This is a genomic window from Psychrobacter sp. AOP30-A2-5, from assembly GCF_052378115.1.
GTDB lineage: Bacteria > Pseudomonadota > Gammaproteobacteria > Pseudomonadales > Moraxellaceae > Psychrobacter.
The window spans coordinates 57,672-115,342 of sequence record NZ_JBQSXK010000005.1 but is presented as its reverse complement, the minus strand read 5'-3'; the positions used below and the strand labels follow the sequence as shown (position 1 = coordinate 115,342).

The following is a 57,671-nucleotide window of genomic DNA, read 5'->3' as shown; positions in this document are numbered from 1 at the left end:
TTTTTTCTTCTGCTTGAACCAGAGTTTGCTGCATTGCTTCATTAGTAGGTTCAATAGATAGTCCAAAGCGCAGATTACTGGCAGTGTATTCATGCGCAGGATATAGCAGCGTCTCAGCTGGCAAACCATTTAAACGCTTAAAGCTGTTGTGTAATTGCTCAATCGTCCCCGTAAATACCCGTCCGCATCCAGCACTAAATAAGGTATCGCCACAAAAGCAATGTTTAAGCCCGTCAATATCCAAAATATAAGCCACGTGGCTAGCAGTATGACCGGACACATCCCATACTTGTGCTGCACAGCCCCAAGCACTGACGGTACTACCATCTTTGATGGTCTGATCTTCATCGACATTATGCTCAGTATGCGCAACCAGATGCGTCATCGGATAAGACTCTTGCAGTTCTGCGACACCGCCGATATGGTCATGATGATGATGAGTCGTCCAGATAGACGTCAGCTCTAATTTATTTTCTTCCAAATAACTCATGACAGGCTCAGCTTGACCAGGATCAATAACGATCGCCTGTTTATTATTTTCATTAATCAATGTCCAAATATAATTATCATTGAACGCTTTGATTGGGTGAATGCGGATAGTCATATTAAATCCTTACCAGTAGTTATCTTTATTGCTGATGTCTTTTATTGATTTTTTAAACGAAATAAAATTTTAAGATGCAGCGTTATTTCATTCATTGTTCTAAATCATTGCTTCAAGTATTGGTTAACACGTGCTTCTGCTTCTTTGTCCGTCCACCAGTAGTCAATACCGATGGCATTAGAGGGCAGTTTTTCAGTATGACGATATTGATCCCAATAGGCGACATTGGTCGCTGATTTGCCGTATAAAGGCACTAAATAATGACCAGCACGTAGTAGGCGATCGAGCACCTGAGTATATAATATAGTATCGTCGCGAGTTTTAGCATTACCAAGCTGCTCTATCACCGCGTCAATCTCTGGGTTTTTGATGCCGATAGTATTTCTATTACCCGCTTGGTCAGCCGCTGAGCTACCCCAAAAGCCAACTTGTTCTGCACCAGGGGATAAACTCTGAGCAAATTTATCAACTATCATGTCGTAGTCAAAACGGCGTACCCGCTCATAATATTGTGGTCCGTCGACTTGACGTAACGTGGCATCAAATCCCAAGCGCTTTAGATTTCGAATATATGGCAGCAGCACCCGACCCATAGTATCGCCCATCATTAAAACCTCAATCTGAGCAAGTTGTCCATTGGGCTGATATAGCTTCATATCGTTATAATAAAATCCAGCATCTAGCAACAGCTGCCGTGCTTCTAGTAACTCTTTACGGTTAAAGCCACTACCGTCACTGGTCGGCAATTGCCACTCCATTAATACGGCTTGACGTTGCAGCGGCTCAAGCTTAGGTATTAAAGGCGTAAGCACCCGCATTTCTTCAGCAGACGGCATCCCTGTTGCGGCAAGCTCAGAGCCATGAAAGAAACTCTGTAAGCGTTCATACTGCCCATGAAACAAGGTCTTATTCATCCACTCAAAGTCATAAGCCTTGCTCAGTGCTTGGCGAACGCGAATATCTTGAAAGATGGGACGTCGCATACTCATGACCAGACCTTGCATTGGTACTGGGTTTTCGCTGCTGATCGTTTCTTTATTAATCATCCCTGCCTTGACTGCAGGAAAGTTATAACCCGTTGCCCAGTTCGACGCTTTATTCTCAGGGCGAAAACGATATTGACCAGACTTAAAACCTTCAAAAGCAATCTCATCGCTTTGATAATAAACAAACTTAATCATATCAAAGTTATAACGACCGCGATTGACCATCAAATCACGACCCCAATAATTGGGATCACGCACATAGCTGACCGAGCGCCCTGCATCGACACGTCCTAACTTATAAGGTCCACTGCCCGTCAATGGCGTCAACGTTATTTTTTCAAAATCCGTATCGATAGAGGACTTAGCAAAAATAGGAAACTGTCCGACGGTTAATAAAATCTCTTTATTGTCATCAGAGTTAAAGATGAATTTTACTTGTTGCTTATTAATAATTTCAATATTTTTAATATCACCCAAATAGCTGCGAATATACATCGGACCTTTATTTAACAGTGCATCATAAGTCGCTTTGACGTCACTGCTGGTGACCGGCGTTCCGTCCCAAAAGCGCGCAGCAGGATTAATATGGTAAATAATCCAACTAGTATCGTCGGGATCATAAGTTACTTTGGTTGCCAGCTGCGGATACATGGTAAAGGCTTCATTTAATGAGCCAGTCATCAAGGTGTCATATAGATAATCGGTGCCAACCATCGCCACACCTGTGGTCATCCATTTATTGGCCGCGTTAAAAGTACCACGCGCCTCAAGTGATAATGTACCGCCTGTCGGTGCCTTTGGGTTGGCATAAGGCATAAAGGGCACGTCAATATACTCAGTGGTACTATTATGACCAAGCGCAGTCGTGGTGATTGGCGCCGCGATACTGGCAGGCATCCAGCTCGCCATTGCTCCTAATGTTGCCACTAACAAGACGGCTTTTAGCATGGTATTTTTTATCATAATAAAGTTATAACAAACCCTTGTGCGAGCCCAATGAATATGATGAAATTTTACTTAAGTGCTACCATATAATTGAAAAGAGTGAGTACTGCGGAATTTTATCATAACAAACTTAGGTTTTTTAACCTAATGGTTTGCAGTGTTAGAGTTGCTACATGATGCATCATTTATCTTAAAAGAATACTAACGCGTATAAAAAAAGACGCAGCTTATAAAAGTTGCGTCTTTTATTTTAAAGTCTATGCATAATTTATGCGTGTTTTTTCTCAAACGCAATCATAAAGTCAACCAACTGCTGCACCCAATCTAATGACACTGCATTGTAAATGCTGGCACGCATACCGCCCACATCGCGGTGACCTTTTAGATTCATCAAGCCTGCCGCTTCCGACTCTTCTAAGAATACTTTATCAAGGCAGCTGTCGGCTAAGGTAAAAGGCACATTCATGATAGAGCGATATTTGGGATCAACTGGATTGCTATAAAAGCTGCTATCATCAATTGTTTTATAGAGTAAATCGGCTTTTTGTTGGTTGATTTTGCCAATAGCAGCGACGCCGCCCTGCTCCTCTAACCAATCAAACACTAGTCCTGCTAAATACCAAGAATACGTCGCTGGTGTGTTTGACATGGATTCTTTTTCAGCTTGGTGCTCATAGTTCATCAGCAGTGGGCACCATTCACTCGCTTGACCCAATAGGTCTTCACGGATAATCACGATAATCAGACCTGCTGGCCCGATATTTTTTTGCGCACCTGCGTAAATCATGCCAAATTTAGAGACATCAATGGGCTGTGACAAAATACAAGAAGACATATCGACGACAATTGGTGCATCGACTTGTGGCGGCTCAAATATTTGCAAACCATGAATGGTTTCGTTAGCGCAGTAATGGAAATAGGCGGCATCTTCGCTCAGGTTCCATTCGCTTTGGGCTGGTACGTCAGTAAAGCTACTGTCTTTACCCGTTGCGACCTGATTCACTTCACCAAGACCAAGCTTTTCATAGCGCTGTGCTTCTTTGACCGCTTTACCAGACCATGCACCCGTCGTTAGATAGTCTGCGCGCCCACTATTTAGCAAGTTTAATGGAATCGCTGAAAACTGTAAGCTAGCGCCACCTTGTAAAAACAGCACTTTATAGTTATCTGGAATCTCCATCAACGAGCGCAATTTGGCTTCGGCTTTTTCGGTAATCGCGATGTATTCTTTACTACGGTGACTCACTTCCATGACCGACATGCCGCGTCCCTGCCAATCAAGCAACTCTTCTTGAGCGCGTGATAATACGGCCGTTGGTATAGTAGCAGGTCCCGCTGAAAAATTGGGTACGCGGTTAGGAGCGGCTTTAGTGGTCATAATCAATATCCTAAATATGATGAAGTCATCGTGGTTATTAAAGGTTGAATGTTGAAGGTGAATTTTATCGTTATTTTTTAATCTCTATCATAGTAAGTGGTAAGCCTTTAACTGTGACTCGATAACTGCTCCCAAAGCTGACGTTTAAGGCTACTATCAGCAAGCATCTCATCGAGTGTGGGCACAGTAGTCACGCTAGGATGTTCAAGACCGTCAGGCAACACTGTCAATGCGGCAATTTTTATCTCTTCGCTACGGCCGATTTTAAAGACGTATCCAGCAAGACTGGCATTGGCAAGCTCAGCCGTATCCATACCTTCACAGATAGGGAACGATGTCGTCTCACAACTGATGGATAACGCTTGGGTGATATTTTGCCACAGTTTTTGGCTGTCATGATTAAGTGCTTGGATATCCACCAAAATCACCCAATCACCATAACGACCACCTTGTAAATCAAAGGGTGCTACCTTTTTAAAGCTTTCCTCTTGAAAGCCCTCTTCTTTAAAACTGCCATTTTCAAAGCTCGAAGCTTTATTTATATCAGTAATAGAAGCTTGCTGTACAACAGTATCTACAAAGGAGGTAACGGCTGGCTTAGAGATATTAAGGGCATTAGGAGTAGTCGAGTCAAAACTATAAGTAACAGGGCTTTGCTGGTCAGAATAGCTTAAATCTGTATCATTAGCGTCATTATAATAATGGTTGATAGACTCATCATCTACCATATCTGATATGGCATTAATATTTGGGGATTCAATATTAGAAGATTCAATACTTGGCTGTTCAGTGGTAATCGCAGAAGAAATACTAGGATTAGCTAAAATTGGATTAGCTGTAGTCTGCTCGAGCAGAGCAGGCGCAGAAATACCTGCGATACTCAATGTCTTAGAGCTCGGCTGCACCCACTGATTGATACCCATCATCGCTAAAATCTGGCGCTGCTGCAATACAATTAGCGGGTCTTGGATATCACTCATGCTTATTTACTATCCTACTTATCTAAAATGGATTTACTGACTTTTAATGGCAAGGAACAATATTAGAGAACGATGTTAAAAAAAAGGATTAAAAATATAGTCCATTCAATTTAAAAAAGAATACTTAAATGCCGTCAATGATATTGTTCAAAAAAGCTGCCGAACGCCTAACCAATGATTGGCTAACATGGACAAGCAATCATATTCATCTTGACTGACTATCGTATCGTGTAACATCACCGTATGCAATGTGCTCAGCCATTGCTGGTAAGTATGATAAGCATAAGAATGGCGCAGACTATCATTGCCCGCCTTATCTACACTATCTGCATTGCCGTCTTGTCTATGAGCATTATAATCTATTTGATCGCTGCCCTGTTGCCTCTGTCGATAATTATCATTACGTTTGGCTTCTGATGCAGACGACTGACTGGCAGGCGCTATAAAAATAGGCACCGCTTCTATCACTGCCAATAACTGGATACTATTTATATTTTGCGCAGTCAATAGTAGCCATTGCAAATTTGCGTCACTAACAGCGGCTAAGTCAATATCAATCAAACGTGCATGACGCCGCAAATCCACAAGATAGTGAGCAACACTGTCATTATTATAGCCGAGTACTGAAGTAGGTGCTGAAATGTGTACTGAGCTATCTAGTGCTGATACGACCTGACCCTTGACATCTTTTGATAGGCGATAAGCCAATAAAATAAGCATTGCTTTCGCGGCAACATCGAGACCATCAAATACCTGTCCTGAAGGGTCAAGCTGGTCATAAATATCATCTCTACCCGCTTGCAATGTTTGCTGCCATAACCATAATAGCTGAGGCTGAGCATGCACGTGTTCCTCGTTCAATACAGTAGACAATATAGGTAATAATTGCTGCAACTGTAGCGCTTGCCATAATGATAAAATCGGTGGCAACCGAGAGTCGATTTTTCCTGAGTGCGTTGATACTGGCTTAATTTTATCCATAGCACCATCTTCACTGGCTATGTTATCAGCGAAATGTTGACTTAAATCCGCCGTTAGGTAGTGCTCAAATAGCTCAATGATACCCTGTTGATAGCGCATCAGCATTGTACGACACTTTTTTTGCTGCACATAATGTTGATGATCTTGATTGCTATGACTCGCTTCATATCTTAAGCGTGATTCATTGATAGCAGTTTCTGACAGGTTATGCTGATTCAATTGCTTTATTGCCAATGCAATCAATGCGTTGTCTAAACGCCTATCAAGATGTGCCACTGCTGCTAATAATCTATGATCTATCGTATGCGCTAAAAATTGGGGGTGGCTGCTAATATTAGCGCTAGCGTTATTATTGATTTCAGCAGCAGACGCTTTATCGTTAGCAATTCCAAGCCAGATATCAGTCAAGTCATAACTCTCAGTCGTTGCTAATATACGACCTTGATGGCACAACATAACTGCTTCAATCAAAGCTTGCGCCCCGAGCGGGTGATAACTGTGATTGAGTATATACTGCGGCAGTGAAACTTTTTGTCTATCGTCGATACCAATCAATGTATCCGATGGCAAATCGCTATCAGGTTTTGCTTGCCATGGCTTGAGCAACTGATGAATACCGGTATTTTGCGCTTGAACCTGTAAACGTCCTGCAACAACGACATCTTTCTCGATAACAAATTCTAGCCCCTTATCTTCGTCCAACTCATTCTTTATTTCATTTGCAGGAAAAGCAGTAGTTTCTTTGTCTATAACATCATTGCTGTTATTAGTAAGGCTTTTATCGTTATTGCTTTTATTGTTATCTAATCCTGATTGAGTTTCAAATATTGATGATTGGGTATTTTTTTCTTGTTTATTTTTGCTTAGGCTATTTGCTTTTATGACGCCCCAATCCCCTAATCGCCGCTGCTCATATATCTCTTTTATTTTCTGTTGATTTATGCGCTTTTCTTTAGCCACTTTTACCGCAAAATCATCATAAGCTTGGGCATTAATGGCACTCATTCGCTCAGCCAAGCTCGGATGGGTGGCAAACCAAGAGACGTCACCCAAATCAGCACCACTACTGGCAAAGAAGAAATGACTAAGACCATTGATATCGGCGATACTGGTTAAGCGCGAACCAAGCGAATCTTGATGAATGGCTTGTAAGGTTTCCATAATAGCCGGCGAGCGTGTCAGCTGCACGCTTGTCGCATCGGCAAGCAATTCACGCTGGCGATTAAAGCTGTGTTTAATCAGTTGCGCACTGGCCATACTCGAAAAACTCAATCCATGTATTAACAACGTCCAAATATTGCGCGGTGCTTGACTATCGAACTTATTATTATTTTGTAGCCATCGTGACTGGCTCTTAGCTGACGACTGCTGGCTTTGTGATTGACTTTGCCAATAGCTTACCCATTCACTATGGGTGGTAAAATTGGCGGTTTGAGATTCAGTGCTACGCGCATGGCTATCGACGGCTCTTTGTGACAGAAGATTGCGTCGATTGACCGCATCATCAAAATGGTTGTTATGGCTATTCTGATAACTGTGTTGATTACCAGCGCCAAAATTATTAATAGAATCACTCCAGTCATAGAGTAATTGCAAACCTGCCAGCACCACCATCAGTTGCAAATTAAACGTCGCATCACCATGCAAGATATGACCATATTCATGCCCTATCAGCCCATACAGCCCCTCATCGGACAGCTTATCAAGCACGCCTTGAGTGACGACCAATACCATATCTTGACTATGACGACCAGCAACGAAGCCGTTAATACCTTGCTCATCAGGCAGTACATACAGAATCGGCATACGTACACCCGAAGCAATGGCTAGCTGCTGGGCAATCTCATAATAACGACGGTAGACAGGCGGGAAGTCTCGCTCATCACGCACGGCGATATGGTGGGCGCTGAAACGAACCTTTGGTATAGGCCCATGCTGATGGGCAACCCCTTGACTATGCTCCCACGCGTCTTGGCTGTGGTCGATAAACAGCCGAACCCCGCCCACACGCTGAGCAATAGCGCGACCACCGGCTTCTAAACGTCTGTACTCTAAAAAACTACCGATCACAAAGCTACTGATTGTCCAGATAGCAACCAGTATCAACACCCAATGATAGATGCCACCAGTAAATATCGTTAGCAGCAGCGCCATGATACCCAGCGCTACTGCCAGATGGGCAAAGACAATGAGAAAAAATAGCCCATAGAGCAACAGACTTCGCTGGGTAAGGGTGCGTTGTTCACCAAAAAAATCCATCTATATGCCTGACTTAAAAATAGCTAAACGCATCTGAACATATGAATATAATTCAATATCAGCCCATACTGACGACAGGTGCTTGAGCGATCACCTTTCTGTCTTCAAAAACTAGCAGGCTTAACGGGCGAAAGCCAAAAGTCGTACTAATAAGATTGTTGGGAAATACCTCGCGGTCATTGTTATAGAACATCACGCTGTCATTATAGTGCTGACGGGCGAAGCCAATGCGGTTCTCAGTATTGGTCAGCTCATCCATCAACTCTTTAATCATGCTGTCCGTCTTTAGCTCAGGGTAAGCTTCCACAACCGCTGAAAACTGCCCTAACGCTTTAGACAGCATACTCTCAGCTTTGGCAAATAGCGCCATATGCTCAAGCGAGTCTGGCTGATGTGTATTGGAGTCTTGCAAGCTTTGCGCGTGATTACGTGCACTAATCACACGGGTCAGCGTCTCTTCTTCATGCGTTAGATAGCGTTTAGCGGTTTCAACCAAATTTGGAATCAAATCATGACGGCGCTTCAGTTGTACATCTATTTGCGCAAAACCATTTTTCGCTTGGTTGCGAGCGCGTACCAATTTATTAAATATAGATACGCCAAACACAATCACTAGTAGCACGAAGGCAATGAACAACCAAACAAACATCTTCATAAGAAAACCCTAAAGTGTCCAGAATGTTAATAAAAGTTAATACATTGTATTTTAACCCATATTAATCAATCAAAGGTCAAAATCGGACAAAAAAAGGTCGAAAAAAAGCCCTTTGCAATGAAGGGCTTAATAGATCAAATGAGCATTTCTAATTAAATATTAAAATAGTTATCAAATTTTAGGCAAAAAAAAGCGACTCCAAAAGCAAATCCTCGGCACACACTGTGGCTATTACCGTTGCTACCTTCCGGTCCTGGCGGGGTTCATAGAACAATGTTGCGAGGCTACCAATGGAGCCACCAGTTGCAAATTATACAAGAATTTTTAAATATTACAACCCCTATCGTAAAACTCTTTCTATTACCTCAAAACGCCCTGTAACTTAGGTGACAAAATTCTCACAGCGAGCCTGTTAAATTTTGCTATTTTAGTTGAGGAAGCTGAGCATACTCGGTATCAACTAATAACTAAAATGGACAGCTTCTCATAATAAGGCGAGTCTTACCTATGGTATGGCTCACCTAAATACTATTGATATAACTCACTCAGGAGATCATTATGAAAACCACTTTACTTAATAAAGCCGCTCTAACGACTGGTACTGCATTTTTACTCACAGCCATGATGGGTAGCGCGCATGCAGAACCAACAGGCTACGATCAGCTTACTTTTCAGACAGAAGTAAAAGAAGAAATCCAGAATGATGAAGTACGAGCCAGCTTATATAAAAAAGCGCAGGCAACGGATTCTAAAACTCTAGCGACAACGCTCAACACCTCAATTAATAATGCCATGAAAATTGCTAAGCGCTATCCAACGGTCACCGTGAGTACCGGACAACAGCGCACCTACCCTCGCTATGATAAAAATGACAAAATCATTGGCTGGACAGGACAAGCAAACATCGATTTAAAGAGCACCGACTTTGCAGCAACCAGCCAACTCATCGCTGACCTACAAGAAACGTTGGTGATGGACAATCTGAACTTTGGTGTCTCAGATACCAAGAAGGATGCGCTTGAGCAAAAGCTGATGACCAATGCGTCTCGTGCCTTTCAGCAACAAGCTAAAAACCTAACACGTGCTTGGGATGCTCGTGGCTATCGTGTGGTCAATGTGAATTTAAATACAGGTAGCAACTACCCACGTCCGATGTATAGTGCTATGAGCATGAAAGCAGGCGCAGCAGACGAATCAGTACCTAGCCAAAGTTTTGAATCTGGCAATAGCACTATCTCAGTGACTGCTAATGGTACGATTGAATTGACTAAATAAGCTGTAAATACATAGAATTAATAAATATCCTGATAAACATAAAGGCAAGCGCTGCAATCAGCGCTTGCCTTTATGTTTATACAGAAGAAATTAACTTATAAAGTTACTCTACTTTGTATGGGTTCTTATACTTATCCATGATTGACACATTAACTACAAGTCAATTTGTCACTGGTTGCTCAAGCGTCATGGGTTTATCCACTATAGGCTTAGTAAATGATTGCATATTCGGTTGTTTGCCCTCTTGACGCATTTTTAACAGCACTTTTTGATACCAAGGTAGATTCTGATAAGTTAAAAGCTGTTGCGCGATTTTCTTATTATTTTGCAATGTTGTATTGTTTTGAATCACATAAACCGTACGCTCTACTTGTTTGAGTGTTTGACCTTTCTCATTTTTCAACACGGCTTTTATCTTATGCGATCCTGGTAAAACATCTACCGTTGCAATCGATGCACTGAGACCTTGCGCGACTTCATTACCATCCAAATAAATACTGACACTATCACCTGCTTGTAAGTCCGGCTTAACTTGCACCTTGATATCAATGCTTTGTGCTGGACGACGATATGCACGCTCTGCGCTTGGTTCAGCAATAGCAAGCTGGTAATTGACGGCTGGTTTGGCGACAGGGCTATTTTTAGCAGCAGTATTTTGCGTAGTAGTATTAACATTACTAGAAGGAGGCGTACTACTCGCGTTATCACTGTTACTTGAGCTGACGCGACTTTCTTTCGTCGTGACACCCGTTTGGCTGATTTGTTTACCTGCTTGCTGCTCATAATTTTGCGGGCGATCGGTAAAGGTGACTTGACCTGTTTTTTCGTCAATAACTTTATAAATAGGCGCAGCATTTGCCAAAGGGGCGTAGAGAGTTGCCATACTAACCATCGTAGCAGCAATCAGTGCTAACCCTAACTTACTGTTTGAAAAAACCGGTTTTGATAATGAAGTCATAGTCAGTCAACCTAATGAGTACCTAATATTATGAATATCTATTATGCGATACTTTGGGTGTTAAATCAGTAATAATTTCAAAGAGGACAGATCCGTTGATTTAGCAAATTATTATTGAGACATAAAAAAACCAGCTAAGAATAACTTAGCTGGTTTTTTTACGTCTCAAAATAACTGAGTGTTTTAGCTATAAATTAGCAGCTGTAGTATAAGTCAAACTCAACTGGATGCACGGTTACATTGACACGTTGCACTTCTTCTTCTTTCAAGGCAATGAACGCCTCTAACATGTCTTCAGTGAATACATCACCTTTTAATAAGAACTCGTGATCATCACGCAAGGCTTGTAGTGCAACTTCTAAGCTCTCCGCAACGGTTGGGATGAGTGCTTCTTCTTCTGGTGGTAAGTCATACAAGTTTTTGTCAGCCGCTTCACCTGGATGTATTTTATTTTGAATACCATCAAGACCTGCCATTAGTAACGCTGCAAACGTTAAGTATGGGTTGGCCGCTGGATCAGGGAAACGTGCTTCAACACGTACCGCTTTTGGGCTGCTAACATGTGGAATACGGATAGACGCTGAGCGGTTAGACGCTGAGTACGCAAGTTTGATAGGCGCTTCATAATGCGGTACTAGGCGCTTATAGCTATTAGTCGATGGGTTGGTAATCGCATTCAACGCACGCGCATGCTTGATAATACCACCGATGAAATACAGTGCAGATTCAGAAAGACCCGCATATTCATCACCTGAGAAAGTATTGACACCATCTTTGGAGATTGACATATGCACGTGCATGCCTGAACCGTTGTCACCAACGATTGGTTTTGGCATAAAGGTAGCCGTTTTGCCAAACTGATGCGCAACATTATGCACAACATACTTTAGCTGCTGTACTTCATCGGCTTTTTTGACTAACGTATTGAAAGCGACACCAATTTCTGACTGGCAAGGCGCAACTTCATGGTGATGAACTTCGACACAGCCTTCACCGATGATTTCTTCTAAACGCTCACACATAACAGAGCGCATGTCTTGCGAGCTATCGATTGGTGGTACTGGGAAGTAAGCGCCTTTAACACGTGGACGATGTCCCATGTTGCCCCACTCATAGTCATTATTAGTCGACCATGCCGCTTCTTCGGCTGTGATCTTGTGGCTAACGCCAGACATATCAATTGACCATTTCACATCATCAAATATAAAAAACTCAGGCTCAGGACCAAAATAAGCAGTATCACCAATGCCCGTTGACTTTAAGTACTCTTCGGCGCGGCGCGCAATAGAACGTGGGTCACGATCATAACCTTGTAGCGTTGATGGCTCGATAATATCGCAAGTAACAACTACGGTAAGTGAATCAAAGAACGGGTCAAGAAAAGCCGTCTCTGGATCAGGACGCAAGATCATATCTGACGCTTCGATACCTTTCCAACCAGCAATAGATGAGCCATCAAACATCTTGCCATCTTCCATCACTTCTTCGTCAACGCTATGCGCTGGAAAGCTGATATGTTGCTCTTTACCACGTGTATCAGTGAAGCGAAAATCAACCCATTTAGCATTAGAGGATTGGATAAGATCTAGTAGTTTGTTCGACATAAATAGTCTCCGTTGTGTTGATTAGGTTATTGCGATTTGAAATTATAAGTACAATCTGTTGGTTAAAAATCTCTGGTTTGATAACAGTCAGCGCTGCGTTTAGCGCTAAATATCTTGTTTAATATTATGCTTATTCTCAGCACTGTCAATATTATTAGTCAAGATAGTCATCTGAGTTATGCGCTTAATAAGACCCGCCAGTGTTTTGGTTCGATATTATTCTAACAACATATCACTCATTATGCTGAACTCTTCAGGCACTCGTTAATAATAATTATTGAACCACTTTATCACCAAAGATAATCATAACAGTAATAATGCAAAGGCTATGCCAGTTTTTTATAACGCTGAAAATATAGAGGATAAAAGGATAGTTATTAATAATAATTACAGCAACTTATAATATCTTTGAAACTATTTCAGCCGTAGATTTATCGTCAGTGGCGTCATACAAATTATTTATCCAGAGTCATTAATAACGCATGACTGCACTAAATTAGTGCATATTGAATATATAAATAGAAATAATGTACTTTTTTAGTGCGTTTAAGATATTAACGAATGTCATCCAACAAGCAAAATTTATTGTTATTCACCGCTTATTTGGGTCGCCTGCACCCTACATTTGATAGTCTACAAAATAGTGGTAAGATAACGGCGTTATATAACCATCTCCATAAGTAGAACTCAATAAGTAGAACGCTAATGATTCTGATGATCGATAATTACGACAGCTTTACGTACAATATTGTACAGTACTTCGGTGAATTACAGCAGGACATCACCGTCTGGCGTAACGATCAAACCACTATTGAAGATATTAGAACCCTTGCGCCAGATGCGATCGTCATTGGCCCCGGTCCCTGCGATCCCGATCAAGCTGGTATCTCTCTAGAAGCTATCAAGACTTTTCAGGGCGTGATACCGATACTAGGTATTTGCCTAGGACATCAGGCAATTGGACAAGCATTTGGTGGACAAGTGGTCAAGGCTGGTGAAGTCATGCATGGCCGCTTATCCGCCGTTTATCATACTGACCAAGGTGTCTTCGTAGGCTTGCCTAATCCCGTACAAGTCACGCGCTATCATTCGCTTGTCATTGATAAAATCAGCCTGCCCGATTGTCTTGAGCTGACCGCATGGACACAAAACAGTGATGGCAGTATTGAAGAGATCATGGGTATCCGTCATAAAACGTTTGCGATAGAAGGGGTACAATTCCATCCTGAGTCTATCTTAAGCGAAGCAGGTTATCAGCTGCTCAACAATTTTTTGCAAACGCATCATTTGTCAGTCCTAACTTCAGATGAACTACCACAAGTCGGCTAACAGTTTAGTAAAGCATGTCCTAAAAAAGGGGTTAATAACAAAATTAAAATAAAACCTATTCTATTGATAATTTAAAATTAACGTATAAAAATATTAAGAGAGATCATAATGAGTACAACAAAAACAAATGAAAGCCCTACCCCAACTAATATTGCTCAACTGTCTGATGAAGACACACATACGCTACTGACGACAGCTTTGGGGCGAATTTTTCAGCACATTGATTTAACCTTTGATGAGATGTATCAGGTGATGCTGATTATCATGCAAGGCAGATGTAGCGACGCCATGATGGGTGCTATTTTGACTGGTCTGCGTATGAAAGGTGAGTCCATCGATGAGATTACTGCCTCTGCCAGTGCAATGCGTGCGTTAGCAGCCAATATCGAACCACGGGGCTGTGATTACTTAGTCGATATCGTCGGAACTGGCGGTGATGGTGCCAATCTATTCAACGTTTCTACTGCATCAGCATTGGTTGCTGCCGCTGCTGGTGCGCAAGTGGCAAAACATGGTAACCGCGGCGTCTCTACCAACTCTGGTAGCTCAGATTTGCTTGAGCAAGCAGGTATCAGTCTGGCACTTACCCCTGAGCAATCTAAAGAATGTATCGAAAACCAAGGTATCGGCTTTTTGTTTGCACCCAATCATCACAGTGCGATGCGTTATGCCAATCCAGTACGCCGCGAGCTCAAAGCGCGTACCATCTTTAATATTTTAGGACCATTAACCAACCCTGCTGGCACACCCAATCTGGTGATCGGTGTCTTTACCGCTCAGCTGTGCGAGCCTATCGCTAAAGTCATGAAAAACTTAGGCGCACGTCATGTCATGGTTGTGGGCGCAAAAGACGGTTTGGATGAAATCAGTCTCGCTACCTCAACCACTGTCGCTGAATTAAAAGACGGTGAGATATCTGTTTATGAGATGATGCCAGAAGATGCAGGTATTGAGTCACAAACCCTTATCGGTCTCGATGTAGATTCTCCAGCGCAAAGTCTTGAGCTGATTCGCGCGGCTCTATCAGGAGAAAACTCTCAAGACCGTGCTGTACTTAAAGCACGTGATATGATTGCACTAAATGCAGGCGCGGCCATATATACCGCAGGACTTGCCAGCAACTATGCTAATGGTGTGAGCCGGGCACAAACAGTCATTCAGAATGGTGATGCTCTACTCAAGCTTGAGTCTCTCGCCACATACACGCAGCAACTAGTGACTCCTGCTTAACGGCTAAGCACCATTACTGTGCACTCTAGCTATTTTGTCTATTTACATTTAACGATATTCGGATACCAGCATGACTCATACAGAAACCAAGACCGATATTCCTTCCGTATTGCAACGCATTGTCGCCACTAAAGTGGAAGAAATAAATGCCGCACGCGAGGCATTATCTCTTGAAGATTTACAAGCGCAAGTCGCGGCGGATAACAAACCACGTCGTGGATTCGCGGCGGCGCTGCGAGCGGCTAGCACTAAAGAGCATGGTATTGGTATCATCGCTGAGATTAAAAAAGCCTCTCCTTCTAAGGGCGTTATCAATCACAACTTCGCGCCTGCCCTATTTGCCAAGCAGTACGAGCAAGCAGGTGCCAGCTGTCTGTCTGTATTGACTGATCGCGATTATTTCCAAGGTGATGATAGCTATCTTATTCAAGCAGCTAATGCGGTAAGCCTACCGATACTGCGTAAAGATTTTATGATAGATGTGTACCAGATCTATCAATCTTATCTGATGGACGCTGACTGTATTCTACTCATTATGGCCTGCCTTGACGACATCCAAGTACAAGAGCTGCATGCGCTAAGTATCGAATTGGGTATGGATGTATTGATAGAAGTCCATACTAAAGCCGAACTTGAACGTGCACTCCAGCTACCGCGCTCAGCGCATAATATTTACGGTATTAATAATCGTGATTTGAATACTTTCGATGTCGACTTGCAAACCACGCTGGATCTAAAAAATATTTTAATCGACGCACTGGCGGCTGATGTGGATAGTACGCTTAGACCGCTTATCGTCACCGAAAGTGGCATTCATAATAGCGCTGATATTCGTTTGATGTTAGATAATGACATTCAGCACTTCTTAATCGGTGAACAGTTCATGAAGACTGATCATCCTGGACAAGCGTTACAATCCTTACTTGCGGGCGTCGCAGCAGACGGGTAAAGTGGCTTAAGTCTACTGAACAGTTTAAATCAATCATTCATCAACCAACGATACGTTAACTTCTATGTCAAACTCTCTATTTTCAAAAGAAATGCAAGACCAGCTCAAAGAGCTAAAAGGCCAACTTAGCAAGGGTCGCGATACCAATTCGCCTGAAGATGAAAACCAAAAGCCTACTGAGCCTGTATCATTGCCCACGCAAAAGCAAGTAAACAAGACTGTCAAGCAAATGGCTAGCGAGCATATTGACGATGACAAAGTTCTGTTTATGCAAGCAATGCATGGCGTCAATCAGCTTGAAGACAAAAACGTACGCTCACCTGCCAATGCTAGCAAAGCGGGCAAGCCTGATGCGACCACCTTGTCTAAACGTGCTGCTGCGCAAGGTAGTGAAGCGAGTGATTTGGGAGCTGGCTTGTCAGATATGCAAGCACTACTCAACCCTGTCGCTGCTGAGGCCTATTTATCTTACAAACAGCCGACTTTGCAGAATAAAATCTTTGATCAGCTTAAAAAAGGTAAGCTACGTTGGTATGACGCCGTAGATATTCATGGTTGTACCATCGAAGAAGCACGCGTGGCCATGACTCAACTCCTAAGCCAAGCGAAACAGAAAAACGAGACCATGGTAAAAATCGTCCATGGTAAAGGCAGTGAAGCCATTTTAAAAACCTGCGTCAATGGTTGGCTGCGTCAACTACCAGAAGTATTGGCATTTTGCTCTGCACCGCCAAAAGATGGTGGTAACGGTGCTGTATTGGTACTGCTCAAAAAATCTAAAGCTGATGGTGAATAATTTTTAGTGTTAGAGTTAGTATGAAGAATCAAAAGGACTGCTTATTGGCAGTCCTTTTTGTTATGCTCATTTTAAAATCACTATTTAATCCTTATCTACTACAGCCACTATATTTAACATCTAACGATAGCGGTATTTGCATAAGTTAGGATCGGACATTTATGAGCATACAGATCATTGAGAACACGCAACAGCTACATGAACATATCATGGCTTTGATTGTTATCGAGCCAAGATTTTTGTCTATCTATGAACAAGTTGGTATGCCCAGTCTACGGCATAATGTCGGTGGGTTTGAGCAGTTGATGCGAGCAATGGTTGGTCAACAGCTGTCTGTGGCAGCAGCAGCCAGTATTTGGCAAAGACTACTTGATGCCGCCTTAACGAATCCACAGGCAATTATCAAAGCAACAGATGAGGACTTAAGAGCGCAAGGGTTATCTAAACAAAAAACCCGTTATATTCGCTCATTAGTCGATCATGATATAGACTTTGCTGCGTTAGAAATTATGCCTGATGAAGAAGCAATAGAAGTGCTGACGGCCGTTACTGGTATTGGCATCTGGACGGCTGAAATGTATTTATTATTCTCACTGAAACGTGCAGACGTACTTGCGGTCGATGATCTAGCAATTAAAGTAGCGGCGATGGCGTTATTAGGCTTAACGGAACGCCCAACGCCAAAACAGTTAAAGAATCTAACACAAGATTGGTCGCCACATCGCAGCGCTGCCAGTCTATTGCTATGGTCATACTACGGCTTATTACGTAATCAAACCGCTGTTCCTTTATAATACCAAATACTCAAGTGATGATTCACCTTATCAAACTCGCTTAGCTTAAGCTTAGTCTAGCACTCGTTTTCTTTGCTGTTCTAATTTTTGTGGATCGTATAAGATAAACGCTTGATACTTACCTCAAGTGCTTATCTTATACAGTTTTTAATCCATAATTTTATGGCTGATTCCATATAGAAAAGCCAGATTTTCTTTTTGCGTACTTGAACTTGATTTTCTTTATCATACGGCTTTTATTTCTCAATGCCTTTAACGCATTGTCTTTTTTACTCTCTACGGATTTAGTCGTTTGCTGGCTGCCCTTTTCATTTGTCTTGACGTTATCTTTACTCAAGTCCACGGCATGCTTATCATCGTTGCTGTTATCCTTATTGTCGCTAGCATCATCATCAGTATGGTCATCATTTGACATATCTTTTGTCGTTTCCGCGACGTTGTCTTCCTTATTCTTATCTTCAATTTCGTTTTCTATGTGATGCTCAAGCTCAGTTTGATTGACAATAAGCTGCTGCGTTGGCAAAGCATGCTCGACATCATATTTCGCCACTTGGTTCAATAAATCAACAAATAAAACGTTCTGTTTGTCATAGAATTCAGTCACGCCATTAGCATTAACATACGCCTGTAATTGAATGATATAGCAGTCTTGACGTAGCTCTAAAATATTGACCTGATTCCATTCTTGGTTGGTCAAATAATGCTCATCTATAAACTCATCCAAGTCCTTGACCATCTTAAATACCACATCAATATCAGCAGTGCGTTTAATATATAACTGATGGAAGAAGCGAAACATATCGCGGGATGTAAAATTTTCAATCTGCATTGATGAGAAATCACCGTTTGGTACAGTCACAACAGTGCGCGTCAAGGTGCGCACACGTGATGAGCGAATACCAATATCAATGACTGTGCCTTCATAAGTGCCAAACTTACAATAATCACCAATACGTACGGGCGAATCCGCCACGACCACGACACTACCAACAAGGTTTTCGATGGTTTTTTGCGCACCCAGTGCTAATGCCAAACCACCCACACCCAAGGCGGCAATACCCGTGGTCAAATCAAAACCCAAATTGCCGAAGATAACAATCACGGCAAAGATCAGCAGCAACGCTTTGACCACTTTGCGTAGCAGCCCCAAGATTGAGACACGTTCAGTATAATTTTTCTTATAACTTAAATTTACCGCACGAGTGAATATGGCATCGATGACTCGTAACAGCAACCAAGTCAATGCAAGCCAAGATGCAATCTCGGTAAAACGATTGATCGGTTCACGTAGCGTCACCGACACGCCTGCATACACCATCACTTCTGACAATATCAGCGCCATGATGACCACTGCCAGAGGCAATACGACCTTATCAGGTAATGGCAATGGTACGCCGCGCACACGAGGATAGACGATGCGTAATAGATGGTACAGCAGCCATACCATGATATAAGTAAATACAAAGCTGCCGACAGTCATCATTAACGCTGCGGCTAAATCCGCCACTTGATAACCAAACAGCTTTTTGCCTTCTAAGGAATCAAAAGTATAGCGAGACACTAACGTTGGTTCGGTATTTTCTATGACTTCTGGTATTGAACTGAGCGTATCTGTAGAAAACTGCCAGTACTGCTCTCCTTGCTTAGATACCACTCTTTCAAGTATCAGTGGCACACTTTTTTCACCCACATTAATCGCACCGACGTTTTCTTGGCTTGGCGGTAGCTGATCAGTTAGGTTGCCCTCAGGCGTATTATTAATCTGCAAATCAGGCTGAAAACGCCCGCCTGCATCCAGCGCTTGCTTGAATTGACGAACGATTGTGGTTGGATTGTCAGACTTTGATAAGTTTAAATAATTACTCGCCAGCAGATAGTCATTTTCACCTAACGCACTGATGAAGCCCTGTACGGTATGGCGCGGTGTATCGCGTCCGAATGAATCTGGTATCGGCGTACTCGCCGACTCCTCACTGGTACTGCCACCCATTCCCAGTGCGCTAGCTTCAGCAGCAAATGCATTATTGGGCAACAACGCACTCAACAGCATCACAAGCAAAAATAAAATTGCCATTAGTGGCATTTTGATGGTTGAGTATGGTGAAGACAACTCGGGACTGGGAATCATAGGAATCAGGCGATACTTAATAGACAAAACAAACCTCTTAGCATTATGAATGGTACAACGAAGAACAAATGAGTGCTTCCCTATAATAGCAATTATTTATAACAGCAGTGCTTTTGATTACACGTTTTTATGGTCATCTATGTGAATTATCTACTCTCACCTTTGCTTATGGCTTCTGATTTTTTATCACCTTTCACGACACTCCTTGTAAATACCTCCTATGAATGAGAGTGACAATCATTAAATGAATAAACCGCAATCTATCATGAAAACTACTCAGCTTACCGTGAATAAACATTAGGTTAAAGTGGTTTATAAAGCGGTCTGTTTTGTAGATAATGAACGCAGTTTTGCTTGTCCACTGTTTTTTGTAATTTTTAGCCATATTAACGTCAATATGGTTACTTTTTTCCCTGCATTTTTTAATATGATTATTTTGGAATTGACTATGTCTTTATCACGTTCATCTTCACGTACCTACCTTCGTTTGAGTATCTTGAGCGTACTAGGTTTACTTGCGGTTAACACAGCAATGGCAGTGACACCTGACGTTGCTACTATTAACGATAGCGAGCTACCACAAGTTGAGCTTGATGAAATCATCGTAACAGCAACTCGTACTCCCACTAAAACCAGCAATGTAATTGCCCAAACTCGCGTAATCGATCAAGAAGAGCTACAACGTTATCAGGGTCAGACAGTAACTGATGTATTAAAGAATCAGCCCGGTATTAATATCACGCAAAGTGGCGGTATGGGCACAGCCAGTAATTTTTATATGCGCGGCTTTGATAGTAAGCAAGTCTTGGTAATTATCGATGGGATACGCTATGGCTCTATCTCTTTAGGTAGCCCTTCTCTAAATCTATTATCAGCAGATCAACTTGATCGTATTGAGATTTTATACGGCGCCTCAGGTTCTAGTATTTATGGTTCTGATGCCATGGGCGGTGTCATTCAAATCTTTACTAAAGGCAATAGTGTCGATAAATCCCATGTTTCTACGACTGTTGGTTATGGCAGTAACAATCATTACCAAATAGGCATTACAGGTCAGCTTAAAAATGCAACTTCATCAATGAGCTTGGGCGTCAGTCGCAACGAAACAGACGGCTTTAACGTCATAGCCAACCCCGAATCTGTTGATTATAATGCGGACGATGATGGCTTTAAATCTACTAACGCCAGTTTGGCATTGCAGCACAAGCTTTCAGATTCGCTTAGCGCGGGGTTGAGCGCCTTGTATACTGACTCTACCACTGATATTGACTCGGCAGGAAATGCGTTTCCAAATGCTTATTCAGATCAAAAAAATGGCAGTGCAAATGCTTATCTTCAATATAAAACGCCTTTAACAGTCAGTAAACTTAGCTATGGTCAAAGTATCGATAAATCGACTTCTCATGACACCTACTCTATCAATTACCAAGAAGGAAGTCAGTACGATACCACGCAAGAGCAAGCACGTTTAGAGACCAGTATTGACGCGCAACCGGGTACTGTAACTGTTGGCGCAGAATGGTTGTCACAAAAGCTAGACGCGTCAGATGTTTTAGTCTATCCACCTTACCCTGACACCACTCCTCCTGTACAGACCCCTTATGACCCCGACGACAGAACGGTCAAAAGTGCCTTTGTTGGTTATCAGCTCGCGGACACTTATTATGACCTACAAGCCAACTATCGCTTAGACGACAACTCTCAGTATGGCAATGAGAGTACCTACAATTTAGGAGCGGCTATACGCCCGTTGGTAGGTATGCGAATTGGCGCCAACTATGCTACAGGTTTTCGTGCCCCAACGTTTAATGACTTATACTGGCCGGGTTTCAGTAACCCCAACCTTAAACCCGAAAGAACGAAAAACACCGAAGTATTCGTTGAATACGCAAATGATGCTCAAACATCACGATTGACAGGCTATTACACCGATGCAGAAGACCTGATTTCTAATGCGGCAAATATCAGTGAAGCGAAAATCAAAGGATTAAGTTTGACTTCAGACTGGAATATGAACGACTTTATCTTTGGTCTCGGTTATGACTACTTAGATGCGAAGGACAAAACGGCAAATAGCGCCAGCTACGATCAACAGCTCGCCTACCGTCCTAAAAACAGTGGTTTGATTTACGTGGGTTATCAACAGCCGATGTTCGATGTTCGCCTCGAAGCCAAACACACAGATGATAGAGTCACGGCCGAAAACAATAAACTTGATAGCTATACCTTGCTTAATTTAAGCGGTGCAGTTTATATTAATCCTAATCTTCGCGCTAACTTGCGGGTAGATAATATCACTGATGAAGACTATACGCTTTCAAGCCAGTTCGGTAACATCTATGCCACAGAAGGCACCAGCTATTTCGGCTCACTTACTTATAACTGGTTCTAAAATATTTAGCGTCACAACATAGCATGTATATAAATAATCAAGGTCATCAATCGATGGCCTTTTTTATGACTTGTCGACTTACCATTTATATCAGCCAATAGGTGACAAATTAACCGCCATCAATTACAATAACGACCTCCGAGAGGTGTTGCGCCATAATATCTGGTAGTGCATTTAGGCTTTAAAGCCCTGCTAATCAGTCATTATGTTAGGCTCGGTAACTGTTAAACAATCATCTCATTGATTATTGACAGCGCAAATAACGACACCTGCGTTTTTATTCTTTTTATCATACCTTAACCACTGATAGGAGCATATTATGGACGCAGTGTCTAACACCCCATCTGCCCATACGATCGATCCCTCTTTTACTGACTATAAAGTCGCCGACATCAGCCTTGCTGACTACGGTCGCCGTGAAATCACCCTTGCCGAAGCTGAAATGCCTGCCCTAATGGGTTTGCGTCGTCGCTACGAAGCCGATCAGCCGCTTAAAGGCGCGAAAATCGCTGGCTGTATCCACATGACCATCCAGACTGCTGTACTTATCGAGACACTCGTCGCGCTAGGTGCGGAAGTACGCTGGACCTCATGTAATATCTTCTCAACTCAAGACCATGCTGCTGCTGCAATTGCCGCTGCTGGTATCTCTGTTTATGCTTGGAAAGGCGAAACAGAAGAAGAGTACGAATGGTGCTTACGTCAGCAAATCCACGTTGGCGGTGAAGCGTCAGGTCAGCTTTGGGATGCCAACTTAATCTTGGATGATGGCGGTGATTTGACCGCATTGATTCATAATGATTATGCCGAGCTTCTTGACAGCATCCATGGTATCTCAGAAGAGACTACTACTGGCGTCCATCGCTTAGTCGAAATGCTAAATAAAGGCACACTTAAAGTTCCCGCTATCAATGTTAACGATGCGGTTACTAAGTCTAAAAACGACAATAAATACGGCTGCCGTCATAGTTTAAATGACGCCATTAAGCGTGCAACTGATATGTTCCTTGCTGGTCGCCGTGCTCTAGTCATCGGTTATGGTGATGTTGGTAAAGGTTCTACGCAAAGCTTACGTCAAGAAGGCATGATTGTACGTGTCTCAGAAGTTGATCCTATCTGTGCCATGCAGGCATGTATGGACGGCTTTGAAGTATTATCACCTTACACCAATGGTGATAACACTGGCGGCGCAGAAAACATCAACACCCGTCTGCTTGAAGACACTGACATGATTGTCACGACTACTGGTAACTACCATGTTTGTGACAGACATATGCTAGCAGCCCTGAAACCTGGTGCGGTTGTTTGTAACATCGGTCACTTTGATACTGAAATCGATACGCAATTTATGCGTGACAACTGGCGCTGGGTTGAGATTAAGCCACAAGTCCATCAAATCTTCCGCTCGGACGATGAAAATGATTACTTGATTTTGCTTGCTGAAGGTCGTTTGGTTAACCTTGGTAATGCCACTGGTCATCCATCACGCGTGATGGACGGCTCATTTGCTAACCAAGTGTTGGCTCAAATGTACTTGTTCGAAGAAAAGTTTGCTGACTTGCCAGTCGACGCACGTACTGACAATTTATACGTCAAAGTACTGCCTAAGAAGCTCGACGAAGAAGTCGCTGCGGCGATGGTTGCTGGCTTTAACGGTACGTTGACTAAGCTGACTGAAAAACAAGCAGAGTATTTGGGTGTGCCTGTCGAAGGTCCATTTAAGCCTGACGCTTACAAATACTAAAAGGAGCCAGACTGTGACTAAGCCTGCTTTCTCCTTTGAGTTTTTCCCTGCCAAAACCGAACTAGGTCATGAAAAACTACTCAGTACTTATGATGAGTTGAATAAGCTATCACCTGCGTATTTTTCGGTGACTTACGGTGCTGGCGGTTCAACCCGAAATCGCACTTTAGATATCGTCCAAGCACTATGCGCACGCGGCGATACTGATATTGCGCCGCATATATCTTGTATCGGTGATGATAAGGCGGAAATCGCTGAATTGCTCGATCTGTATAAAGATTTGGGTATCAAGCGCTTAGTCGCCCTACGTGGTGATTTACCATCAGGTCAAGTCGGTATGGGCGAGCTGCCGTTTGCGTTAGACTTGGTGAAGTTTATCCGTGAATATTCAGGCAGTCATTTCCATATCGAGGTCGCAGCGTATCCTGAAATGCATCCACAAGCGCGTAGCTTTGCATTTGATGTTGACAACTTGGTCAATAAATACCAAGCGGGTGCTAATGCATCGATTACTCAGTTTTTCTATAACGCTGATAGTTACTTATATTTGCGTGATACCTTAGAGAAGCGCGGTATCGATACGGTTGCTCAGCCTTTAATCGCTGGTATCATGCCAATTACTAACTCAAGTAATTTGGTACGCTTTGCCGATAGCTGTGGCGCTGATATTCCGCGTTATGTACGTAAGCAGTTGTCTGACCTTGGCGATGACCGCAAAGCCATTCGTGAATTTGGTTTTGATGTGGTCTATCGTTTATGCGAGCGCTTAATTGCTGAGGGCGTACCTGCCATGCATTTTTATAGCATGAATAAGGTTGAGCCAAACAAGCGCTTGGTTGAAGCACTCGGCTTAGCTTAATTGCTCATCGTATTTATCGAATGTATTTTTTAAAGACTGGCGTTCCTAGGAGCGCCAGTCTTTTTGGTATAAGAATTGCACTAATGTAAATTCTACTAAAGATAATCCCTTTACCCTCTCAAACGATATTCTGCTAAGATATTTGAAAATATTATTCAAACAATAGGACTAAGCAACTGTGCGACGTTTTTTTTATGACACCAGCAATGACATCAGTGATGAAAGAAGCTCACTCCATCCTCAACTTAGCACCTTAGCTATTGGAGATAGTGCCGAATTAACAGAGAGTATCGTCCATCATTGGTGCCGTGTATTGCGTGCTAATATTGGCGATCAAGGCATATTATTCGATGGCTTTGGCGGCGAGTATCAGGTGCAGCTACAAGCCATCAGCAAAAAACACGCCACTGTGACATTATTAGCACATGTAGATATTGACCGAAGTGCCGCTGTCTTCACTAAAATCGGTCTAGTGATGAGCCGCGGTGAACGCATGGACTATGCGATTCAAAAATCCACCGAGCTTGGTGTCACTGCCATTCAATTGCTAAGTAGCCATCATGGCGAGGTCAATCTAAAGCCTGCCCAAGTAGAAAAAAAACTGGCACATTGGCAGCAAGTTGCCATTGCCGCGTGTGAACAATGCGGTCTTAACCGTCCACCGCTTATTATTGCACCTGTGTCCATAAACGACTGGTTACAACAATCAGTGACCCACTCTGCCGATGCGCAAATGGACGTTTGTCCTCCTACTACCAGCACTATTGTCACAACCCTTAGCCAAGACCCTTATTATCAAATATTACAACAACCAGCAGATTTGCGTCTGCAACTGAGCGTACCAGCTGCAGGACAACCAGCAATGCCTAGGTCGCTACCAACAGTCTTAACGCAACAATCTCCTTATATTGAGCTGCTAATAGGCCCTGAAGGTGGTCTGAGCGTTGATGAATGCCAGCAAGCAGCCAAAGCTGGTTTTGAACCTTGGCAAATTGGCTCAAGAATCTTACGCACCGAGACTGCACCCGTGGTGGCGTTGGCGACTCTGCATGCTTTGAGCTATTATGGGTAAATACCCTATGCGTAATCCTAACTGCTGCTCTATTTCGATATGATGAGTCCAACTATGACTGCTTTCGCCCCTATTTCAATCGCAGACAAGCAGCAACTGCTGGCCGAGTTATGTGAGCAGCTTGATGATGCCATATTCATCTTGGATGCCAATTTACGCTATCTATCGGTCAATGCCAGTTATGAGATTATCATTGGCTACAGTGAGTCATTTTTGCTTGGCAGACCACTTGGTGTTTATGCAGCAGAATTTTTATCAGATGAAGAAAGGGCCGTTTTAGCAGATATCACTGACCATCTAGACTGCAATGGTTTTTATGAAAACGACTTTTCGATGCTGAACCGTTATGGACAAATACTTGACTGTCACATGACTTATCGCAAAATCTGTGTCAATCATAGAACTTACTATATCGGTATGGTGCGTGATATGTCCGCGGTCGTCAAAGATCAAAAGCAAGTGGCGCATTTGCTCAATTATGATCAATTGACTGGGTTACCAAATCGTAAAGTTTTCTTGAGTCAGACCAGCGACCTATTGTTGGACAGCTATCAAGAAGTCGTAATTGTACGCTTTAATATTGACCGTTATCGCAATCTAGCAAGTTTGCTTGGCCCTGACGGCATCAACGCTTTGGTAAAAAACTTTGTCACACGCCTGAAGAACCTCAAGCTCGATAATTTACAGTGTTTTTCTCATTTTGGCGGCGATGATTTTGCGTTATTATTCGAATTCAATGACGCTAATATGGTACGTCATCAGCTAGATAGCTTGATGCAAATGTGTGAACGCCCCTTCTCCTTAGATGAAAACACTGCGACAGACGCCAAGATTTATTGTCATATTTCCGTCGGGGTCAGTTACTTTCCCACTAACGACGACGAAGTGACAGGATTATTGACCAAGGCTGAAAAAGCGCTGCATTATGTCAAGCAGCAAGGCGGTGATGACATTTGCTGGTATGATACGACCATTGACGAAGCCACTGCGGGTAGCTTGCAGTTAGAGGCGGAACTTAGAGCCGCCACCACTGAAAATCAGTTTGTTCCTTATTATCAACCAAAGTTTGAGCTGGCTACTGGCATCATTATTGGTTTTGAAGCGCTGGTACGTTGGCAACACCCGACTCGCGGACTGCTAAAGCCGATACATTTTATCAATGCCATTATCACTCATAAACTGTCGTTTGAGTTGTTCTCGCACATGGCGGTTCAAATTGCTAAGCAGTTATCGACTTGGCAACAGCAAGGGTTTTGTCAACATATCTGTATCAATGCAGATGCCGCCGAATTTAGCCACCCTGAATTTTCTGAGATGGTGAGCAGTTTATTGGTGCAACACCGTATTTCTGCGCATCAGCTACATATTGAAGTCACCGAATCATCCTTAATTCAGCGTCATGCAAATGTCAAAAAACAGCTTAATTTGCTCAAGGAACTGGGGATTTGTCTGGCGTTGGATGACTTTGGCACCGGTTATGCCTCTTTGAGTTACTTACAAGAATATCCGTTTGATTTCATTAAAATTGACAAAAGTTTTATATCCAACATCGACACCGATCGTACCCAACATGCCATTGTAAAAGCTATTTTAGACTTGGCAATGGCACTTGATATGCAGGTAGTCGCCGAAGGTATCGAAACCGAACAACAGCGCGATGTGTTGCTAAAAATGGGCTGTCAACAGGGTCAAGGCTATTGGTTTGGCAAACCAGTGCCAGCAGAGGCTGCGACTGAGATGTTGATTCAGCAGTACGCCGCCAAATAAACCCCCTTTAACGGATGCTTATTTATCCAGTATCATTAGTATTTTCATATGGTTATTCGCATTTCCTCTTAACGCCTAACGTCGATTGTATAACCGATGCAAGATAGGTTCATGACTTATCAGTGCTGTCACCAAACTTGTATAATCCCCTCTGAAAGCCTATCTTTTATAGTGAATTTGTTAGAGCTTATTAAGTTTCAAGCTTACTCTAACCATCGCCATTCTTTTCAATACTATTTTATATAGCCGACAACATCGTCAATCTGCATTATTGCCTAGCATTTATTTGGGCTCGTTAGATTAATATGGGCTGGACTTGTGCACTAAATAACAGTGCAGTCATGTGCCTACCCTTGATGATGATGGGTTATATTCTCAAAAGGACAGGAAGTTATGCAATACAAAGCGCCCTTACGTGACATTCAATTCGTGATGCATGAGTTACTCGACAGCGAAAGCCATTATAAAACCCTGCCAGCATTCCAAGAAGCGGATCGCGAGCTAATGGACAGTCTGTTTGAAATGGCGGCAAGCTTTGCTGAAAATGAGCTATCACCATTGAATCAAAGTGGTGACGCTGAAGGCTGCCAGTTTAACAATGGTCAAGTCACTACGCCAAAGGGCTTTAAAGAAGCCTATAAAGCCTATTGTGAGCTTGGCTTCCCAGCCTTATCTGCTGAAGAAGACTTCGGTGGTCAAAACATGCCGTTCTCATTATCAACCGTCATTAATGAAATGGTTGGTACAGCTAACTGGTCATTCTCTATGTACCCTGGTTTATCGCATGGTGCCATTCAAACCATCGAGCATCACGGTACGGACGAGCAAAAACAAACCTACCTAGAAAAAATGGTCAGCGGCGAATGGTCAGGCACCATGTGCTTGACTGAAGCACATGCAGGTTCTGATTTAGGTATTATCCGCACCAAAGCCGAGCCTAAAGAAGATGGTAGCTATAGCATCACTGGTCAAAAAATCTTCATTTCAGCGGGTGAGCATGACTTAACGGACAATATCATTCACATTGTATTGGCTCGTCTACCAGGCGCGCCTGCTGGCACAAAAGGCATCTCACTGTTTATCGTTCCTAAAGTAACGGTCAACGAAGATGGTAGCCTAGGTGAAAACAACAACGTCGTTTGTGGCTCTATCGAACACAAAATGGGTATCAAAGCCTCAGCCACTTGCGTGATGAACTTTGATGGCGCAACGGGTTATCTGATTGGCCCAGAAAACCGTGGTCTACAGTGCATGTTTACCTTTATGAACGTGGCGCGTATTGGTACCGCAGTTCAAGGTTTAACCGCAGCAGAATATGCGTTCCAAGGCTCATTGACTTATGCCAAAGATCGTCTAGCAATGCGTTCATTATCTGGTGTTAAAGCCCCTGAAAAAGTCGCTGACCCTATCATTGTACATCCAGCGGTTCGTAACATGCTGTTGACTGAAAAAGCCTTTGCCGAAGGTGGTCGTGCTTTGGTTTATTACCTCTCACATTTTGCCGATACCGTCGCAAAAGGCGAAGGCGATGCGCTTAAATTTGCTGATCAAATGTTGTCACTATTGACACCTATTGCTAAAGCGTTCTTGACTGAAACTGGTCTAGAAGCGGCTAACCATGGCGTACAGGTTTATGGTGGTCATGGCTTTATCAGCGAATGGGGCATGGAGCAAAACGTGCGTGATACACGCATTGCGTGTCTTTACGAAGGTACCACTGAAATCCAAGCACTCGATCTACTAGGTCGTAAAGTATTGGGCTCACAAGGCAAACTGCTTGCAAACTTCGTCAAAATCATCCAAACATTCTGTGAAGAAAACAAAGAAAATGATGCGATGGGTCAGTTTATTCGCCCACTTGCCAAACACCTTAAAGAATGGGGTGATTTGACTGCACGCATCGGCATGCAAGCCACTGAAAACCCAGATGCGGTTGGCGGCGCTGCGGTTGATTACATGTATTTCAGCGGTTATGTAACGCTAGCCTACTTATGGGCACGCATGGCATTAGTAGCACAAACTGAACTTGCGAACGGTACTAGCGAACAAGCCTTCTACGACGCGAAAGTAAAAACCGCGCAGTTCTACTTTGCTAAGCTATTGCCACGTACCACCACTCACGTACAGCGTATCAGCACTGGTGTTGAACCGTACATGAGCATGGACGTTGATCAGTTCGCTTTTTAATTAGACGTTAAATACTGCTAATACTGTATTTTTATCGGCAACATACTCAAGTGTGTTGCCGATTTTCTTAGCGCTATTAAAATTAATAACGAGTAGAGTCAACACTTTCAAAAAACCTAACCTTTTGTAAAAATCTATCCTTATTTTTATAAAGGCTATCCTTTATCAATACTTTTGGTGTACGCACAATTCACGAAGAAACACACCCGTGTGCAAGCTTATTTGCTAAACTTTGATTATTAACCGCTAAGGTTAGACCAAAAGAACAATTGATATCTTTAACAACTTTAATTTTATTTATTTGAACCAAAGGAATGTTTATGGCTGTTTATAATGCCCCTCTGAATGACATGCGCTTTATCTTAAATGATGTATTTAACGCGCCTAAATTTTGGCAAAACAACGAAAACTTAGCTCATGTCGATATGGAAACAGTCGATATGATTTTGGAAGAAATGGCAAAACTGTCAAAAAACATTCTTTTGCCAATCAACCGCAGCGGCGATGAAGAAGGCGCAACCTTTGAAGGTAATGGCGTCGTCACGACTCCTACTGGATTTAAAGAAGCGTATAAACAGTATGCTGAATCAGGCTGGGTTGGCTTAAGCGGTAACTCTGAATACGGTGGTCAAGGTTTCCCAAAAATGGTGACCATGCTGACTGAAGAGATGGTATTCACTGCCAACCAATCATTTGCCCTCTACCCTAACCTAACCGTTGGCGCGACACTGTGCCTAAACGCAGCGGCTTCTGAAGAACAAAAGCAAACTTACCTAGAAAAAATGTACAATGGCGAGTGGGCGGGCACCATGTGCTTGACAGAGCCACATGCTGGTACTGACTTAGGTATCATCAAAACCAAAGCTATCCCTAATGATGACGGTAGCTATGATATCTCTGGTACCAAAATCTTTATCACTGGCGGCGAGCATGACTTAACCGAAAACATCATTCATTTGGTATTGGCAAAAACCCCTAACGCCCCAGAAGGCTCAAAAGGTATTTCGTTATTTGTCGTACCAAAATTTTTGGTCAATGCAGATGGCAGCTTAGGCGAGCGTAACACCCTAGCAGTTGGCTCTATCGAGCACAAAATGGGCATCAAAGCCTCAGCCACTTGTGTCATGAATTTTGACAGCGCTAAAGGCTGGATGGTTGGTGCCGAAAACACGGGTCTGTCATCAATGTTCATTATGATGAACTATGAGCGTGTCACCATGGGTCTGCAAGGTCTTGGTGGTTCTGAGCTTGCTTATCAAAATGCGGCGTTATATGCCAATGATCGTGGTCAAGGTCGTAGCGATACCCAACTGCAAAGTCCAGAAAAACCAGCGGATGCCATCATTCATCATGCCGATGTACGCCGTATGCTGTTGAATGCCAAAGCCAATACCGAAGCCTCACGTTGCTTTGCGATGTACGTTGCTAAAAATCTTGATGAAGAGAAGTTTAGTACCGATCCAGAGGCCGCTCAAGCTGCTGCCGCACGTGTTGCTCTATTGACGCCAGTTGCTAAAGCGTTCTTGACCGACAAAGCGTTAGAAGCCACCATTGATTGCCAGCAAGTATTTGGCGGTCACGGCTATATCCGCGAGTGGGGTATGGAGCAAATCGTCCGTGATACGCGTATTGCACAGATTTATGAAGGCACCAATGGTATTCAAGCACTCGATCTACTAGGTCGTAAAGTGGCGAAAAATAACGGCAAATACGTCACTCATTTCTTAGGTGAAATTCGTGATTTTGTCAATAATATGCAAGCGGACCATGGTATCAAGCAAGCAACATTAGATGCTGCAGATACCATCGAAGCGCTAACCGCGACTGTGCTTAGCAATATCGGTGAGCGTAAGAATGAGATCAATGGCTGTGCGGTTGACTATATGCATGCCTTTGGTTACCTCGCCTACTCGTATATGTTTGCCTTGATGGTCGAAGCGGCTAACGGCAAAAAAGGTGAGTTTTATACCAACAAAGCCAAGCTTGCCGATTATTTCGTCGGTCGTATTTTGCCACGCATTGATGCTCATGCGCAAATGGTTCAAGCTGGTAGTGATCCAATGATGAACTTTGATCTTAGCTACTTTGATGTACCTGCTAGCTAATTTCTTACTTTTATAATAAAGTAAGCCATACCGCACTACGATAAAGGGACAGTCACGCTACTGTCCCTTTTTTTGCCAAAAATATCATCACAGCGATGGTTTCCACAATCGATATAATGAGCGCCACAAAATAACTGCTAACAAAATAATTAACCGCTCAGGCATTGTTACGATTAAAATAACGCAAAGTCACAACATTAAGATTGGTACAAATATCTTTAATGCCTAAACCAATAAGCTTAAAACTAATAATTTCCAAATTAGTGAGCTGTAAATTAAAAACCTAACACTCAATAGTGGTAGATATCGCGACATTAATAATTAATATAGTCATTCAAAGCGCTTATATCTTTGCTCATACTCAATAATAACAATGATTGAAATAACCACCACAAGGGATGCAATGTGTCAGAAATAAAACACATTTTACAACAGATTACAGCCTTAAGTGATGTGCCAGATCCTGCGGTACTCAAGCGCTTAATCGATGAGCTACGAGTGAGCGATAAAGAGCCCACGTTAGCCAATCAAAACATTCAAGAGCTGATTGATATTTTACGTCAACATCCAGAATATGCAGATGGACTGTCAAGTTTCGTCTTAAAACTGATTATTGAATATCGCCAAATTGCTTTATATACCGATACTGGCATCATGTCGGATCAGGGCTTTTTTAATAGTCTACGTCGCCTTATTGGGCATCGTTTTTTACCGCTACTGCCACAAGAAGATTCTGTCGTAGAATTGGTCGGTTATTTATTTGATAAACGCTCTGATGAGCGCTGGCTTGCCAATATTAAAAAAGACAAATGGGATGAACTGGTTGAGCTACTCAAAGTCGATGAGCAGCATTTAAACTTAGTTGCGACAGCAAAAAACAGTATTTTGAACGCGATTATCATTTTGTCATACCGTATCAGCGGTATTGGCTTGCATCCAGATTTGATGGAATTTTATCCGCAAATGCTGAATTATTCAGCGTCATTTGTGGCACAAAATCAAGAGGCAGTCTTATACGTCAATCAGTACCGAGAAGCGCATGAGCTTGATACTTTAACGGATATTACGCCCGAAAAAGCAGTAGATCCTGCGCCGTTACTGGTCATGATTGAACAATGCGAAGATATCGTTGCCACTATACGCAAGCGCATTTATAAAACGGGGATCTCTATTCGCCTGACCAATATGATGCTGCGTTTAGACCAAAGCTTGCAGCGTATGCGTATCCTAACTGAACTGGTAGCAGATAATTATGATAAGCGCGATCAGGCGCTCATTGAGTTGATTCAAGCGCTGATTACCACTGCTAGCCGCCGTTATAGTATTGGATACTTAATTGATAATAATACCAAGCTGCTGTCACGCAAAGTCACTGAAAACGCCAGCCGCGTGGGTGAACATTATATTAGTACCGATAAATCGGGCTACCAAAAAATGTTCAAGAAAGCCTCTATCGGTGGTTTTATTATTGCCTTTATGGCAACGCTTAAGATATTAGCCTATAACCTAGCCCTCGCACCGATGGGACGCGCCTTTGTAAATAGTATGATTTATGGATTGGGTTTTGTTTTTATCCATATCGTTCATGGTACGGTTGCTACCAAACAGCCTGCTATGACGGCGGCGGCAATTGCCTCTACTATATCGGACGGTTCTGGCAAAAAGTCACATCAGTTAAATAAGCTATCAGAATTGGTGGTCGATATTTTACGTACCCAGTTTGTGGCGATTATGGGTAATATTATGCTAGCGATACCAGTCGCTCTGATTATCTCTTTTGCATGGCTACAATATACTGGTGCGCCGATGATCAATACCGACAAGGCTGCACACTTACTGCATGATCTTGACCCCTTTCACTCACTGGCATTGCCCCACGCGGCCATTGCTGGCGTCTATTTATTTTTATCTGGTCTTATTGCTGGTTACTACGATAACTTGGCAGTCTATAACCAAATCGGTGCCCGTATTCAGCGCCACAAACTACTTCAACACCTACTACCAAAAACTTGGTTACAGCGTTTGGGCGGTTTTATAGAAGCCAACCTTGGCGCCATTATGGGCAATTTCTTGTTCGGGGTGTTCTTAGGTAGTACTGCAACAATTGGCTATTTATTTGGCTTACCGATTGATATCCGCCACATTGCATTTGCCTCGGCGAATTTGGCGCATGGACTGTTTAATATATCTGCCAACCAGTGGGATTGGCAGATTGTGTTTATTTCTATTTTAGGCGTTGCCCTTATCGGCATGGTGAACCTCATGGTCAGCTTTTCACTCGCCTTATTTGTGGCACTGCGCTCTAAAGAAGTCAAATTCATGGAGTGGAGTCGTTTAACCAAGCAGCTTTTCAGCCATATGCTTACCCATCCTTCAGACTTTTTCTGGCCACGTGATAAGCCAATGAAGTATGCTCGTATCGACAGTCAAGGACACATGATTTTTGACGATACCAGCGCTCATAAAGGAGGACAAACTATTCCCAACAATTATGTCGTGCGCCGTTTGTCTGATGTAAAAATTCTACCTAAATCCAAGCAAAAAAGCATGCAAAATGAACAGGCTATCACAGACATAGATTACGATAATAACATCTCAAATGCTGACACTGACGCTGCGCTAAAAAGTCGGGAAACACACAGCACCACCAATCATATCAGTACCAAAAAAACCATTGAGCTCGATGATGGGCTGATAGATGAGGATCTCAATAGCGTCCCTTATAGTAGTGATATTCAATATGATAAAGCGCATAATGCCTTTACTGAGGGTAATGAGACGACTGCCCATCCTGAAAGCGATAACAGCAACCCTGAAAACAAGACCGCTGGCGATGCTAAAACCTCACTACCTAAACCCAAAAAACCACCAAACCTACCCAGCTAATGGGAAGGTTTTGGTGGTTTAATAAATCGTTTGAATAAGCAAAATAGTTGGGGTGTGACCTCATTTTAAAAGCAGAGATAGAAATGAGTCCATGCCTTAATATTATGTTTCTGGCTGTAAGCAGTGCACACTTGACCTGATGATTTTTCCATCACTCAAGCGATAAGCCAATAGATCATTACCCCAAACGCAGCCGCCGTCAAGTGCACGCGCATACGGTAAGTCTACCTCACCTTTCAGCGCTGCCCAGTGCCCAAATAATACCTTGCGAGTCCGCGGCACTTGCCATTCAAACCAAGGCAAAAACCCCTCTGGCATAGACGCTTCTAACCCTGCTGCAAAGCTAAATTCTAACGTGCCGTCTTGTTTGCACAGCCGCATACGAGTGAAATAATTGGCAATTGCGCGCATTTTGGTAAAGCCGCTAATATCTGGATGCCAGTCATCAGCAGTCTTGCTATATAAATTTGGCAATAAACGATCCAGCTGTTTTAAACTACTTTGCAATTGTGACTCTAACTGCTGCGCATACTTTTCGGCATCTTCGATACTCCAATGTGGCGGAATACCAGCATGAACTAATACCGTCTGCTCATCAGGAAAAGCCAATACTGGCTGATGACGTAACCATTCAAGCAGTTCATCGCAATCATCGGCAGCAAAAATAGGCGCTGTCTGATCCTTTTTTTTAATCTTTGCCGCACCGCGCCAGACAGCGATCAAATTGATATCATGATTGCCGAGTACTGTCGCGGCTGTCCCTTGCTCGCAAAGTGCTTTGACATGACGCAAGGTACTTAACGAGTCTTCACCACGTGCCACCAAGTCCCCTGCAAACCATAGCTTGTCTTGTGCAGGATCAAAATCCAATATTTCAAGTAAATGAAGGTACGCCGCGTAGCAACCTTGCAGGTCACCGATGACATACTGATGACGAAAACTCATAAACCCTCAATAATTTTTAACTGCTCGCTTTTAAGCAGCTTACAAATGATAGTAAATGGCTAATATTTTTTCCATCCAATGACCATCACGTATTTAAACGATGAGAACAGCCCCTTCTCACTGTTTTTATAGCTGCTAGAAAGAATATGTTATAACTGAACCGTGCTCGCCTGATTGCTCAAATTGACAAAATCTTTTACGCTTAAGGTTTCAGGGCGTGCTTGCGGATCAATACCACACGCTGCAAAATCGGCTTCACTGAGTGTTGGTAATAACGTTGATTTTTTAAAGATGGCGCGCAGTGTCTTACGGCGATGATTAAAGGTTTCACGTACCACCAAGGCAAAATACTCTTCATCTTCTGCCACAATTGGCTTAGTGATATGCGGCGTCAAACGAAAAACCGCACTGGTCACTTTTGGCGGCGGATTAAAGGCACCGCGTGGGACGGTCAGCAGATAATCTGTATGGCAGTGGTACTGCATAATGACTGATAAGCGACCATAGGTTTTACTGCCGACGTCAGCGGTGATACGCTCGACCACCTCTTTTTGCAGCATAAAGTGCATGTCTTGTATCACATCGGCATAACTTAGCAAATGAAATAAGATAGGCGTAGAAATGTTATACGGCAGATTACCGACCACGCGGAGCTTGCCGCGCTCCTCGCTATACAGTTCACGATAGTCGACATGCATGGCATTGTCTTTGATAATGGTAAAATTTGGATGGCTATTGGCACCGATACGAATACGCAGGCTATCTGCCAAATCACGATCAAGCTCGACCACAGTCATCGCATCCACTTCTGCCAATAACGGCTCAGTCAGTGCACCCATCCCCGGCCCAATTTCAATCAAATTGTCATTGCGCTCTAGGCGAATGCTCTCAACAATTTCACGGATAACACTACGGTCATGTAAGAAGTTTTGACCAAAGCGCTTACGCGGTTGGTGTTTGGCAGCGCGTAGGCTGTTGGTAATAGACTGAGCATCAAACGATGTTTTGGACATAAAAAAGTCTTCATAGATAAAAAAGAGAGGGTCGATAAGGCAATGCCAGCAATGTGCTAGTTTTATAATGATGAATTATAACACAGCTCATAATTGCACTGTATTTTTGAGATATTTTATTATTAAACTACCCATACATTAGCGCAACCGAGACAGTGTTTTTTTTGTTCTAAAACCATTTGGTATAATGTTGGTTATATATAAGGTTCCCTAGTAAGGACTTGAATCTTTGGCTGTTGTAGTACCAGTATGCTTCTGAGTGTACAAAAGGTCAGCATCTCGAATTCAATATCAAATATTTCAGCTCAGATTTGCGATATCGGTTACTTATGCAGCATACTTGTTAATAAAGATATGGAACGCTAAATAATTATTTGACTTTAATATGCTAAGGAACAAAACTTTGAAAATGACTACTGATGTTAAGAAGCAGCATACCGTACCCCGATTTTTATTGGATAAGTTTAGTTTTGAGACAAGTGGTAAGAGAAATAGGTTGTTTACTTTTGATAAATTGAATGAAAAAGTTTTTGAACAAACTGTATTTAACGCAACAACCATGAATTCATTTTATAACTTTGTAGATGATCCTGCGTCAATAAGTTTGGAGCCCGTTCTTGGTGTATATGAAGATCAAGCAGCTCCGTTAATTAAAAAAATAGTTGAAGAAAAAAGTATTTCTTGGTTATCTGAAGAGGATAAGTACAAAATCGCTGAATTCATAGCTGTGCAGCAATCAAGGACACATACACGTTTGCAGTTAATAGAGCGTATGGCTAGCGTTCTTGATATACGTCTCACACAAATGCATCCTTCGAGTGAGAAAGTAGAAACTGGGTTTGGAACGGAAGGGTTAAACGATCGTAAAAATATTTTTCTCAATGGAATAGTAAGTCAAGAAGAAGTAATATCAATTTTTTTAGAAAAGTCCTGGATACTTTTTGAGACAACAAAAGAAAACCCATTTTTCATATCTGATAATCCAGTCACACTATACAACAGTATTAATATGGGGGTATATGGCAACTTGGGCATTGCCCTTGAAGGGATAGAGATTTATATTCCACTGTCATCCAATATTACATTGGGTTTAATTTGTCCTTCGGTTGCCAAGTTGAAGACTCAAGAATCAGCAAAGATATTAAATAAACCTAACGTAATAGTGGATCTTTTCAACGCATTGGATGCGTCTCAAAAGAAGTTGGTTCTAGATGATGCGGGGCAAACTGAGACTGAGTTTTTGCAAGCGGTAAAAAATCTAAATTCATGCATAGAAATGGCAGAAAGCTTTGAAGATGGTAGCTCATATCTTATACAAGATGAGAAGCTGAAACATTTAAATAGTTTGCAAGTCGCACAATCTGAAAGATATGTTTTTTCTACAATAGATGATTTCGAAGTGGTACAGAAAATGATTGCTATGAATGAGCAATACAAATATGGACCAAGTGTAAAAATAGGATAATTTTTCGAAATCATTTATTAATGCATACACCAGTGGAACAAGTTAATTCACCTTTTCAACCCATTAACAGACCACTTAAAACAGAATGCCATAATGGAACCACTTATATCAGGTCATGTTTGACGACTTATAAATGGCCATCATTCACACCAAAGTTAGCCAATACTGAGTTAAAAACCTCGCCAAGGCACTGACTTATGCAAGAGGTCTATTAATAAGCGATTTATCTGCCATCTCATTAGCCATCAGTAGTGCTTGGTATAAGCTAGTCGCACTTGCGCCGCCGCGTCCCGCTAAATCAAGCGCAGTCCCATGATCAACTGACGTACGGATATACGGCAGTCCTAAGGTTAAATTAACGGTATCACCAAAACCATGTGATTTCAGCACTGGCAACCCTTGGTCATGATACATAGCAATCACCGCATCACAGTTGGCTAGATGTCTGGGTGTAAATAAGGTATCCGCTGGCATTGCCTCTGATATATCGACGCCTGCTTTGATAAACTCATGCAATACGGGATTGATAATCTCAATCTCCTCGACGCCTAAATGCCCACCCTCGCCTGCATGTGGATTAAGACCACAGACTAAAATACGTGGCTGCGTTAAGCCAAATTTTGCTTTCATCTCATCGACGACAATTTGTACGGTCTGGCGTACATTGTCAGACGTGATTGCAGCAGGGATATCTTTTAGCGGTAAATGAGTGGTAACAAGCGCCACTTTCATGGCTTTATTGGCGAGCATCATAACCACTTTATCACAGCCACTTTGCTGCATAAAAAACTCTGTATGACCGCTAAACATTGTGCCATCTAATAGCTCAATATCAGCTTCTATCAATGCAGACTTTTGCAATGGTCCAGTGACGATAGCAGCCACTATTTTGTTGGTTGCCAACTGATGGGCAATGTCTAACTGCTTAGCAACCATTGCTGAATTGCGCGTGTTAATTTTCCCGCAGACAACTGGCTCAGCACAAGATATATTAAGTAGAATAAAAGAACTATCCACGTTCGTATCTGGCTGCGACATCTGCTCTACAACGTTAAGATTAAAGTCATCGGCATCGATATCAATAGTTTGCCAGATGGGAAGGTTTTTCAATACATCAGCTGCAACCAACTCATCTGCGCGCTTTGTCATAGCGGTGCTATCGGCAGTGACCCAAATTGGACGTTCAAAATCTTGCAATTTACCCTCAGCCGCTAATAGCAGCACGATATCCATCCCAATACCAGCAGGCTCACCAGTTGTGATTAATAATGGCAATTTTTTTTGTATATCTTGCATCATAACTACGCCTTTATATTTATATTGAGTCGTGAATTTTATTGTATTTTTTATGGGGAAAATAAGTACTGACACTTATATTGTATAGATGATTTTTTACTTATTACAACCGTCATCTAGAATAGATAGTTATCTATCGGTGCCGAAAAAAGCCTATTATGTGTTAAACTTTCGCTTTTCATTATAGCATTTACCGGTCAACACCGAGCTCAGGTTTTGGTACTTCAATTATAGTGGCATGTGGCGTTTTATTTGCTGTATCAGCACCCAATGAAACCCTGATATCACATACCCATTTATACCCTCTTTTATATCGACTTTTGACACATTAGGCAATCATGGCAGACAACGAAAAAACCGACGACTTACTCAATCAGACACCGCCGCACAATATCGACATTGAAAAGGCATTGCTCGCGTCCTTAATGAGTATCGAAGAGGCGTACGACAAGATTGCTGATATCGTTACCAAAGATGATTTTTATGCAGGGCGACATCAGTATATTTTTGATGCTATTGCTCATTTAGCGGCAGTCAACGAACCCTATGATACGGTCATGGTACACGACTGGCTTGAAGCACAAAAACTCCTTAAAAGTGCAGGCGGCGATAGCTACTTGGCAGATATTTTGAGCCAAAGTCCTGCGACCTTGTTTAACCTGACCGCCTATGCTCAGCGCGTTCGTGAACTATCTACTCTACGCCAACTGATTACGACTGGCAATGAGATGCTTACGCTCGCCTATAATCCTAAAGACCAAACCGTCAGTGATATTTTAGACAGTGTTGAGGGTAAGATATTTAGCATCAATGAGCAGCATAATAAACGCGCTGAACAACGTGGACCTGTGGGTATTACGGCTGTTTTGACCAACGTTATTGATAAGATTCAAGAGCTAAAATCCAATCCCGATGGCATGATTGGTTTACAGACGCCGTTTGCTGAGTTGAATAATAAAACCCAAGGCTTGCAGGCAGGTGACTTAATCATCGTGGCTGCGCGCCCTTCTATGGGTAAAACCACCTTTGCAATGAACTTGGCAGAAGGTATTTTATTTAACGAAGATCTGCCTGTTGTGGTGTTTTCGATGGAGATGCCTGCTGAGTCTATCGTCATGCGTTTGCTGTCCTCATGGGGCGCGATTAATCAGACGCATCTGCGTTCTGGGCAAATGAATGAAGATGAATGGGCAAAAATGATGAATGCCATTCAGCACTTGCAATCTAAGCACCTTTATATTGACGATAGTACAGCGCTGCCACCCTCTGAGATGCGTTCACGCTGCCGCCGTATCGCCAAAAACCATGACGGCAAGCTTGGCGCCATCGTCGTCGATTATCTGCAATTGATGAAAGTGCCAAACCTAGATGGCAACCGTGTTGGGGAAATCTCTGAGATTTCACGGAGTCTCAAGGCGCTAGCACGTGAGCTTGAATGCCCTGTTATTGCATTATCACAGCTTAACCGTAGTCTAGAAAACCGCCCTAACAAGCGTCCTATCATGTCGGATTTGCGTGAATCTGGTGCGATTGAGCAGGATGCCGATTTGATTATGTTCATCTATCGTGATGAGGTTTATAATGAGAATACAGACCACAAAGGCGTGGCTGAAATCATTATTGGTAAGCAGCGTAACGGCCCTATCGGCACTATACGTTTGGGCTTTGAAGGGCAATTTACCCGCTTTATTAACCTAACACCAGAATACTATCAAAACGTCAGTTTCGAGAACGACGAGTAATCAATCTTATAAAATTTTAGCCTAATAAAGCTGAGCCTGATAAAGACTAAAGCTTAATCATAAGCGAACAAATAGTTTTTAATAAAATAGCCAGTGCTGCATTAGCCCAATTGATGCAGTACTGGCTTTATAATTTCATAATTCTACTTATAAAGAAGCCAATTATGCGTACTATCACAATCAAACCACAAGCCATTACTCACAACTTAAACCAAGTTAAGAAAATGGCAGCAAACTCTAAAGTTCTCGCCATGGTCAAGTCCAACGCTTACGGACATGGCGTGGCAGCGGTATTGCCTGCATTGCAACAAGCAGACGGTGTTGGTGTTGCAACCTTGACTGAGGCGCTAGAAGCTCGGCAGTTAGGCTGGGACAAAACCATTGGTTTGATTGAAGGGGCATTTACCGCTGATGAGTGGCAGCAAGCCATTGAGCATGATATTAGCTGCGTGATTCACCATGCGCCGCAGTTGCAGTGGGCACTAGACAATATCCCACCAGCCAATAGTGCGACCAGAGTGGTTTGGCTTAAATATAATACTGGTATGAACCGTCTAGGCTTCAACGCTGAAGATATTATGGCAGCGGCTAAGCGCCTGCATGAAGCGGGATATCAGCTGATACTAGCCACACATTTTGCTAATGCCGATGACAGCACTCATCCATTAAATACGATGCAAATTCAGCGTTTTTCAGATGTATTAAGCACTTTGCAAGAGACTGTTAGCAACGATATCAAAGGCTCATTATGTAATTCAGCCGGTATCGTTAATTTTCCAGAGCATCATTATGATTGGGTACGTCCCGGCATTATTTTATATGGTAGCGCCCCTGTCATTGATAAAAGCGCGCATGAATTAGACTTACAGCCAGCGATGGATTTCAGCGCACAAATTATCGCCCTGCAAACAGTTCAGGCAGACAATGCTATTGGTTATGGCAGTCGTTGGACAGCGCAGAAAGACACTAGAACAGCGCTGGTGAGTGTCGGCTACGGTGATGGTTACCCTCGTGTCATCAGCGATGAAGCCTATGTCACTGTTATAGATACTACCAACGATCAAAGCTATCGATGCGCAGTCATTGGACGCGTGGCAATGGATATGATTGTCATTGATGTCAGTACCGCACCAGAAGACATTGCGTTAGACAGCAAAGTAATACTGTGGGGCGATGCTCCGCACGTCGATGAAGTCGCCGCACATGCAGGTACTATTAGCTATGAGCTACTATGCCGCCTAAGCATTCGCCCAAATCGCATACAAGTATAATTATGCTGACCTCGTCACTATTCATGTAATGTCTGTTTGCCAGACTTATAAATCACGGCAAATTGGACATTTACATTAAGCCTAATTGCGCTATACTAAAAGTTTGTTGTCACCCCAGTATACGCACTGACGCGATGCTATTAAAGACTGATGACGTTTCACTGACTGCGATCGACTGCTAGGATTACTATGAGTTTGCGCCATTTTTTGACCTTATCTGATTTAACCAAACAAGAACTAGAAAACCTTATAAAACGCGCCAGCGAATTACGTAAGATGCAACATGCTGGCGAGATATATCAGCCATTTGTTGGTCGTACGCTTGGCATGATATTTGAAAAATCCTCAACCCGTACGCGCATCTCGTTTGAGACGGGTATGGGTCAGTTTGGTGGTAGTGCTATCTTTTTGTCGCCAAATGATACCCAGCTTGGGCGTGGTGAGCCGCTAGAAGACTCTGCTCGTGTCATATCGAGCATGGTCGATATCATCATGATTCGTACCTTTGGTCACGAAAAAGTTGAGACCTTTGCTGAATACTCAAGTGTGCCTATCATCAATGCTTTAACTGACGAATTTCATCCTTGTCAGCTACTGGCTGATATGCAAACCTATTATGAGCACCGTGGAAGTATCGAAAATAAAATCGTTACTTGGGTCGGTGATGGCAATAATATGTGTGCATCCTATATGCAAGCAGCTCATCAATTTGGTTTTGAGCTACGCGTCGCTGCGCCTTATGGGTTTGAGCCTGACCCTGAGCTGATGAAACGCTTCTCGCATTGCGTCAGTATTGTCGAAAACGTACAAGAAGCCGCGAAAGATTCAAATTTAATTGTCACCGATGTATGGGCAAGCATGGGACAAGAGTCTGAACAAAATACTCGTGCGCGCCGTTTTGCCGCTTATCAAGTAACGCCATCACTATTGGACAAAGCCGATCCTGAAGTGGTATTTATGCATTGTCTACCCGCGCATCGTGGTGAGGAGATCTCTCATGATATGCTTGACGATCCACGCTCAGTGGTATGGGATGAAGCCGAAAATCGCTTACATGCGCAAAAAGCCTTGATGGAATTCTTATTACAAGACAAAATAAAACTTTAAAAATGTAGCCATAATCTATTTATGGAAGAGTAAGTACGAAAAAGGCAGACCACATTTAGTGTGATCTGCCTTTTTCGTTTCTGATGAACGATAAGACACTGCTTAACCGATTTTTAACGAGTAAGCATTTTTTAACGAATAAGTGTCGTCACACCATTACTACCTGCTTTCAGCAATACATCAGCTTGATTGGCCGCAAAAATACCATTACACACCACACCCACAATATTATTCAGCTCTTTCTCAAGCGCTATCGGATTACTCACATCCAAATCATAAGTATCTAAGATAACATTACCATAATCAGTCACAAAATCTTCGCGGTAAACTGGCTCACCGCCCATACGGGCTAATTGCCGTGCGACATAAGAACGTGCTTGCGGCAGTACCTCAATCGGAACAGGAAACTCGCGACCTAGCACCTCAACGCTTTTGCTCTCATCAACCATACATATAAATTTGTTAGAAGCCGCTGCCACGATTTTCTCACGAGTGAGCGCGCCGCCACCGCCTTTTATCAATTGCAAATGCTCATTGACCTCATCTGCCCCATCGATATAAATATCAAGCGTACCAGCAAAGTTCAAATCAACGATTTCAATACCAAGGGCACGAAGTTTGTCTTCAGTGACCTGTGAGCTGGCAACTGCGCCAGCAAGCTTTACTGTCGGTAATAATTCAATCAAACAGTTGACCGTACTGCCTGTGCCTACTCCAAGTATCATGTCATCTTCGATATAACTTAGAGCCGCTTTGGCGGCGGCTTGCTTTTGTGCTTGCTGATCACTCATCATAAATCCTTGGCAAAATAAACGTATCGCTTTAAAAAAAGTAAAGGGTAAAAAGGTAAAATGCGCCGCCATTATACCCGATGAGCTTAATGGATGTCAGCGTAATAGCCACGCTAATCGCAAGACATTCACTCAAATTTTAAAATGAAGACAGATAAGGCAACCAAACAACCAAAGCCAGTAGCGTGACCAATAGTACGGGCGGGGTAATGAGCAGTCCAATCTTCATATACTGCCCCCAACTGATTTTATAGTCTTTTTCTGCCAATACATGGAGCCACAATAAAGTCGCCAGACTACCGATAGGTGTGAATTTCGGTCCCAAATCATTACCAATCACATTGGCATAAATCATGAGCTCTCGAGTGGCAGCAGGTACCTGCGCGCTATCAATCGCCAGTGCACCAACCAAAGTAGACGGCATATTATTCATAACAGAGGCTACAATAGCAGAGAGGAATCCAGTTCCTACTGTTGCGATGACCGTACCCTGCTGCCCTAGCCAATTCAATACTTGAGCACCATAGGCAGTCAATCCTGCATTGCCCAAGCCATAAACCACCAAGTACATACCGATGGAAAATAATACGATTTGCCAAGGTGCTTGACGCAGGATATCAGATACAGAAACAACGGCATCACGCCCTCCTTGCCACCAGCGACCTGCGATAGCCATTAACAGTAACGCCGCCACTCCTGTCACCAAGGAGATGGCAATGCCCAATGACTCAGTCGTAAAGTAGGCAATAAGTAGCAACGCGAGCAGTGGAAAGGCTACTTTAAAGACAAGCGGATCTTCAATCGCAGACTCTGGTGCACTCAAATCAGCAATGGAGTAGTGTTTTGGAATGTGCCGCGCATAGACTAACCATAATACGGCGAGCGTCGCCAATACAGAAACAATATTGACCGGTATCATCACTGCTGCATAACGACCAAATCCAATGTCAAAATAATTGGCACTAACAATATTGACCAGATTAGAAGTGATTAACGGCAGACTTGCGGTATCAGCAATGAAACCTGTTGCGATAATGAAAGCCAAAGCAGATGGTGGTGAGAATTTGAGACGCAGTAAGATAGCGATGACAATCGGTGTCAGTAGCAATGCTGCCCCATCATTGGCAAAAAACGCCGAGATAAACGCGCCTAAAATCACAATCATAGGAAATAGCAAACGTCCTTGCCCATTGCCAAGCCTAGCCACATGCAGTGCTGCCCAGCCAAAAAATCCTGCTTTATCTAAGATAAGCGAGATAATGATAAGCGCCACAAAGGTAAAAGTCGCATCCCAAACGATGTCCCACACAATACCAATATCGGAGAGCTTTACCACGCCAAAAGCTAAGGCAATCAACGCACCGCCCATTGCACTCCAGCCAATACCCAGTCCTTTGGGCTGCCATATCACTAAAACCAGAGTCACGATAAAGATAGTTAATGCCAGCATTGAGTAACCTTTTTAGGCTTAATTATTATAAGAATAATTATGTAAGAGCAAGCATTAGAAAATGAATGATGAGAGGATACATTAGAGTGATTTTTGATTGACGCGCTGCGACAGCTCCTCTGCGCTTTCTACCCGTTCAGAGTAACGGTCAATCAGATAGGCTGAGCGTCCACGGGTCAGCCAAGTGAATTTCACCAACTCCTCACAAACATCCACGAGACGCAAATATAAAGGAGACTTATCCATACGATCATCGTCGTTAAATTCCAAAAAAGCTTTAGGAATAGAGGACTGATTGGGTATGGTAATCATCCGCATCCAACGCCCAAGAATGCGCAATTGGTTAACCGTATTGAAGCTTTGACTGCCACCACTGACTTGCATCACTGCCAAAGTTTTGCCTTGGGTTGGACGCACACCACCTAATGACAATGGAATCCAGTCAATTTGTGCTTTCATAATACTGGTCATACTGCCATGACGTTCTGGGCTCACCCACAGCATACCTTCTGACCACTGCGCCAACTCTCGCAGCTCTTGTACTTTTGGATGATTGGCATCAGCAGCATCAGGCAATGGCAAACCCGTCGGATCAAAGGTTCGAACCTCACAACCATACCAACGCAATAGACGGCTCGCTTCTTCACTGGCCAGTTTAGAGAATGAGCGCTGGCGTAGAGAGCCGTATAGCACCAATATTTTAGGCGCATGGCGCGGGTCATTTGTTCCAATTAAAGGCTCAATATCGATAGATTGTATACTGTCTACATCAATATTGGGCAAATCACCCAAATCGACTACATCTAAATCTGCTGTTTTATTTGCCATGATAAATCACTTCCCCATCTTCTTTAGTAAAGCTGCTCACGGGATTGTCTAATAATTCAAATACGCGTTCTGAGGGGCGGCATAATGCCGCGCCCTTATTGGTGACCACGATAGGACGATTGATTAAAATGGGATGGTCAATCATCGCATCAATGATTTGATCGTCAGACAGTTCAGGATTGTGTAATCCTAACTCATCATTGACAGGTTCTTTGCTTCGTAACAGCTCTCTTGGTGAAAGGTTTATCTTTGCCAACAGCTCAACTAAATGATCGCGGCTTGGTGGGGTTTTAAGATATTCAATTACTTCTGGATTTTCGCCTGAGGCTTTCATGATGGCCAATGTATTGCGAGACGTACCGCATTTTGGATTGTGAAAAATTAGTGATGTCATAGTAATTTTACCTATATTTATGAATATGCTTAGGGTATGTCCTCAATCTTAAAAAAATTGACTAAATGAGCTAAAAATGAGGACACGCCCTAGTAATAAAGAGGTTTGTTAAATCAGTTATGGGCTTACTGATTATTTGAAAGACTGTCTGCATCAGTAGGTTTAGCACGCTCACATCCGCTCAGACTGTCCATAAGAGACGCACACAATTCTGGATGTCCCGCACAACAATCTTGCAATAGAAACTGAATAACCTCCTCCATATGTGACAGTGAGGCGCGATAAATTATCTGCCGACTGTGCCGTTGAGACACCACCCACCCGGCACGAGCCAGCACTGATAAATGTGCTGACATCGTATTGTGCGGCACAGACAGTTGACGAGCAATTTCACCTGCTGGCAGACCAACGGGCTCTTGGCTGACAAGCAACCTAAAGGCCTTGAGACGAGTATCTTGAGAGAGCGCAGCAAAGCTTGCGATAGCATTTATTATTTCCATATGTCCAATAATACAGACATATGGAAATAATTCAATATTTTTTTTAAAAATATTGAGATAAAATCACCCTATCTTTCATCAAAACTTAAAATCGCTGCAAAAACTGCAATAGGGTCTTGCAAGACCGTTAAAATCAGCATAGGCTAATCTATTTAATTTTTCTATTCATCCACACTTTTTATTAGGGAACATTATGCTGTCACATTGGGTACGAGCCATCTTGCAAGCCACCGTCTATGACGTGGCAATTCAAACACCACTTGAAGCGGCGCCCAAGCTGACCCAACGTTTTGCTAATGACATTCGTTTTAAACGCGAAGACTTGCAACCGGTCAAATCCTTTAAATTGCGTGGTGCCTATAATCGAATTAGTCAATTAAGTGATGAGCAAAAAGCACGCGGCGTCATTTGTGCATCAGCAGGTAATCACGCACAAGGGGTTGCTTACTCCGCCCGTAAACTTGCCCTAAACAATATCATCGTGATGCCGACCACCACCCCTGACATTAAAGTGGATGCGGTAAAGGCGCTTGGCGGCAATGTCGATTTGTATGGTGATAGCTTCGATGAAGCCAACCGTTATGCAATCAATCGCGCTGAAACAGAAGGTCTGACTTTTATCCCACCTTACGATGATGAATTGGTGATTGCCGGACAAGGTACCATTGGTCTTGAGCTCACTCAGCAATGGCGCAATATGGATTATGTGTTTGTCGCGGTTGGCGGTGGTGGTCTCATCTCAGGTGTCGCGGCATTCTTAGGTGAAGTTGCGCCGCATGTCAAAGTGATTGCGGTAGAAGCAGAGCAATCAGCTTCTCTTAAAGCGGCGCTTGAAGCCAATGAGCGCGTTAAGCTTGAGCAAGTTGGGCTGTTCGTCGATGGCGTGGCGGTTGCTCAAATCGGCGAACTGCCATTTGAAATTGTTCGTATGCAAAAGAGTGATAAGTCAGGTCCTTTAGTCGAGCCTGAAGTCGTGACTTGTACCAATGACGAAGTATGCGCGGCGGTTAAAGACATCTTTGAAGAAAATCGCAGTATCGTTGAGCCTGCGGGCGCGTTACCCGTTGCTGGTATGAAAAAATATATCGAAGCCCATAATCTGCAAGGTAAAAACTGCGTCGGTATTATTTGCGGTGCCAATATGAACTTTGACCGCCTACGTTATATCGCTGAGCGTACTGAAATTGGTGAGAAAAAAGAAGCCATCTTTGGTGTGACAATTCCTGAGCAGACAGGCGCTTTCTTAAATTTCTGCCGTAGCTTACATGGACGCAATATCACTGAGTTTAATTATCGCGCCGATAGCAAAAAATCACCTGACTCTATGGAACCTGCATCAATATTCGTCGGTATCGCACTAAAAGAAGGCGACAAAGAGCGTAAAACCATTCGCACCCAATTGGCAGCTGATGGCTACACGGCTCATGATCTGACCGATGATGATATTGCCAAATCACATATCCGCCATTTGATTGGTGGTCATGCGCATGTTGCAAACGAGCAATTATTAAGTGTGGTTTTCCCTGAACGTCCAGGGGCATTGCTGAAGTTTTTAGAAAAACTGGGTGATGACTTTAATATCACTTTGTTTCATTATCGCAATCATGGTGCCGCCGAAGGTCGCGTATTGGTCGGTTTGCAAGCGTCTGAAGGTAATTCTCGTCAATTACAAGACGCGTTACTCGATATCGGCTATGACTGCACCATGCTCAATGACAATATTGGCTATCAATTATTTTTGAAATAAAAATAGACTATCAATCCATCAATGGCTGTTTGTTAATCACTAAAAAGCCATTGATGAATGAACAGTGATTATGCATTGGTAGCTTTCATTAATTCATAGCGACCATGATGAGGTGGTAAACCGTGACTCAAAAGATATTGATCTTTATATTATTACTGGTTTTAGCACTTTTGGGTTATAAGATGCTGCAACCTGACAACACGACCAGTAACCCTATTGCTAACGTTGCGACTGATACTCCAGTTGACGCTGATTTTACCTCAACTGATCTGGATGATATACCGCCAACGTACGTCGACTCAGATGCAACGTCAACATCAGTCTCGGCAGTAAAACCAGTACTCACGTCGTCAGCATCAGCATCAAGCTTTACCTGTGATGGCAGAAAGCATTGCTCTCAGATGACGTCATGCGCAGAAGCCACTTACTTTGTACAACACTGCCCGAATACCAAAATGGATGGTAACAATGATGGTATCCCATGTGAGCAGCAGTGGTGTCGCTGATTTTATGTCAAATATAAACTGAGAACAGCATGCATATTCCTGATATTTTTTCCGCAGAAAACCTAGAAAACATCATTGGATTTATCGCAGCCAATCCCTTAGCGACCTTGATTACTCAAACCAAAGATGGCATTGAAGCCTGCCATATACCGCTCTTCTGGCATAACGATAACTTTATGCCTGATGCTAGTGTTGGTGTTGGTGTTGGTTCTGATATTAACTCTAATGCTCAGCACGGCTATCTTTACGGTCATTTCGGTCGTGAAAACCCTATTTATCAGAACACCTTACCAGATACTTCGTGGTTAATTATTTTTCAAGATTCTGGACATTATATCAGCCCCAACTGGTATCCTAGCAAAGCGAAAACCCATAAAGAAGTGCCCACTTGGAACTATCAAAGCGTCCATATTCAATCCAAAATTGAGCTGCTTGAAGACACCGATACGCTGAAATGGATATTAGCAACCATGACTGCGCAGCAAGAGGTGCTATCCGACCATCCTTGGTCATTAGATGAGGCACCTGCTACTTATATCGATGCTATGTGCCGAGGGATTATTGGCTTTAAGCTGCCCATCGATTCTATACAAGCCCAATTTAAATTAAGCCAAAATAAAACCGTAGAAAATATCACAGGTGTGATTAATGGTTTAGCGCAGTTAAAGACAAATGATGCGGCTGAAATGGCGATGAAAGTTGCCAATCAGAATAATGGCTAAGACGAGACTTTCGCTCTTCACCATAAGAATCTATTTTTAAACATTTTGATAGCGCAAGGCTCTTTCAATTTGCAAAAAAAGCACCATTAATATTATCTTACTTTATGGATATCTATGAGGTTTTGATGAGTAAACACAACAAAAACCACAATCAGCCTAACCATAGCCAACCTGATGTCGTGCGTATGCGCCTCGATAAGTGGTTGTGGGCAGCACGATTTTATCGGACACGTAATCTCGCCAAAGAAGCCATCGAAAGCGGACGGGTACATTATGCGGGTAGCCGCGTAAAGACCAGCAAAGAGATTATGGTTGGTGATGAACTACAGATTCGTCAAGGCTCAGCCACTGCTATGACTGAAAAGACCGTGGTCGTTGAAGCACTAACGGCGCAACGTGGTAATGCGCTCGCTGCTGAAATTTTGTATTCAGAAACTGAAGAAAGCGAAGAGCGCCGCGCTTATCATGCTGAGCAGCGCAAACTTGCCAATCTTGCACGGCCTGATAATAAACCCAACAAAAAAGAGCGCCGTGACCTTCAACGCTTTAAGCATAAACAAGAATAAGCTGGTCAAAGCACGACCTTAGATTATAAATAATATCATCGAAAATTCGTGAACAGATGACCGTATTGTTTAGCTTCTACTCTTGCCATTCAAGGCATTAACCGTTACGCTGACAGCCGATTTACTTAATTAATTGCATGCTAATAAAAGCCGCACTAACATGCCGGTCTCTTATAGCATGTTTTTTTGTTATACAAGGTCATATTATGCTGATGAAAACCTGTACTCCGTCTTCTGTATTATTGGTTTGTTTGGGAAATATTTGCCGATCGCCAACGGCTGAAGAAGTCTTTCGTCAGCAAGCAGCGATTGCTGGATTGTCAATCAAAGTAGATTCAGCAGGAACGAGTGACTCGCATATTGGTCATGCGCCCGACACTCGCTCGCAACGCCATGCAAAAGCGCATGGTTATAAAATCAATAAACTGGTCGCCCGCCAAGTCAGTGCCGATGACTTTCGTAATTTTGATTTAATTCTAGCAATGGATACACAGAATTTAGCTGATTTACAAGCCATCAAAGACAGCTTGATAGGGACAGAAGACAATTTGGCCAAGTTGGCTTTATTTAGTGAGGAAGATCCTACTTATGGCGGCGACGATGTGCCAGATCCTTATAAAGGCGATGGTGATGACTTTGAAGAAGTGATCGAGCGTATTGAGTCAAGCGCACAAGCGTGGATTGAAAGCTGGAAAGCTTGCTAACGATAAAGCTAACTTTCTGCCACCTTTTTATCTTTCATCCTTTATAATAAACACTGTGTAATCCATTATCTATCTGCCACATGGGCTATGTTATGACCTCAGTTTCACGCTTGGATTCTAGTACTCAATTTGCCATGACCACTGATTTGCCAGCGAGCTTATTGACCCGTGAATTAGTCGATTTGTCACATGGTAATACCATGGCCTTAGCCTGTGTCGCGGATACTGTCGTGACACTGACGGCTGAAGCACAGCTTGACGATTTTATGGCAAATTATACAAAAGACATAGCGCAAAACAAGCCATTATTTGTATTGTCTGGCGGCAGTAATGTGTTATTACCAGCGCATCTGAATGCTATCGTATTGCAGCCCCAAATGCGCGGTATCAGCCTCATCGCTCAGACAGATAGCCACGTCGATATCGCAGTAATGGCAGGCGAAAACTGGCATGACTTGGTGGTATATACGGTCAGTCAAGGTTGGTATGGGCTAGAAAATCTGGCACTAATCCCAGGGCTAACTGGTGCGGCACCCGTACAAAATATCGGTGCTTATGGTGTCCAACTAGAAGACTGCTTACAGTATGTACGAGCCTATCACTTACCCACTCAAACTTGGCATCATCTCACAGCCGCCGACTGCGAGTTTGGCTATCGTGACAGCATTTTTAAACGTGCGCCTAATACTTGGTTAATCAGCTGTGTTGGATTCAGATTACATACCGATGCAACCAAAATCCTAGCCAGCTATGGTGATGTGCAAACCGTTGCGCAACGATATGCCGAGCAAGACGATCGTACGCAGCCAGTGCCTGCGGATATCATGCAAGCGATTATCGATATTCGTCAACAAAAACTCCCTAATCCCAAGCAGCTGCCAAATTGTGGTAGCTTTTTTCAAAACCCCATTATTCCTCAATCGCACTTTATTGCTTTACAATCGACCTACCCTACTATCGTCGGCTACGCTATGCCTGATGCCATGATAAAGGTTGCGGCAGGCTGGTTGATTGAACAGACAGGCTTGAAAGGTGGTGGTATTGCACCGATTGTCACCCATCAGCAGCAAGCCTTGGTGCTGACCAATCATGCCCCTTATCACGCCACTCAAAACAATGTAGCAGATGCCCAACGACATATCGTCAATACGGTTTATGAAAAATTTGCGATTCAGTTAGCGCGTGAGCCAGTTTGGGTAAATACTGACGGCTCTATTGGGTATGATGAGCATGTGGTCTAAGCGGCTATTATCTAAGCGACTATGGCGTTATTACCTGCGTTCAGCTGAGCGTATGATAAAGCTATTTCGTATTATTAATATTACCTTTTTACTTGGTTCAACGACTGTTATTTTAGTACTCATCAGCCTATTCACGCCGCTGTTCTCCCAAGCTATTGTTTATCTATTTACGCTTTTGCCATTGCCCAGCCTACCCTCTGCTGCCTTGAGTTCACCGCCTACCGCTTATGTGGTTTTAGGCGGCGGACTAACCAATGATCATGACAATCAAATTATTCTTAATAGCTACAGCCTCAACCGCGCCCGTACCGCTGCCAGCGCTTATCACGACTTACCCTTACCTATTGTACTAAGCGGTGCTGAAGCGCCGTGGCTTGGTCAATGGCTCATTGAGCATGGTATTGATGGGCTGATAAGCGAAAATGCCAGTATGAATACCTGCGAAAATGCGCGTTTTACCGCCAAACGTATTCCACTGCGTCATGTGTATCTCATTACTGACAGCTACCATATGGCACGTGCTCGTAGACAGTTTGCCTTAAACGGTATCAATAGCACACCACTTAGCGCCCCTTTACCAGTGAGCCGTGACTGGATGAAACCTGCGCAAAACTTAAGTCATTCTCGACGCGCTGTTTATGAAGTTGCCGCTTATTTACGCGATGTGATACGTCCTCAAATGAATTGTCGTCATGCCAACGACGTGACCTCACAGCAGCTGTTAACCCCTAGAGGTAACGCAGCAAAAAAACCTGACGAATAAAGTTAAATACAAGCAGGTAGCCAGTTCAATATCTTTTGAGAACTCACCCTAATCACTACCGGTCATCCACTATACTTGTGATGAGTGTATAATAATAAAAGAAAATGCTATTTAAGAGAGTTACCATGCTCAGTATATTTTTGTTAATTCCATTAAGTCTCATGCTGTTTGTGGTTGCCATTTGGGCGGTACGCTATGCGGTCAAATCAAATCAGTTTGAAGATCTGGACAATGCATCACAGCGCATCATATTGGATGATCGCCAAGAGCGACGGCAGACCATACAGGCTCATGATTACTCAGCGCCTATTTCGCAGAATGACGATACCACAGTGACTGATATAGTCGCTGATGATAAGGTGAGCCATCCTGATATAGAGTCAATTGATCATGCTGACCTTGATAAACAGCCAAAAATCTAGCATTGAGCCACTTTATCTATAGTAGAAGCTATTGAAAGTGTGAATATATGGCAACCGAGCGCAAATAGTACGACTTAGTACATTGAACGAGGTGGATGCCATAACCACTTATCAAGGCTTGTACTATCTGCGCAGCCTACTGTTAAGTGTTGGTTAAATGCCGATTTTATGTGTAGGTTTGCTTTTCGTTTTTTAGGAGAATCGCCCCATGACCACCGCTTTACTTATTGCGGCACTACTGATGGGCTTTTTTGGTTCACCGCATTGCTTAGGCATGTGTGGCGGTCTGGTGACAGCATTTGGGCTATCGATGAAAGACGTCAGCCCGACCAAACGCCGTGCTCTTGTGGCAACTTACCATTTAGGTCGTTTGACCAGTTACGCATTTTTGGGTTTGATGGCAGGACTGATTGGCACCACTGTACTAGAGCCCTTAATGAAAGGTAATAGTACGCCACGTATCTTGCTAGGCTTGGTGTTAGTATTCGTCGGCGTGACCATGCTTGGCGCACCATTTTTAAAAAATCTTGAGCGTTTTGGTATGCGATTTTGGCAATATCTCAGCCCACTTCGTCAAAAAGTATTTCCACTCAATACCTTTCCGCGAGCATTAACGGCTGGACTGCTTTGGGGATTTTTGCCTTGTGGATTGGTTTATGGTGCATTATTGATTGCAGTGGTCGCTCACAATCCACTAAGCGGTGCCGCACTCATGTTTGTGTTTGGCTTAGGAACCGTACCGATGCTAGTCGCCACGCACGAAACCGTTGGCTGGTTACGTGACAAGATTGGACGTTTTCGCTTGAGACAGCTTAATGGCGCTGTCATGGTATTATCTGGCTTAGCCGTTGTGTTTGTCCCTATAGCAATGTCTAGCATGCATGGGGGGCATGATATGTCCAATATGCAAGGCGATCATATGCAAATGAGCGATTCAGAAATGACGGATATGCCGATGGATACAAATATGGATCACAGCAGCCATCATATGATGCCAACTGATAACAGCACAACCCCCCAAGGTATGGATCATAGTATGCATGATATGAGTGATGGCGCGATCAACATGAACCACGATGAACATTCTGAAATGATGGAACAAGCTCAATAGAATCATCGATAATAGATATTGTTAAAATATAAAATCATTTAACATCAAAATCCACCATATAAAAAAGCCCTCAACATCAATCATGACGTTGAGGGCTTTTATGATTCCGACAGCTGTACACTATATAGTCAAAGTATTTTTAAATCACTACAGTGCTGCTGGGATAAAATTTTCGCAGCCTCTGTGAATACAGCAAGCAAGTAAAATTTGTACCAGTAGCACCATAATACAATCGTATCGGTTTTATTTTTCTTTGACTATAGTAGAACTGACGGCTTATAAATCACTACTCTTGCCACTGCTCAAGGGTAAACTTAGTATCTAAATGCTTCTCTAGCGCGGGTATATTAAAAGCATCATCTTCACTCACAAAACTAATGCTGATGCCTGTTTGTCCAGCACGACCCGTACGACCAATACGATGCACGTAATCATCTGGCTGATCAGGCAAGGTATAATTAACCACGTGGCTAACATCATCGACATGGATACCGCGTCCTGCGACATCAGTTGCCACCAAGATAGAAGCATGACCATCTTTAAAACGCTGTAAATACTTTTCGCGTTTTTGTTGAATGACATCGCCTGACAACATCACAATTTTATGTGCTTGACGCAGCTTATGATAGAGACGCTTGACTTGGTCTTTACGATTGGCAAAGACAATCACTTTATCCACTGCCGTATCACTGATGATACGCTGCAACGCTTCTAATTTTTGATCTTCTGTCAGTAAGTAAAAGTGCTGATCGACTAACTCACTGGTTTTATGTTCTGGCTCGATTTCAACAAACTGCGGCTCATGCAACCAGCGATAGGCTAAATTCATCACATCTTGGTTAAAGGTGGCAGAAAACAGTAAGCTTTGACGGTCTGTATTGGCTGGCATCCGACCGACCAAACGCTTGATGTCAGGGATAAAACCCATATCTAGCATGCGATCTGCTTCATCTAACACCAGTACTTCCACTCGATCTAAATAAACCATGCCCTTATTGGCAAGATCAATCAGACGACCAGGTGTCGCTACTAAAATATCGACATATTGACGCTCAAGCTCATGCTGCTGAGTCTCATAATTGGTGCCACCCATAATACAAACGCTGTGTAGCGAAGTATATTTGGTTAGAGCGATACAATCATCAAATATTTGCTGAGCAAGCTCGCGAGTGGGTGCCATAACAACGGCGCGCGGCTCACCCAAATAACGCTCTTCATCACTGGTAAAAGGACGTTTAAGCAAGGCTTCCATAATAGTCAATAGAAAGGTTGCCGTCTTGCCAGTACCCGTCTGCGCCTGTCCAATAGCATCTTGATTTGCCAAGGTATGCGGTAATATTTGTGCTTGAATGGGCGTCAATGCCGTAAAACCTAGATCGCTTACGGCACGTAAGGTCGGTGCTGAAAGTGGCAAATCAGTAAACGTGGTAAAATTACTCAAAAAAAATATCCTTTTAAATTAATCACTTGTTCATTACTAATAATAAGTAGACTCATGATAACCCGTTATATTGCTATCTAAATTAAGCAGCAACAACAATATGAAATCTATATATAGCTGACTGAGATACGGGCATAAAAAAAGCCAAGCCTAACGCCTAATCCCACCAAACATGCTGATTTTGACTCAACATGGGTAAGATAAAACGGGCTTGACTCAGTAGTATATCAGTAGTGTCTACAGACATTATAGCTAAACCGCTCTAATGACTGGATAGATTACTCTTCTACTTTTCTGACTTCTTCAGCTTGAAGACCTTTATCACCTTCTACCACACTGAATTCGACCTTTTCGCCATCTTTTAAAGAACGATAGCCATCACCTTGAATCGCGCGGAAATGGACAAAAATATCTTCTCCGCTGTCACGTTGAATGAAGCCAAAGCCTTTTGAGTCATTAAACCACTTAACGATACCTTGCTCACGAGCTGACATAATATTGCTTCCTAAAAAAGTCCGCTTAGCCCCAAATTCCTTTGCAACATTGCATATAAACGGGATCTAAGATGATGAAATCAAAAACTTAAGAGTACTATCCTTACTACTATCACCTACATACCGCATCTATAGCAAATAACGGTATGTAGCAACACAGTGAGTATTTACAAACTTAACGACTGCCTTACTGATTGCTCTACTTCGGCAGTAGCAACAAACTTGCAATAATTATTGCATAAAAAATATCATAGCACGGGTTTTTAGCAACATAAAGACATTTAACATG

Annotated in this window: 45 protein-coding genes, 1 other RNA gene and 1 pseudogene (1 of these 47 only partly in view); 27 read left to right on the top strand and 20 right to left on the bottom strand. The window is 42.9% G+C overall.

The genetic code is table 11. The features are described 5' to 3' along the window. The 7 genes from gloB to ffs form a co-directional block, all read right to left on the bottom strand. Positions 1–604, bottom strand: partial view of a hydroxyacylglutathione hydrolase gene (gloB, locus tag ACT3S4_RS05870; protein WP_201601140.1) — the 5' portion only. Its footprint begins 176 nt before the window's first position; 604 of the gene's 780 nt are visible here — the first part of the coding sequence; its start codon is at positions 602–604; its stop codon lies beyond the left edge, outside the window. Between the two features lie 104 nt (positions 605–708). Next, positions 709–2,553, bottom strand: coding sequence for an extracellular solute-binding protein (locus ACT3S4_RS05865; RefSeq protein ID WP_444760678.1), 1,845 nt, complete (start codon positions 2,551–2,553; stop codon positions 709–711). 250 nt (positions 2,554–2,803) lie between these two features. Beyond that, positions 2,804–3,913 carry a 3-phosphoserine/phosphohydroxythreonine transaminase gene (gene serC / locus ACT3S4_RS05860; protein WP_443563596.1) on the bottom strand — a complete coding sequence of 370 codons (1,110 nt, stop codon included), beginning with the start codon at positions 3,911–3,913 and terminating at the stop codon, positions 2,804–2,806. Between the two features lie 107 nt (positions 3,914–4,020). Next, complete coding sequence (locus ACT3S4_RS05855) at positions 4,021–4,893, bottom strand: hypothetical protein (RefSeq protein ID WP_443563597.1); 873 nt, start codon at positions 4,891–4,893, stop codon at positions 4,021–4,023. A gap of 147 nt (positions 4,894–5,040) precedes the next feature. Beyond that, positions 5,041–8,133 (bottom strand): M48 family metalloprotease, encoded by a 3,093-nt coding sequence (locus ACT3S4_RS05850; protein ID WP_444760677.1) that lies wholly within the window; start codon positions 8,131–8,133, stop codon positions 5,041–5,043. Positions 8,134–8,191: 58 nt separating this feature from the next. Further along, positions 8,192–8,788 (bottom strand): LemA family protein, encoded by a 597-nt coding sequence (locus ACT3S4_RS05845; protein WP_444760676.1) that lies wholly within the window; start codon positions 8,786–8,788, stop codon positions 8,192–8,194. 196 nt (positions 8,789–8,984) lie between these two features. Next, an RNA gene (ffs, locus tag ACT3S4_RS05840) (signal recognition particle sRNA small type) lies at positions 8,985–9,081 on the bottom strand. 265 nt (positions 9,082–9,346) lie between these two features. Between ffs and ACT3S4_RS05835 the strand changes: the two genes are divergently transcribed. After that, positions 9,347–10,063: an SIMPL domain-containing protein gene (locus ACT3S4_RS05835; RefSeq protein ID WP_045452937.1), complete on the top strand. Its 717-nt coding sequence runs from the start codon at positions 9,347–9,349 to the stop codon at positions 10,061–10,063. A gap of 160 nt (positions 10,064–10,223) precedes the next feature. Here the strand turns inward: ACT3S4_RS05835 and ACT3S4_RS05830 are convergent, their stop codons facing one another. Together ACT3S4_RS05830 and glnA are read right to left on the bottom strand one after the other, a co-directional pair. Further along, on the bottom strand, positions 10,224–11,021 hold the full coding sequence (locus ACT3S4_RS05830) for a DUF4124 domain-containing protein (protein WP_444760675.1): 798 nt from the start codon (positions 11,019–11,021) through the stop codon (positions 10,224–10,226). 194 nt (positions 11,022–11,215) lie between these two features. Further along, on the bottom strand, positions 11,216–12,625 hold the full coding sequence (gene glnA / locus ACT3S4_RS05825; RefSeq protein ID WP_055124883.1) for a type I glutamate--ammonia ligase: 1,410 nt from the start codon (positions 12,623–12,625) through the stop codon (positions 11,216–11,218). Positions 12,626–13,330: 705 nt separating this feature from the next. Between glnA and ACT3S4_RS05820 the strand changes: the two genes are divergently transcribed. The 5 genes from ACT3S4_RS05820 to ACT3S4_RS05800 all read left to right on the top strand — a co-directional run bounded on the left by ACT3S4_RS05820 (position 13,331) and on the right by ACT3S4_RS05800 (position 17,723). After that, entirely contained in the window at positions 13,331–13,954 is a 624-nt protein-coding gene (locus ACT3S4_RS05820; RefSeq protein ID WP_444760674.1) for an anthranilate synthase component II, read from the top strand. A gap of 108 nt (positions 13,955–14,062) precedes the next feature. Further along, a complete protein-coding gene (gene trpD / locus ACT3S4_RS05815) occupies positions 14,063–15,184 on the top strand; it encodes an anthranilate phosphoribosyltransferase (protein ID WP_444760673.1) in 1,122 nt (373 codons plus the stop codon). 70 nt (positions 15,185–15,254) lie between these two features. Then, the gene (gene trpC / locus ACT3S4_RS05810; protein WP_444760672.1) at positions 15,255–16,133 is read left to right on the top strand and encodes an indole-3-glycerol phosphate synthase TrpC; all 879 of its coding nucleotides are present in this window, start codon (positions 15,255–15,257) and stop codon (positions 16,131–16,133) included. Positions 16,134–16,197: 64 nt separating this feature from the next. Continuing rightward, positions 16,198–16,929, top strand: a complete 732-nt coding sequence (locus ACT3S4_RS05805) for a Smr/MutS family protein (RefSeq protein ID WP_055124887.1) — start codon at positions 16,198–16,200, stop codon at positions 16,927–16,929. Positions 16,930–17,090: 161 nt separating this feature from the next. Beyond that, positions 17,091–17,723, top strand: coding sequence for a DNA-3-methyladenine glycosylase family protein (locus ACT3S4_RS05800; protein ID WP_444760671.1), 633 nt, complete (start codon positions 17,091–17,093; stop codon positions 17,721–17,723). A gap of 160 nt (positions 17,724–17,883) precedes the next feature. Here the strand turns inward: ACT3S4_RS05800 and ACT3S4_RS05795 are convergent, their stop codons facing one another. Beyond that, on the bottom strand, positions 17,884–19,851 hold the full coding sequence (locus ACT3S4_RS05795) for a mechanosensitive ion channel family protein (protein ID WP_201605815.1): 1,968 nt from the start codon (positions 19,849–19,851) through the stop codon (positions 17,884–17,886). 448 nt (positions 19,852–20,299) lie between these two features. Between ACT3S4_RS05795 and ACT3S4_RS05790 the strand changes: the two genes are divergently transcribed. From ACT3S4_RS05790 to ACT3S4_RS05755, 8 genes are all read left to right on the top strand, one after another. Next, a complete protein-coding gene (locus ACT3S4_RS05790) occupies positions 20,300–22,243 on the top strand; it encodes a TonB-dependent receptor (RefSeq protein WP_444760670.1) in 1,944 nt (647 codons plus the stop codon). A gap of 319 nt (positions 22,244–22,562) precedes the next feature. Further along, complete coding sequence (gene ahcY, locus ACT3S4_RS05785) at positions 22,563–23,987, top strand: adenosylhomocysteinase (protein WP_444760669.1); 1,425 nt, start codon at positions 22,563–22,565, stop codon at positions 23,985–23,987. A 13-nt stretch (positions 23,988–24,000) separates the two neighbouring features. After that, positions 24,001–24,846: a methylenetetrahydrofolate reductase gene (locus tag ACT3S4_RS05780; RefSeq protein WP_444760668.1), complete on the top strand. Its 846-nt coding sequence runs from the start codon at positions 24,001–24,003 to the stop codon at positions 24,844–24,846. Between the two features lie 178 nt (positions 24,847–25,024). After that, positions 25,025–25,918 (top strand): 16S rRNA (uracil(1498)-N(3))-methyltransferase, encoded by an 894-nt coding sequence (locus tag ACT3S4_RS05775; protein ID WP_444760667.1) that lies wholly within the window; start codon positions 25,025–25,027, stop codon positions 25,916–25,918. A 54-nt stretch (positions 25,919–25,972) separates the two neighbouring features. After that, positions 25,973–27,685, top strand: a complete 1,713-nt coding sequence (locus tag ACT3S4_RS05770) for a putative bifunctional diguanylate cyclase/phosphodiesterase (protein WP_444760666.1) — start codon at positions 25,973–25,975, stop codon at positions 27,683–27,685. Between the two features lie 393 nt (positions 27,686–28,078). After that, positions 28,079–29,872 (top strand): acyl-CoA dehydrogenase C-terminal domain-containing protein, encoded by a 1,794-nt coding sequence (locus ACT3S4_RS05765; RefSeq protein WP_201605768.1) that lies wholly within the window; start codon positions 28,079–28,081, stop codon positions 29,870–29,872. A 320-nt stretch (positions 29,873–30,192) separates the two neighbouring features. Then, positions 30,193–31,977 carry an acyl-CoA dehydrogenase C-terminal domain-containing protein gene (locus tag ACT3S4_RS05760; protein ID WP_444760665.1) on the top strand — a complete coding sequence of 595 codons (1,785 nt, stop codon included), beginning with the start codon at positions 30,193–30,195 and terminating at the stop codon, positions 31,975–31,977. A 405-nt stretch (positions 31,978–32,382) separates the two neighbouring features. Beyond that, positions 32,383–34,863 carry a site-specific recombinase gene (locus ACT3S4_RS05755; protein ID WP_444760664.1) on the top strand — a complete coding sequence of 827 codons (2,481 nt, stop codon included), beginning with the start codon at positions 32,383–32,385 and terminating at the stop codon, positions 34,861–34,863. Positions 34,864–34,965: 102 nt separating this feature from the next. Here the strand turns inward: ACT3S4_RS05755 and ACT3S4_RS05750 are convergent, their stop codons facing one another. Then, on the bottom strand, positions 34,966–35,808 hold the full coding sequence (locus ACT3S4_RS05750; protein WP_444760663.1) for a symmetrical bis(5'-nucleosyl)-tetraphosphatase: 843 nt from the start codon (positions 35,806–35,808) through the stop codon (positions 34,966–34,968). A 149-nt stretch (positions 35,809–35,957) separates the two neighbouring features. Further along, positions 35,958–36,821, bottom strand: coding sequence for a 16S rRNA (adenine(1518)-N(6)/adenine(1519)-N(6))-dimethyltransferase RsmA (gene rsmA, locus ACT3S4_RS05745; protein WP_444760662.1), 864 nt, complete (start codon positions 36,819–36,821; stop codon positions 35,958–35,960). 409 nt (positions 36,822–37,230) lie between these two features. On the opposite strand from rsmA, the gene ACT3S4_RS05740 reads away from it, so the two are divergent. Then, positions 37,231–38,286, top strand: coding sequence for a DUF4238 domain-containing protein (locus ACT3S4_RS05740; protein ID WP_443557847.1), 1,056 nt, complete (start codon positions 37,231–37,233; stop codon positions 38,284–38,286). 195 nt (positions 38,287–38,481) lie between these two features. Here ACT3S4_RS05740 and pdxA read toward each other — a convergent pair whose 3' ends face one another. Then, positions 38,482–39,585 (bottom strand): 4-hydroxythreonine-4-phosphate dehydrogenase PdxA, encoded by a 1,104-nt coding sequence (gene pdxA, locus ACT3S4_RS05735; protein WP_444760661.1) that lies wholly within the window; start codon positions 39,583–39,585, stop codon positions 38,482–38,484. A gap of 335 nt (positions 39,586–39,920) precedes the next feature. On the opposite strand from pdxA, the gene dnaB reads away from it, so the two are divergent. The 3 genes from dnaB to argF all read left to right on the top strand — a co-directional run bounded on the left by dnaB (position 39,921) and on the right by argF (position 43,702). Beyond that, a complete protein-coding gene (gene dnaB, locus ACT3S4_RS05730; protein ID WP_055124901.1) occupies positions 39,921–41,324 on the top strand; it encodes a replicative DNA helicase in 1,404 nt (467 codons plus the stop codon). A gap of 164 nt (positions 41,325–41,488) precedes the next feature. Next, positions 41,489–42,595 carry an alanine racemase gene (gene alr, locus ACT3S4_RS05725; protein WP_238033883.1) on the top strand — a complete coding sequence of 369 codons (1,107 nt, stop codon included), beginning with the start codon at positions 41,489–41,491 and terminating at the stop codon, positions 42,593–42,595. A gap of 189 nt (positions 42,596–42,784) precedes the next feature. Continuing rightward, complete coding sequence (gene argF / locus ACT3S4_RS05720; protein WP_193012283.1) at positions 42,785–43,702, top strand: ornithine carbamoyltransferase; 918 nt, start codon at positions 42,785–42,787, stop codon at positions 43,700–43,702. A 131-nt stretch (positions 43,703–43,833) separates the two neighbouring features. Here argF and rpiA read toward each other — a convergent pair whose 3' ends face one another. From rpiA to ACT3S4_RS05695, 5 genes are all read right to left on the bottom strand, one after another. Next, a complete protein-coding gene (gene rpiA, locus ACT3S4_RS05715) occupies positions 43,834–44,493 on the bottom strand; it encodes a ribose-5-phosphate isomerase RpiA (RefSeq protein ID WP_060491162.1) in 660 nt (219 codons plus the stop codon). A gap of 139 nt (positions 44,494–44,632) precedes the next feature. Next, a complete protein-coding gene (locus tag ACT3S4_RS05710; RefSeq protein WP_444760660.1) occupies positions 44,633–45,943 on the bottom strand; it encodes an arsenic transporter in 1,311 nt (436 codons plus the stop codon). Between the two features lie 81 nt (positions 45,944–46,024). Next, positions 46,025–46,771, bottom strand: a complete 747-nt coding sequence (gene arsH, locus ACT3S4_RS05705; RefSeq protein ID WP_201560229.1) for an arsenical resistance protein ArsH — start codon at positions 46,769–46,771, stop codon at positions 46,025–46,027. Continuing rightward, complete coding sequence (arsC, locus tag ACT3S4_RS05700) at positions 46,761–47,165, bottom strand: arsenate reductase (glutaredoxin) (RefSeq protein ID WP_201560228.1); 405 nt, start codon at positions 47,163–47,165, stop codon at positions 46,761–46,763. Before arsC ends, arsH begins: the two co-directional genes overlap by 11 nt. A 125-nt stretch (positions 47,166–47,290) precedes the next feature. Further along, positions 47,291–47,665, bottom strand: coding sequence for an ArsR/SmtB family transcription factor (locus ACT3S4_RS05695; RefSeq protein WP_201560227.1), 375 nt, complete (start codon positions 47,663–47,665; stop codon positions 47,291–47,293). A gap of 193 nt (positions 47,666–47,858) precedes the next feature. Between ACT3S4_RS05695 and ilvA the strand changes: the two genes are divergently transcribed. From ilvA to ACT3S4_RS05650, 9 genes and pseudogenes are all read left to right on the top strand, one after another. Beyond that, positions 47,859–49,412 carry a threonine ammonia-lyase, biosynthetic gene (gene ilvA / locus ACT3S4_RS05690; RefSeq protein WP_060491167.1) on the top strand — a complete coding sequence of 518 codons (1,554 nt, stop codon included), beginning with the start codon at positions 47,859–47,861 and terminating at the stop codon, positions 49,410–49,412. Positions 49,413–49,759: 347 nt separating this feature from the next. Then, positions 49,760–49,918 (top strand): annotated as a pseudogene (locus ACT3S4_RS05685) (excalibur calcium-binding domain-containing protein); the annotation flags it as partial. A gap of 29 nt (positions 49,919–49,947) precedes the next feature. Continuing rightward, positions 49,948–50,640 carry an FMN-binding negative transcriptional regulator gene (locus ACT3S4_RS05680; protein ID WP_201560226.1) on the top strand — a complete coding sequence of 231 codons (693 nt, stop codon included), beginning with the start codon at positions 49,948–49,950 and terminating at the stop codon, positions 50,638–50,640. Positions 50,641–50,765: 125 nt separating this feature from the next. Continuing rightward, a complete protein-coding gene (locus ACT3S4_RS05675) occupies positions 50,766–51,206 on the top strand; it encodes an RNA-binding S4 domain-containing protein (RefSeq protein WP_201560225.1) in 441 nt (146 codons plus the stop codon). Between the two features lie 206 nt (positions 51,207–51,412). Further along, positions 51,413–51,910 carry a low molecular weight protein-tyrosine-phosphatase gene (locus ACT3S4_RS05670; protein ID WP_201560224.1) on the top strand — a complete coding sequence of 166 codons (498 nt, stop codon included), beginning with the start codon at positions 51,413–51,415 and terminating at the stop codon, positions 51,908–51,910. A gap of 134 nt (positions 51,911–52,044) precedes the next feature. After that, complete coding sequence (gene murB / locus ACT3S4_RS05665; RefSeq protein WP_201560288.1) at positions 52,045–53,151, top strand: UDP-N-acetylmuramate dehydrogenase; 1,107 nt, start codon at positions 52,045–52,047, stop codon at positions 53,149–53,151. Then, positions 53,141–53,914: a YdcF family protein gene (locus tag ACT3S4_RS05660; RefSeq protein WP_201539677.1), complete on the top strand. Its 774-nt coding sequence runs from the start codon at positions 53,141–53,143 to the stop codon at positions 53,912–53,914. The genes murB and ACT3S4_RS05660 overlap by 11 nt, the downstream gene beginning before the upstream one ends. A gap of 125 nt (positions 53,915–54,039) precedes the next feature. After that, the gene (gene ccoS / locus ACT3S4_RS05655; protein ID WP_087815953.1) at positions 54,040–54,336 is read left to right on the top strand and encodes a cbb3-type cytochrome oxidase assembly protein CcoS; all 297 of its coding nucleotides are present in this window, start codon (positions 54,040–54,042) and stop codon (positions 54,334–54,336) included. A 208-nt stretch (positions 54,337–54,544) separates the two neighbouring features. Beyond that, positions 54,545–55,447, top strand: a complete 903-nt coding sequence (locus ACT3S4_RS05650) for a sulfite exporter TauE/SafE family protein (protein WP_444760659.1) — start codon at positions 54,545–54,547, stop codon at positions 55,445–55,447. A 286-nt stretch (positions 55,448–55,733) separates the two neighbouring features. Here the strand turns inward: ACT3S4_RS05650 and ACT3S4_RS05645 are convergent, their stop codons facing one another. Then, complete coding sequence (locus tag ACT3S4_RS05645; RefSeq protein ID WP_314886446.1) at positions 55,734–56,888, bottom strand: DEAD/DEAH box helicase; 1,155 nt, start codon at positions 56,886–56,888, stop codon at positions 55,734–55,736. A 278-nt stretch (positions 56,889–57,166) separates the two neighbouring features. Further along, the gene (locus tag ACT3S4_RS05640) at positions 57,167–57,382 is read right to left on the bottom strand and encodes a cold-shock protein (protein ID WP_011513806.1); all 216 of its coding nucleotides are present in this window, start codon (positions 57,380–57,382) and stop codon (positions 57,167–57,169) included. Between the last annotated feature and the right edge of the window lie 289 nt (positions 57,383–57,671).

Excerpts from the sequence above, each read along its gene's own strand:
- ACT3S4_RS05865 (WP_444760678.1), bottom strand. The coding sequence starts at position 2,553 with ATGATAAAAAATACCATGCTAAAAGCCGTCTTGTTAGTGGCAACATTA.
- serC (WP_443563596.1), bottom strand. The coding sequence starts at position 3,913 with ATGACCACTAAAGCCGCTCCTAACCGCGTACCCAATTTTTCAGCGGGA.
- ACT3S4_RS05855 (WP_443563597.1), bottom strand. The coding sequence starts at position 4,893 with ATGAGTGATATCCAAGACCCGCTAATTGTATTGCAGCAGCGCCAGATT.
- ACT3S4_RS05850 (WP_444760677.1), bottom strand. The coding sequence starts at position 8,133 with ATGGATTTTTTTGGTGAACAACGCACCCTTACCCAGCGAAGTCTGTTG.
- ACT3S4_RS05845 (WP_444760676.1), bottom strand. The coding sequence starts at position 8,788 with ATGAAGATGTTTGTTTGGTTGTTCATTGCCTTCGTGCTACTAGTGATT.
- ACT3S4_RS05835 (WP_045452937.1), top strand. The coding sequence starts at position 9,347 with ATGAAAACCACTTTACTTAATAAAGCCGCTCTAACGACTGGTACTGCA.
- ACT3S4_RS05830 (WP_444760675.1), bottom strand. The coding sequence starts at position 11,021 with ATGACTTCATTATCAAAACCGGTTTTTTCAAACAGTAAGTTAGGGTTA.
- glnA (WP_055124883.1), bottom strand. The coding sequence starts at position 12,625 with ATGTCGAACAAACTACTAGATCTTATCCAATCCTCTAATGCTAAATGG.
- ACT3S4_RS05820 (WP_444760674.1), top strand. The coding sequence starts at position 13,331 with ATGATTCTGATGATCGATAATTACGACAGCTTTACGTACAATATTGTA.
- trpD (WP_444760673.1), top strand. The coding sequence starts at position 14,063 with ATGAGTACAACAAAAACAAATGAAAGCCCTACCCCAACTAATATTGCT.
- trpC (WP_444760672.1), top strand. The coding sequence starts at position 15,255 with ATGACTCATACAGAAACCAAGACCGATATTCCTTCCGTATTGCAACGC.
- ACT3S4_RS05805 (WP_055124887.1), top strand. The coding sequence starts at position 16,198 with ATGTCAAACTCTCTATTTTCAAAAGAAATGCAAGACCAGCTCAAAGAG.
- ACT3S4_RS05800 (WP_444760671.1), top strand. The coding sequence starts at position 17,091 with ATGAGCATACAGATCATTGAGAACACGCAACAGCTACATGAACATATC.
- ACT3S4_RS05795 (WP_201605815.1), bottom strand. The coding sequence starts at position 19,851 with ATGATTCCCAGTCCCGAGTTGTCTTCACCATACTCAACCATCAAAATG.
- ACT3S4_RS05790 (WP_444760670.1), top strand. The coding sequence starts at position 20,300 with ATGTCTTTATCACGTTCATCTTCACGTACCTACCTTCGTTTGAGTATC.
- ahcY (WP_444760669.1), top strand. The coding sequence starts at position 22,563 with ATGGACGCAGTGTCTAACACCCCATCTGCCCATACGATCGATCCCTCT.
- ACT3S4_RS05770 (WP_444760666.1), top strand. The coding sequence starts at position 25,973 with ATGACTGCTTTCGCCCCTATTTCAATCGCAGACAAGCAGCAACTGCTG.
- ACT3S4_RS05765 (WP_201605768.1), top strand. The coding sequence starts at position 28,079 with ATGCAATACAAAGCGCCCTTACGTGACATTCAATTCGTGATGCATGAG.
- ACT3S4_RS05760 (WP_444760665.1), top strand. The coding sequence starts at position 30,193 with ATGGCTGTTTATAATGCCCCTCTGAATGACATGCGCTTTATCTTAAAT.
- ACT3S4_RS05750 (WP_444760663.1), bottom strand. The coding sequence starts at position 35,808 with ATGAGTTTTCGTCATCAGTATGTCATCGGTGACCTGCAAGGTTGCTAC.
- rsmA (WP_444760662.1), bottom strand. The coding sequence starts at position 36,821 with ATGTCCAAAACATCGTTTGATGCTCAGTCTATTACCAACAGCCTACGC.
- ACT3S4_RS05740 (WP_443557847.1), top strand. The coding sequence starts at position 37,231 with ATGACTACTGATGTTAAGAAGCAGCATACCGTACCCCGATTTTTATTG.
- pdxA (WP_444760661.1), bottom strand. The coding sequence starts at position 39,585 with ATGATGCAAGATATACAAAAAAAATTGCCATTATTAATCACAACTGGT.
- dnaB (WP_055124901.1), top strand. The coding sequence starts at position 39,921 with ATGGCAGACAACGAAAAAACCGACGACTTACTCAATCAGACACCGCCG.
- alr (WP_238033883.1), top strand. The coding sequence starts at position 41,489 with ATGCGTACTATCACAATCAAACCACAAGCCATTACTCACAACTTAAAC.
- argF (WP_193012283.1), top strand. The coding sequence starts at position 42,785 with ATGAGTTTGCGCCATTTTTTGACCTTATCTGATTTAACCAAACAAGAA.
- rpiA (WP_060491162.1), bottom strand. The coding sequence starts at position 44,493 with ATGAGTGATCAGCAAGCACAAAAGCAAGCCGCCGCCAAAGCGGCTCTA.
- ACT3S4_RS05710 (WP_444760660.1), bottom strand. The coding sequence starts at position 45,943 with ATGCTGGCATTAACTATCTTTATCGTGACTCTGGTTTTAGTGATATGG.
- arsH (WP_201560229.1), bottom strand. The coding sequence starts at position 46,771 with ATGGCAAATAAAACAGCAGATTTAGATGTAGTCGATTTGGGTGATTTG.
- arsC (WP_201560228.1), bottom strand. The coding sequence starts at position 47,165 with ATGACATCACTAATTTTTCACAATCCAAAATGCGGTACGTCTCGCAAT.
- ACT3S4_RS05695 (WP_201560227.1), bottom strand. The coding sequence starts at position 47,665 with ATGGAAATAATAAATGCTATCGCAAGCTTTGCTGCGCTCTCTCAAGAT.
- ilvA (WP_060491167.1), top strand. The coding sequence starts at position 47,859 with ATGCTGTCACATTGGGTACGAGCCATCTTGCAAGCCACCGTCTATGAC.
- ACT3S4_RS05680 (WP_201560226.1), top strand. The coding sequence starts at position 49,948 with ATGCATATTCCTGATATTTTTTCCGCAGAAAACCTAGAAAACATCATT.
- ACT3S4_RS05675 (WP_201560225.1), top strand. The coding sequence starts at position 50,766 with ATGAGTAAACACAACAAAAACCACAATCAGCCTAACCATAGCCAACCT.
- ACT3S4_RS05670 (WP_201560224.1), top strand. The coding sequence starts at position 51,413 with ATGCTGATGAAAACCTGTACTCCGTCTTCTGTATTATTGGTTTGTTTG.
- murB (WP_201560288.1), top strand. The coding sequence starts at position 52,045 with ATGACCACTGATTTGCCAGCGAGCTTATTGACCCGTGAATTAGTCGAT.
- ACT3S4_RS05660 (WP_201539677.1), top strand. The coding sequence starts at position 53,141 with ATGTGGTCTAAGCGGCTATTATCTAAGCGACTATGGCGTTATTACCTG.
- ccoS (WP_087815953.1), top strand. The coding sequence starts at position 54,040 with ATGCTCAGTATATTTTTGTTAATTCCATTAAGTCTCATGCTGTTTGTG.
- ACT3S4_RS05650 (WP_444760659.1), top strand. The coding sequence starts at position 54,545 with ATGACCACCGCTTTACTTATTGCGGCACTACTGATGGGCTTTTTTGGT.
- ACT3S4_RS05640 (WP_011513806.1), bottom strand. The coding sequence starts at position 57,382 with ATGTCAGCTCGTGAGCAAGGTATCGTTAAGTGGTTTAATGACTCAAAA.